This is a genomic window from Pseudoclavibacter chungangensis, assembly GCF_013410545.1.
GTDB lineage: Bacteria > Actinomycetota > Actinomycetes > Actinomycetales > Microbacteriaceae > Pseudoclavibacter > Pseudoclavibacter chungangensis.
On the sequence record NZ_JACCFV010000001.1, the window covers coordinates 2,639,578 to 2,697,248 of the forward strand.

At 70.5% G+C, this 57,671-nt stretch carries 48 protein-coding genes and 1 tRNA gene (2 of these 49 only partly in view); 10 read left to right on the forward strand and 39 right to left on the reverse strand.

All coding sequences use genetic code 11. From position 1 onward, the window contains the following. The 6 genes from HNR16_RS11700 to gltX all read right to left on the reverse strand — a co-directional run. Positions 1-346, reverse strand: partial view of an IS30 family transposase gene (locus tag HNR16_RS11700; protein WP_420850448.1) — the start only. Its footprint begins 620 nt before the window's first position; 346 of the gene's 966 nt are visible here — the first part of the coding sequence; the start codon lies at positions 344-346; its stop codon lies off the left edge, out of view. Beyond that, complete coding sequence (locus tag HNR16_RS11705) at positions 250-1,398, reverse strand: site-specific integrase (protein WP_338109166.1); 1,149 nt, start codon at positions 1,396-1,398, stop codon at positions 250-252. Before HNR16_RS11705 ends, HNR16_RS11700 begins: the two co-directional genes overlap by 97 nt. 31 nt (positions 1,399-1,429) lie before the next feature. Next, complete coding sequence (locus tag HNR16_RS11710; RefSeq protein ID WP_158042114.1) at positions 1,430-1,630, reverse strand: helix-turn-helix domain-containing protein; 201 nt, start codon at positions 1,628-1,630, stop codon at positions 1,430-1,432. Positions 1,631-1,820: 190 nt separating this feature from the next. After that, positions 1,821-1,892, reverse strand: a tRNA-Gln gene (locus tag HNR16_RS11715). A gap of 38 nt (positions 1,893-1,930) precedes the next feature. Next, positions 1,931-3,064, reverse strand: a complete 1,134-nt coding sequence (locus HNR16_RS11720) for an NAD(P)/FAD-dependent oxidoreductase (protein WP_158042113.1) — start codon at positions 3,062-3,064, stop codon at positions 1,931-1,933. Further along, positions 3,064-4,575, reverse strand: a complete 1,512-nt coding sequence (gltX, locus tag HNR16_RS11725) for a glutamate--tRNA ligase (RefSeq protein ID WP_158042112.1) — start codon at positions 4,573-4,575, stop codon at positions 3,064-3,066. Before gltX ends, HNR16_RS11720 begins: the two co-directional genes overlap by 1 nt. Before the next feature lie 311 nt (positions 4,576-4,886). Here gltX and HNR16_RS11730 point away from each other — a divergent pair, with 311 nt between their 5' ends. Then, the gene (locus HNR16_RS11730) at positions 4,887-6,365 is read left to right on the forward strand and encodes an APC family permease (protein ID WP_158042111.1); all 1,479 of its coding nucleotides are present in this window, start codon (positions 4,887-4,889) and stop codon (positions 6,363-6,365) included. Between the two features lies 1 nt (position 6,366). On the opposite strand, the gene HNR16_RS11735 is transcribed toward HNR16_RS11730, so the two are convergent. Both HNR16_RS11735 and HNR16_RS11740 read right to left on the reverse strand, forming a co-directional pair. Continuing rightward, positions 6,367-6,852, reverse strand: coding sequence for a bleomycin resistance protein (locus tag HNR16_RS11735; RefSeq protein ID WP_158042110.1), 486 nt, complete (start codon positions 6,850-6,852; stop codon positions 6,367-6,369). Continuing rightward, positions 6,849-7,619, reverse strand: a complete 771-nt coding sequence (locus HNR16_RS11740) for a fumarylacetoacetate hydrolase family protein (protein ID WP_158042109.1) — start codon at positions 7,617-7,619, stop codon at positions 6,849-6,851. Before HNR16_RS11740 ends, HNR16_RS11735 begins: the two co-directional genes overlap by 4 nt. 317 nt (positions 7,620-7,936) lie before the next feature. Between HNR16_RS11740 and HNR16_RS17890 the strand changes: the two genes are divergently transcribed. Next, positions 7,937-8,248 (forward strand): hypothetical protein, encoded by a 312-nt coding sequence (locus HNR16_RS17890; protein ID WP_218868440.1) that lies wholly within the window; start codon positions 7,937-7,939, stop codon positions 8,246-8,248. A gap of 17 nt (positions 8,249-8,265) precedes the next feature. Here HNR16_RS17890 and HNR16_RS11750 read toward each other — a convergent pair whose 3' ends face one another. From HNR16_RS11750 to HNR16_RS11765, 4 genes are all read right to left on the reverse strand, one after another. Continuing rightward, positions 8,266-9,408 (reverse strand): aminotransferase class V-fold PLP-dependent enzyme, encoded by a 1,143-nt coding sequence (locus tag HNR16_RS11750; protein WP_158042108.1) that lies wholly within the window; start codon positions 9,406-9,408, stop codon positions 8,266-8,268. A 54-nt stretch (positions 9,409-9,462) separates the two neighbouring features. Further along, positions 9,463-11,061 carry an APC family permease gene (locus HNR16_RS11755; protein WP_158042107.1) on the reverse strand — a complete coding sequence of 533 codons (1,599 nt, stop codon included), beginning with the start codon at positions 11,059-11,061 and terminating at the stop codon, positions 9,463-9,465. Between the two features lie 231 nt (positions 11,062-11,292). After that, complete coding sequence (locus HNR16_RS11760) at positions 11,293-12,231, reverse strand: universal stress protein (protein ID WP_158042106.1); 939 nt, start codon at positions 12,229-12,231, stop codon at positions 11,293-11,295. After that, positions 12,224-13,597, reverse strand: coding sequence for a flavin monoamine oxidase family protein (locus tag HNR16_RS11765; protein WP_158042105.1), 1,374 nt, complete (start codon positions 13,595-13,597; stop codon positions 12,224-12,226). Before HNR16_RS11765 ends, HNR16_RS11760 begins: the two co-directional genes overlap by 8 nt. Before the next feature lie 161 nt (positions 13,598-13,758). Between HNR16_RS11765 and HNR16_RS11770 the strand changes: the two genes are divergently transcribed. Further along, a complete protein-coding gene (locus HNR16_RS11770) occupies positions 13,759-14,508 on the forward strand; it encodes a TetR/AcrR family transcriptional regulator (RefSeq protein ID WP_158042104.1) in 750 nt (249 codons plus the stop codon). An 87-nt stretch (positions 14,509-14,595) separates the two neighbouring features. Here the strand turns inward: HNR16_RS11770 and gabT are convergent, their stop codons facing one another. Further along, positions 14,596-15,951, reverse strand: coding sequence for a 4-aminobutyrate--2-oxoglutarate transaminase (gabT, locus tag HNR16_RS11775; protein ID WP_158042103.1), 1,356 nt, complete (start codon positions 15,949-15,951; stop codon positions 14,596-14,598). 199 nt (positions 15,952-16,150) lie between these two features. On the opposite strand from gabT, the gene HNR16_RS11780 reads away from it, so the two are divergent. Further along, entirely contained in the window at positions 16,151-17,584 is a 1,434-nt protein-coding gene (locus HNR16_RS11780; RefSeq protein WP_179558228.1) for a PucR family transcriptional regulator, read from the forward strand. 52 nt (positions 17,585-17,636) lie between these two features. Here HNR16_RS11780 and HNR16_RS11785 read toward each other — a convergent pair whose 3' ends face one another. The 4 genes from HNR16_RS11785 to HNR16_RS11800 form a co-directional block, all read right to left on the reverse strand. Next, complete coding sequence (locus HNR16_RS11785) at positions 17,637-19,337, reverse strand: MFS transporter (protein ID WP_225738000.1); 1,701 nt, start codon at positions 19,335-19,337, stop codon at positions 17,637-17,639. An 85-nt stretch (positions 19,338-19,422) separates the two neighbouring features. Next, positions 19,423-19,887, reverse strand: a complete 465-nt coding sequence (locus HNR16_RS11790) for a MarR family winged helix-turn-helix transcriptional regulator (protein WP_158042100.1) — start codon at positions 19,885-19,887, stop codon at positions 19,423-19,425. Positions 19,888-20,010: 123 nt separating this feature from the next. Beyond that, positions 20,011-21,114 carry a branched-chain amino acid aminotransferase gene (locus HNR16_RS11795; protein WP_158042099.1) on the reverse strand — a complete coding sequence of 368 codons (1,104 nt, stop codon included), beginning with the start codon at positions 21,112-21,114 and terminating at the stop codon, positions 20,011-20,013. Positions 21,115-21,175: 61 nt separating this feature from the next. After that, entirely contained in the window at positions 21,176-22,222 is a 1,047-nt protein-coding gene (locus HNR16_RS11800) for a 3-isopropylmalate dehydrogenase (RefSeq protein WP_158042098.1), read from the reverse strand. A 179-nt stretch (positions 22,223-22,401) separates the two neighbouring features. On the opposite strand from HNR16_RS11800, the gene HNR16_RS11805 reads away from it, so the two are divergent. Further along, a complete protein-coding gene (locus HNR16_RS11805) occupies positions 22,402-22,920 on the forward strand; it encodes a YbjQ family protein (protein ID WP_158042097.1) in 519 nt (172 codons plus the stop codon). 88 nt (positions 22,921-23,008) lie between these two features. Here the strand turns inward: HNR16_RS11805 and HNR16_RS11810 are convergent, their stop codons facing one another. Together HNR16_RS11810 and HNR16_RS11815 are read right to left on the reverse strand one after the other, a co-directional pair. Continuing rightward, positions 23,009-24,238 (reverse strand): VWA domain-containing protein, encoded by a 1,230-nt coding sequence (locus tag HNR16_RS11810; protein WP_158042096.1) that lies wholly within the window; start codon positions 24,236-24,238, stop codon positions 23,009-23,011. A gap of 198 nt (positions 24,239-24,436) precedes the next feature. After that, positions 24,437-25,834: an aldehyde dehydrogenase family protein gene (locus HNR16_RS11815; protein WP_179558369.1), complete on the reverse strand. Its 1,398-nt coding sequence runs from the start codon at positions 25,832-25,834 to the stop codon at positions 24,437-24,439. Between HNR16_RS11815 and HNR16_RS11820 the strand changes: the two genes are divergently transcribed. After that, a protein-coding gene (locus HNR16_RS11820; protein WP_179558138.1) for an IS3 family transposase occupies positions 25,814-27,066 on the forward strand; the annotation gives its coding sequence in 2 pieces (ribosomal slippage) (positions 25,814-26,096 and positions 26,096-27,066; 1,254 coding nt in all). The genes HNR16_RS11815 and HNR16_RS11820 overlap by 21 nt on opposite strands. A 298-nt stretch (positions 27,067-27,364) precedes the next feature. On the opposite strand, the gene HNR16_RS11825 is transcribed toward HNR16_RS11820, so the two are convergent. From HNR16_RS11825 to HNR16_RS11880, 12 genes are all read right to left on the reverse strand, one after another. Then, positions 27,365-29,167 carry a M48 family metallopeptidase gene (locus HNR16_RS11825; protein WP_225737808.1) on the reverse strand — a complete coding sequence of 601 codons (1,803 nt, stop codon included), beginning with the start codon at positions 29,165-29,167 and terminating at the stop codon, positions 27,365-27,367. 282 nt (positions 29,168-29,449) lie between these two features. Next, positions 29,450-31,258, reverse strand: a complete 1,809-nt coding sequence (locus tag HNR16_RS11830; RefSeq protein ID WP_158040036.1) for an ABC transporter ATP-binding protein — start codon at positions 31,256-31,258, stop codon at positions 29,450-29,452. A 450-nt stretch (positions 31,259-31,708) separates the two neighbouring features. Continuing rightward, on the reverse strand, positions 31,709-32,734 hold the full coding sequence (gene ilvC / locus HNR16_RS11835; RefSeq protein ID WP_158040035.1) for a ketol-acid reductoisomerase: 1,026 nt from the start codon (positions 32,732-32,734) through the stop codon (positions 31,709-31,711). 39 nt (positions 32,735-32,773) lie between these two features. Then, entirely contained in the window at positions 32,774-33,280 is a 507-nt protein-coding gene (gene ilvN / locus HNR16_RS11840; protein WP_158040034.1) for an acetolactate synthase small subunit, read from the reverse strand. Between the two features lie 3 nt (positions 33,281-33,283). Then, entirely contained in the window at positions 33,284-35,110 is a 1,827-nt protein-coding gene (locus HNR16_RS11845; RefSeq protein WP_158040033.1) for an acetolactate synthase large subunit, read from the reverse strand. Positions 35,111-35,150: 40 nt separating this feature from the next. After that, positions 35,151-36,851, reverse strand: coding sequence for a dihydroxy-acid dehydratase (gene ilvD, locus HNR16_RS11850; protein ID WP_158040032.1), 1,701 nt, complete (start codon positions 36,849-36,851; stop codon positions 35,151-35,153). Positions 36,852-36,914: 63 nt separating this feature from the next. Then, on the reverse strand, positions 36,915-37,391 hold the full coding sequence (gene mnhG, locus HNR16_RS11855) for a monovalent cation/H(+) antiporter subunit G (RefSeq protein ID WP_158040031.1): 477 nt from the start codon (positions 37,389-37,391) through the stop codon (positions 36,915-36,917). After that, complete coding sequence (locus HNR16_RS11860; protein ID WP_158040030.1) at positions 37,388-37,801, reverse strand: MrpF/PhaF family protein; 414 nt, start codon at positions 37,799-37,801, stop codon at positions 37,388-37,390. The genes mnhG and HNR16_RS11860 overlap by 4 nt, the downstream gene beginning before the upstream one ends. Further along, complete coding sequence (locus HNR16_RS11865; protein WP_158040029.1) at positions 37,798-38,574, reverse strand: Na+/H+ antiporter subunit E; 777 nt, start codon at positions 38,572-38,574, stop codon at positions 37,798-37,800. The genes HNR16_RS11860 and HNR16_RS11865 overlap by 4 nt, the downstream gene beginning before the upstream one ends. After that, positions 38,571-40,139, reverse strand: coding sequence for a Na+/H+ antiporter subunit D (locus HNR16_RS11870; protein ID WP_158040028.1), 1,569 nt, complete (start codon positions 40,137-40,139; stop codon positions 38,571-38,573). Before HNR16_RS11870 ends, HNR16_RS11865 begins: the two co-directional genes overlap by 4 nt. Then, complete coding sequence (locus HNR16_RS11875) at positions 40,136-40,693, reverse strand: Na(+)/H(+) antiporter subunit C (RefSeq protein WP_158040027.1); 558 nt, start codon at positions 40,691-40,693, stop codon at positions 40,136-40,138. The genes HNR16_RS11870 and HNR16_RS11875 overlap by 4 nt, the downstream gene beginning before the upstream one ends. Next, a complete protein-coding gene (locus tag HNR16_RS11880; protein WP_158040026.1) occupies positions 40,690-43,710 on the reverse strand; it encodes a Na+/H+ antiporter subunit A in 3,021 nt (1,006 codons plus the stop codon). Before HNR16_RS11880 ends, HNR16_RS11875 begins: the two co-directional genes overlap by 4 nt. A 199-nt stretch (positions 43,711-43,909) precedes the next feature. Between HNR16_RS11880 and HNR16_RS11885 the strand changes: the two genes are divergently transcribed. After that, the gene (locus HNR16_RS11885) at positions 43,910-44,857 is read left to right on the forward strand and encodes a sugar phosphate isomerase/epimerase family protein (protein ID WP_158040025.1); all 948 of its coding nucleotides are present in this window, start codon (positions 43,910-43,912) and stop codon (positions 44,855-44,857) included. Positions 44,858-44,879: 22 nt separating this feature from the next. Here the strand turns inward: HNR16_RS11885 and HNR16_RS11890 are convergent, their stop codons facing one another. The 4 genes from HNR16_RS11890 to HNR16_RS11905 all read right to left on the reverse strand — a co-directional run bounded on the left by HNR16_RS11890 (position 44,880) and on the right by HNR16_RS11905 (position 51,425). Beyond that, positions 44,880-45,599, reverse strand: coding sequence for an LLM class flavin-dependent oxidoreductase (locus HNR16_RS11890; RefSeq protein ID WP_158040024.1), 720 nt, complete (start codon positions 45,597-45,599; stop codon positions 44,880-44,882). A gap of 97 nt (positions 45,600-45,696) precedes the next feature. Beyond that, positions 45,697-47,886 (reverse strand): YhgE/Pip domain-containing protein, encoded by a 2,190-nt coding sequence (locus tag HNR16_RS11895; protein WP_158040023.1) that lies wholly within the window; start codon positions 47,884-47,886, stop codon positions 45,697-45,699. Further along, on the reverse strand, positions 47,883-50,828 hold the full coding sequence (locus HNR16_RS11900) for an MMPL family transporter (RefSeq protein WP_158040022.1): 2,946 nt from the start codon (positions 50,826-50,828) through the stop codon (positions 47,883-47,885). Before HNR16_RS11900 ends, HNR16_RS11895 begins: the two co-directional genes overlap by 4 nt. Before the next feature lie 36 nt (positions 50,829-50,864). Further along, positions 50,865-51,425: a TetR/AcrR family transcriptional regulator gene (locus HNR16_RS11905; protein WP_158040021.1), complete on the reverse strand. Its 561-nt coding sequence runs from the start codon at positions 51,423-51,425 to the stop codon at positions 50,865-50,867. A 117-nt stretch (positions 51,426-51,542) separates the two neighbouring features. On the opposite strand from HNR16_RS11905, the gene HNR16_RS11910 reads away from it, so the two are divergent. Continuing rightward, complete coding sequence (locus HNR16_RS11910; protein WP_158040020.1) at positions 51,543-51,737, forward strand: aminoacyl-histidine dipeptidase; 195 nt, start codon at positions 51,543-51,545, stop codon at positions 51,735-51,737. Positions 51,738-51,874: 137 nt separating this feature from the next. Next, positions 51,875-52,699, forward strand: coding sequence for a hypothetical protein (locus HNR16_RS11915; protein ID WP_158040019.1), 825 nt, complete (start codon positions 51,875-51,877; stop codon positions 52,697-52,699). 94 nt (positions 52,700-52,793) lie between these two features. On the opposite strand, the gene HNR16_RS11920 is transcribed toward HNR16_RS11915, so the two are convergent. Together HNR16_RS11920 and HNR16_RS11925 are read right to left on the reverse strand one after the other, a co-directional pair. Continuing rightward, positions 52,794-53,489: a vitamin K epoxide reductase family protein gene (locus HNR16_RS11920; RefSeq protein ID WP_158040018.1), complete on the reverse strand. Its 696-nt coding sequence runs from the start codon at positions 53,487-53,489 to the stop codon at positions 52,794-52,796. Beyond that, positions 53,486-54,298 (reverse strand): DsbA family protein, encoded by an 813-nt coding sequence (locus tag HNR16_RS11925; RefSeq protein ID WP_158040017.1) that lies wholly within the window; start codon positions 54,296-54,298, stop codon positions 53,486-53,488. Before HNR16_RS11925 ends, HNR16_RS11920 begins: the two co-directional genes overlap by 4 nt. A gap of 119 nt (positions 54,299-54,417) precedes the next feature. Between HNR16_RS11925 and HNR16_RS11930 the strand changes: the two genes are divergently transcribed. Further along, positions 54,418-55,704 carry an MFS transporter gene (locus HNR16_RS11930; RefSeq protein ID WP_158040016.1) on the forward strand — a complete coding sequence of 429 codons (1,287 nt, stop codon included), beginning with the start codon at positions 54,418-54,420 and terminating at the stop codon, positions 55,702-55,704. A gap of 30 nt (positions 55,705-55,734) precedes the next feature. On the opposite strand, the gene HNR16_RS11935 is transcribed toward HNR16_RS11930, so the two are convergent. Further along, the gene (locus HNR16_RS11935) at positions 55,735-57,030 is read right to left on the reverse strand and encodes a D-arabinono-1,4-lactone oxidase (RefSeq protein ID WP_179558229.1); all 1,296 of its coding nucleotides are present in this window, start codon (positions 57,028-57,030) and stop codon (positions 55,735-55,737) included. 142 nt (positions 57,031-57,172) lie between these two features. Next, on the reverse strand, positions 57,173-57,671 hold the 3' portion of the coding sequence (locus HNR16_RS11940; RefSeq protein ID WP_158040014.1) for a GntR family transcriptional regulator. 206 nt of this gene lie beyond the right edge of the window; only the last 499 of its 705 coding nucleotides appear in the window; its start codon lies beyond the right edge, outside the window — the gene reads right to left on this strand; its stop codon occupies positions 57,173-57,175.

Here is a 57,671-nt window from a genome sequence, read left to right on the forward strand (position 1 = left end):
CCCCGCGCGGGATCGCGTAGATGTACTGGTAGATCGCTTCACCAGAGACGGTGCGGCCCTGCGCATCAGGAGAGTTCGCCATACGGCCAACAGTCGGGTCTGTTGCCTCCAGGCGCAAGCGGCCCGCGATCTCGTTCGGCGTCCACGATGCGGCTAGGTCAGCATTCACCCGCGCCTGCAGCACCGGATCCGCCGCGACCTTCCGCTGCTGCGGACGGGCCCGGCGACGCTGCGCGGCCACGTCTGCGGTCACGGCCTGGTAGCCGCGGGTCTTCGTCGCGTTCCGACGCAGCTCCCTGGAGACCACTGACGGGCAACGCCCCAGGTGACGGGCAATCTTCCGCACACCCCAACCCGCCTTCGACGCCGTGGAGATCTCCGACCTGTCACTGAACGACAACCCCACCCGCGACATCCACACACTCCATCGATCAGACCCCCGCCGAACAGGAGTGTTGCTTCGACGCTATGACACCACCGACGCTCGTAGTTCGACACGCTCATCGGCTTGCCGGTCTTCGTCGGGAACAGCAGCGCCTCCGGTCCTTTCTCCGCAAGCGCGAGTCGGCGTCGCACCGCGTCGGCCGCAAGAGCAGGGAGGGCGACGCGACGACGTTGGCGGGTGCGCTTCGGGGCGTTCTTCCGCTGGACGCCCTGCACCTTGTTCTGGATCACGGTGCCGTCGATCAGGATCGTCGGCGGGGCGGTGGTCATGTCCACGTCGCAGCGACGCAGGCCGATGCACTCCCCCACGCGGGCGGAGGTGCCGAGCATGATGTCCATGCCGTCCACGAGCGCCCGCCAGTTCGGGCGCGGCCCCATGCCCTCCGTCTCTCGCCACCGGGTCATGAGATCGCGGATCGCCTCGATCTGCTGCGGAGTGAGCATCGAGGTCTTCTTCTCCGGCGTCGGCAGTCGGGTGACGTCGCGCACCGGGTTGGTCGGGATCGCGTCGTCGCGCACGGCGAACCCGCAGATGAGCGACAGCACCGAGCGGGCCTTCCGCGCCGACGACACGCCCCGGTCGGCGAGGAGATTCTGGATGATCCGGTCGCAGCGGCCGACCGTGAGCGCCTCCAGCGTGACGCCGCCACAGACGGGGACGAGCGTGAGACGGACAGTGGTCGCGTAGTTCTCATACGTCGACCACGACAGCGTGCCGTTCTCGGCGCGCACCCTCACCGTCGGCAGCCACGCCTCCGCCGCCTCCTGGATGGTCGATGCGGCGGTGACGATGGCCTTGGTATGCGTGGTCAGCGTCTTCGCGCGTGACAACAGCGCCTCGCGAGCATCCGCCTCGGTCGCGGCTTCGGCGCGGAGCTGCACCAGCTCGCCGGCGTCGTCGCGCATCCGGGCGCGTGCCCGCCACTTCCCGTTCGCGAGCTGGGTCACCTGCACTTGACCGACCTCGCCCGCGGCGATCTTCGGCCTAGCCATGACGCTGCTCCCGCGCCCAGGCGAGTACGTCGTCACGGTCGTACTTGACGTGTCGGCCGAGCTTCAGCCATGGCGGCCCCGACTTCGTGAGCAGCCAGCCTTCAAGCGTGCGCTCGGGCACCCCCAGCAGAACGGCGATCTCGGCCTGGGTCAGGAACGCGGGCTCGACCTCGATGCGTGCATGAGCTTCCATGCCAGACAGGTGCGGAGCGCGTACCCACGCGAACGAGCGGGGCCGAGTGCGTACCTCATCAGCAGAGATGAGGGCGAGACGCACATCAAAAGGGTTTCTGGTCACCAATTTGGTCACCAGACGCCTGATCGCGCCATACGACGGAGTGAGGAGGGAGCCAGACTTCCTAGAGAACTCTAGCGATTCGTTGCTGGGGTACCTGGACTCGAACCAAGAACAACTGAACCAGAATCAGCCGTGTTGCCAATTACACCATACCCCACCGGCCGTTGCCGACTCAGCGAGCTTACCGGAGCGCGCTCACGAGCGCAAAACGGCGTCGGTCACGGCGTGGCTCGGCACCTCGGGGATGCCGAGCAGGTCGAGGTTCACCGCGATCGCGGCCTTCGCGCCCTCCCCCGCCACGATGATGAGCATCTTCGGGCCCGGCGCGGTCAGCTCACCGACCGCGTACACGCCGGGCACGCTCGTGCGACCGTCCGCGTCGATGCGCACGAACCCCTCGGGTGTGCGCTCCAGGTCGAGCCCGGCGGCGAATCCGAGGCCCGACTCGAACGTCGGCTCGACGAACGCCCGCTCGAACGGCACCACGTCGCCACCCTCGAGCTGCACGCCCGTGAGGCCCGAGCGATCGCCCACGACGTCCTCCACGAGGCGCCGATCGACCGTGATGCCACGGTCGCGCAAGCGTCCGGCGACCACCTCGTCGACCTGCCGCTCCGTCGCGAACACCGTGAGATCGTCGGTGAAGCGCGTGAGCGTCGCCGCCCGTGCCGCGAGGCGTCGCGCGGTCGGTCCACCGAAGGCTGCGATGCGCCGTCCGCGCGCGTTCCAGCCGTCGCACGCGACGCACGAGTGGATCGTCGTGCCGTAGAACGCCCGCAGGTTCGGCAGCTCCGGCAGCCGCTCCGCGATGCCCGTCGCGAGCACCACCGCCCGCGTCCGGACGCGCCTCGCGGGGCTCCCCCGCACGCCGGCCGCCTCGACGACGAAACCGTCCGTCGACCAGGCGCCGAACGGGACGTCCGAAACGGCATCGGACGCACCGGACTCGGCACCGGACCGGCCGACGGCACCGGACGCACCGGATCGGCCGGCATCACCGGACCGGCCCTCGGCACCGTCCCCGTCACGGCCCGCGGGCGTGATCGACGTGACGCGCGCGAACTGGAACTCGGCGTTCTCGTACGCCGTCACGTCCTCGCGCCCGAGTCGGCGCAGCTCGCTCGGCGCGACGTTGTCGCGCGTCAGGAAGCCGTGCGCCTCGAGCGTCGCCGAATGGCGCGGCCGGTTCGCGTCGAGCACGAGCACGCGCCACTCGAACCGCGCGAGCAGGAGCGCGGCCTGCAGCCCGGCGGGGCCACCACCGACCACGACCACGTCGTACTCGGTGCCGAGCCCCGCGTCCGCCCCGTCGGCCGCGCCCGCGGCCATCAGCCGAGCGTCCCGCGCAGCCGCTCCAGGCGGCGCAGGGTCTCCTCGCGCCCGAGCAGCTCCATCGACTCGAACAGCGGCGGCGACACGCGCCGCCCCGACACCGCAACCCGCAGCGGACCGAACGCGACCCGCGGCTTGAGCCCGAGCCCGTCGATGAGCGCGACGCGCAGCTCCTGCTCGATGCGCGCCGTCGTCCACTCGTCGAGATCCGAGAGCGCCCCGGTCGCCGCGTCGAGCACCTCGCCCGCATCGCCCTTGAGCGTCTTGCGCGCGTCGTCCTCGATCTCGAGCGCGTCGGCGGTCGTGAACAGGAACCCGAGCATGCCCGGCGCCTCACCGAGCAGCTGCATGCGCTCCTGCACGAGCGGCGCCGCCGCCGCGAGCAGCTCGAGCTGCGCCGCACTCGGCTCGTCACCGAGCACGCCTCCGTGCTGCAGGTACGGCACGAGCCGGCCCGCGAAGTCGTCGGGCGCGAGCAGGCGGATGTGCCCGCCGTTGATCGCCTCGGCCTTCTTCAGGTCGAAGCGCGCGGGGTTCGGGTTCACGTCGGCGACGTCGAACGCGGCGACGAGCTCGTCGAGCGAGAACACGTCGCGGTCGGGACCGATCGACCAGCCGAGCAGCGACAGGTAGTTCAGCAGCCCCTCGGGGATGAAACCGCGGTCGCGGTGCAGGAAGAGGTTCGACTCCGGGTCCCGCTTCGAGAGCTTCTTGTTGCCCTCGCCCATGACGTACGGGAGGTGCCCGAAGCGTGGCGTGAACGACGCGACGCCGATGTCGACGAGGGCCTGGTAGAGCGCGATCTGCCGCGGCGTCGACGACAGCAGGTCCTCACCGCGCAGCACGTGCGTGATGTTCATGAGCGCGTCGTCGACGGGGTTCACGAGCGTGTAGAGGGGCTTGCCACCGGGGCGCACGACGACGAAGTCCGGGAACGAGCCCGCCTTGAACGTGATCTCGCCGCGCACGAGGTCGTCGAACGACAGGTCCTCGTCGGGCACGCGCAGGCGCAGCGCGGGCTCGCGGCCCTCGGCCCGGAACGCCGCCCGCTGCTCGTCGCTCAGCTCGCGGTCGGCGTTGTCGTAGCCCATCTTCGGGTCGCGCCCCGCGGCCACGTTGCGGGCCTCGATCTCCTCCGCCGTCGAGTACGACTCGTAGAGGTGACCCGCCTCGACGAGCCGCCGGATGACGTCGTCGTAGATCTCACCGCGCTGCGACTGCCGGTACGGCCCGTCGGCGCCGCCCGCGTCGATGCCCTCGTCCCAATCGAGCCCGAGCCACCGCAGCGCTTCGAGGATCTGCTCGTAGCTCTCCTCGGAATCGCGCTGCGCATCGGTGTCCTCGATGCGGAACACGAAGGTACCGCCCGTGTGCCGGGCGTAGGCCCAGTTGAAGAGGGCCGTGCGGATGAGGCCGACGTGCGGCGTCCCCGTCGGCGACGGGCAGAAACGGACTCGGATATCGCTCCCGGTGGCCGTGGTGACCGGGGCAAGGGATGAGGCAGACATACTGCCTCGATCCTACCCGCGCGGGGCCGCGGACGGCGGGGCGCATCGGCTCGGCTCCCGCGCGGGTACGCGGGAGCACCCGTGGGTGAGGAGCGCATCATCGCTGCCGAGCGTCGGCTCCCGCGCGGGTACGCGGGAGCACCCGGCCGAACGCGACATCTCCGAACGAGATGCAGCCGTGCTCGTGCACCGCGCGCCCGCGCCGCTATGCTCCCGAGCACGGGCCGAGCCTCGGCGCGAACCTCTCGCAACACAGGAGTTGCGCGGGCGGCGTCCGCCGTCCCGCCTCCGACTCGTCAGAAGGAACCACCATGGCGGAATCCTCGACCGGAATGTTCTCCCGGTCCGGCTCGCTCCGACGCAACCTCGGCCTCTGGGCCATCGTCGGCCTCGGCCTCGGCTACATGACCCCCACTGTCGTGTTCGACACGTTCGGCATCGTGTCCGAACTCACCGCCGGCGCGGTGCCCGCCGCGTACGCCGTCGCGCTCATCGTCATGGTCTTCACGGCCATCAGCTACGGCAAGATCGCGGGTGCCATCCCCTCCGCCGGCTCGGCGTACACGTACGTGCGCGAGTCGATGCACCCGAACCTCGGCTTCATGGTCGGCTGGACCTCGCTCATCGACTACCTCCTGCTGCCGATGGTGAACTGCCTCATCATCCGCCTCTACCTCGAGCAGGTGTTCCCCGAAGTGCCGAGCTGGATCTGGGTCGTGGCGTACTGCATCGTCGTGACCTCGATCATCTACTTCTCGATGCGTGGCACCTCGAACATCAACATGATCCTGCTCGTGTTCTCGATCGTCATCATGATCGTGTTCGTCGTCATGGTCGTCGCGCAGCTGCAGCGCGGTGAGGGCACGGGCCAGGTCGCCTCGATCGAGCCGTTCTTCCACGACACCATGACGTGGAGCGCCGTGCTCATGGGCGCCACCGTCGTCTGCTTCTCGTTCATCGGCTTCGACGCGATCACGATGTACGCCGAGGAGGCGAAGTCGCCGAAGATCATGCCGAAGGCGATCCTCCTCACCGTGCTCATCGGTGGCGCGATCTTCGTCATCGCGGGCTACTTCACGCAGCTCCGCTTCCCGACGAACGAGGAGTTCGGCGAGTTCACCGACGACCCGCTGCCGCAGATCGGCCTCATCGTCGGCGGCCCCGTCTTCCAGGCGATCTTCGTCGCCGCCGGCTTCAGCGCGACGCTCGCGTCGGGCCTCGCCTCGCACGCGTCCGTCTCGCGCATGCTCCTCGTGATGGGCCGCAACAACGTCATCCCGAAGCGCGTGTTCGGTTACATCAACCCGAAGACGCACACGCCCACGTTCAACATCGTGCTCGTCGGTGTCGTGTCGCTCCTCGCGATGGAGTTCTCGCTCGAACTCATCTCGGCGTTCATCAACTACGGCGCACTCATCGCGTTCACGTTCGTGAACCTGTCGGTCATCGCGTGGTTCGCGATCCGCCAGGGCCGCCGGAAGACGCCGAAGGACATCTTCAACTTCATCGTCATGCCGGGCCTCGGCACGCTCCTCACCGTCCTGTTGTGGGTGAACCTGCACGCCGACGCGCTCATCGGTGGCGCGATCTGGACCGTGCTCGGCTTCGTGTACCTGCTGTTCATCACGAAGGGCTTCCGCAAGAAGGTCGCCGCGTTCGACGAGAACCAGCCCGTCACGGGCTTCAACAAGGTGCCGCCGGAGGAGCTCGCCGCGGTCGACGCCGACGGACGCGCGTTCGAGCACCCCTCGGCGGACGGCACGCCCGAGAAGCCCGAGTCGACGAACTAGCTCACACCCCGCCGTCGACGGCGGTTCGCCGCCCGAGTGATTCCTGGAATCGGATGAGGTACCCGTCGGGGTCCGTCACGAGAAATTGACGGACCCCGGCGTCAGTGCCCGGCCCGACGCGGTACCACGTCGTCTCGGGTGCCATGAAGAGGGCGTGGTCCGCTCGCTCGAGGGCGACGACGATCGGATCGAGGCTCCGCACGCCGATCTGGACGTTGATACCGCGCCCGAGCGGCCGCTCGAGCGGCCCGGTGATCCAGTTCCGGCCGATGCCCGCCTGCTCGATCATGATGTGAGCCGAGCCGAGCGTGAGATACGCGAACCCCTCCTCCGGGCGCTCGTAGTCGATCCGGAATCCGCACAGATCGCACCAGAACGCGAGGCTCGTCGATCTGTCGCCCACGAGCAACTCGGGAACCAGCGCGGGAACCGACGGCGATGCGTTCGACCGTTCATCGTGTCGGTCCCGCGGCTCGCGCTCGCTCATCGCTCGACGACGGGGTTCTCCAGCACGCCGATGCCCTCGATCTCGCACGTCACGACATCTCCCGCACGCAGCGGGCCGACGCCGGCGGGTGTGCCCGTGAGCAGCAGGTCGCCGGGCAGGAGCGTGAACACGCTCGACGCGTACTCGACGAGCGTGCCGATCGAGCGCTCGAGCTGGTTGAGATCGCCCGATTGGCGCAGCTCGCCGTTCACGCGGCAGGTCACGGCACCGGACGTCGGCGTGAACTCCGTCTCGATCCACGGGCCGACGGGGCAGAACGAGTCGAAGCCCTTCGCACGTGACCACTGCCCGTCCCGGCGCTGCAGATCGCGCGCCGTCACGTCGTTCGAGACGGTGTAGCCGAAGATCACCTGCGCAGCGTCCTCACGCGGCACGTTGCGGGCGATGCTGCCGATGACGACCGCGAGCTCGACCTCGTGCTCGACCTGCTCCGATTGCACGGGCAGCGTGATGGGGTGGCCGGGCCCGATGACCGAGGTGTTCGGCTTGAGGAACATGAGCGGCTCGTCCGGCACCTCGTTGCCGAACTCGCGCGCGTGCTCCGCATAGTTGCGGCCGAACGCGACGACCTTCGAGCGCGGGATGACGGGCGCGAGCAATTGCACGTCGTCGACCGCGACGCGCTCCTCGAGCGTCTCGAAGCCGAGGTAGAGCGGATCGCCCGCGAGCTTCACGAACTCGCGCGTCTCCTCGTCGAGGATGCCGAACGTCAACTGGCCCTGGTGCTCGAAGCGCGCGATCTTCATGCCGCGATCCTACGACCGCGCACGCAGGGGCGGCGACGCGGCCCGCGATACCGTGCCGTGTGCGCTCCGCCACCGGTCACGACGCCGCCGCGACCGCCCGGTACGACGACCGCATCCGGGTCGTGGGGGCCTCGACGAACAATCGTCACGCTCCACATCCCGAAGAAGGCGCTCACCGTCGTCACGGGCGTCTCCGGCTCCGGCAAGTCGTCGCCCGTGCTCGACACGATCGCCGCCGAAGCTCAACGCCTGATGATCGATTCGTTCCCCTGATTCGTGCGCAGCCGCCCGCCGCATCCACCCCCGGGAGCGCATTCGTGGCACGGCCCCACGTTCACGGCTCCATCGAGCAGCGCCGCTTCGCCGGTAGCGCGCGGTCGACCGTCGCGACCGCGTGTGACATCGTCCCGCTCGTCCGCCTCGTGTTCGCGCGCATCGGTGAGCCGTCGGCCGGTTACTCGCCCGCCTGCTCGTTCAATGATCCGAGCAGCATGCGCCGGCGCTGCGAAGGACTCGGAACGGTCGTCGACATCGGCCCGGACGCGGGCCACGTCGGCCAGCTCGTGTTCCCGGGCATGCCCGCGAGCTCGTCCGGGACGAGTGGTCGAGAACGGGCCGCGCGCTCGTGACGGGGCAGTGGGAGCGCCTAGCCGGATGCGTCCCGCGCGTCCGTGAGCAGCTCCACGGCGCGCGTGATGTCGGCGGTGTCGTTGTAGACGTGCGGCGCGAATCGCAGGCCACCGCGCAGCGCACAACGCACACCCGACTCGAGCAGCCGTGCGTGCACCGCCGCGTCGTCGCCGCCGGTCGTCGCGACGACGATGCCCGAACGTCGAGCGGGATCGGCATCGCGGCGGGTTCGCACACCGATCGACTCGAGCGCGCCCGTGAGTTCGTCCGCCCGCTCGAGCACCGTTCGCTCGACACGCTCGCGCCCGAGTTCGAGCACGAGGCCGACCGCCTCCGCGAGCCCGGCGATGCCCGCGGCATTCTCCGTGCCGGATTCGAGGCGCCGCGCGTCGGCCGCGAAGTCCGGTTCGTGGTCGAACGCGAAGGGGTCCTCCACGCTGCGCCAGCCCGCGACCGAGGGGTGCAACCGCTCGAGCGCGCGGGGCGAGACGTGGACGAACCCGATGCCTGCCGGACCGAGTATCCACTTGTGCGCGGCGACCGCGAGCACGTCGATCCCGGCGGCATCGGCATCGACTCGCACGGCTCCCACGGCTTGCGTGCCGTCCACGACGACGAGTGCCTCGTGTCGCCGACACACCTCCGCCACACGGGCGAGATCGTAGCGATGACCCGACGTGTACTGCACCGCGCTCAACGAGACGACGCGGGTCCGGCGATCGACGAGTGTGGCGAGCTCGTCGAGATCGGCGTGGCCGTCACGCATCGGTGCTTCACGCAGCTCGACGCCCCACCGGCGCAATACCTGCCACGGATACGCGTTGGACGGGAACTCGCCCGCCGGGACGACGACGTTGTCGCCGTCACGCCAGTCGAGGCCCCCCGTCACGAGTGCCAGGCCGGTGCTCGTGTTCTGCGTGAACGCGATCCCCTCGGCACGGCCCCCGACGAGCTCGGCGAGCAGTCCGCGAGTGCGCGCGATCGTCGCGAGCCAGCCGGGCTTCGCGGCGCCCACGAGGCGCATGTGTCCGTCGACGACCGCCGCGACCGCCGCGGCGGTGCGCGTCGACACGATGCCCACGGACGCCGCATCGAGGTAGGCACAGTCCCGCGTCCCCGGGAACAGTGAACGGACGTCGGTGGGCTCCGGTGTCGGCACGAGGATCCTCGCTCTCTGCGGTTGTGGCTCCCCGCACCATACGCCCGAGCCGACTCAGTCCTCGAGCACCTCGATCGGCTTCTCGGTCGAGTCGCCCACCGTGAGCGTCTGGCCACGGAAGAACGCGGGGTTGCGCACGGCCTGCACGATCATGATGACGACACCGAGCAACAGCACGCCGATCCCGAGCACGAACACGAGCCCGATGCCGTCCTGCGCGACGCCCTCCGCGTCGTAGCTCGTCGCGAAGATCGCCGACCCCGATCCGTAGCTCGGGCTCCACGAGTCGATGGCCGTCTTGACGAAGAGCGCGAGCAGGATGAGACCACCGAGGAGCGGGAACACGAGGCGGAAGAAGATCGCGCGCGTCGACTCGAACAGCTGCTTGCGGAAGAACCACACGCACGCGAGCCCCGTCACGCCGTAGTAGAAGCACACCATGAGCCCGAGCGCCGTGATCGTGTCCCACAGCGCGTTCTCCGAGAGGATGCGCATGACGACGTAGAACCCGATCGCCGCGCCCGCCGACCACACGGTCGCGACGGCGGGCGACTTGAAGCGGGGGCTGATGCGCCCGAAGCTCGGCGGCAGCGCACCGTAGTGCCCCATCGCGAGCAGCGTGCGCGACGGCGACACCATCGTGGACTGCAGCGAGGCGGCCGAGCTCGAGAGGATCGCGATCGACATGAGCACCGCGAACGGCCCCATGATCGGCGACGACAGCACGGCGAAGATGCTCTCCTGGTTGGCGGGGTTGCCGACCGACAGTTCCCCGTCGACGCTCACGCCCGCGTACGCGATGACGACGACCGTGATGACGATGTAGATGATGACGATCGCGAGGATCGTGAGCATCGCCGCGCGGCCGGGTGTCTTGTTCGGGTCCTTCGCCTCCTCGTTCATCGTGATGACCGTGTCCCAGCCCCAGAACATGAAGATCGAGAGGCTGAGCCCCGCGACGACGAGCGACAGGTCACCGACCGCGAACGGGTTGAACCACGACGGCTCGACGGGCGTGTAGTCGAACGCGTTGCCGGTGTTGATCTGCACGATGCCGGCCACGACGAACCAGCCGAGCGCGAGCACCTGGAACGCGACGAGCACGTACTGCACGATCTTCGTCGCCTCGACACCGCGGTACGAGATCCACGCGGCGACGGCGACGAACAGCGCCGTGATCGGGATGTTGATCCACAGCTCACGCGTGAGGTCGGCGAGCGTCGGGTCGCCGAACACCTGCGCGAGCAGGATGAACAGGAAGTCGACCGCGACGGCCGCGAGGTTCGAGAGCACGAGGATCGTCGCGGTCACGAGCCCCCAGCCGCCCATCCAGCCGATCCACGGCCCGAACGCGCGCGTCGCCCACGTGAAGGTCGTACCGGAGTCGGGCATCGCCGAGTTCAGTTCGCGGTACCCGAACACGACGAGGAGCATCGGGATGAACCCGACGAGGAGGATCGCGGGCGTCTGCACGCCCACCTCCGACACGGTCGGGCCGATGCCCGACGTGAGCGTGTAGGCGGGTGCGATGCACGAGACGCCGATGACGGCGCCCGCGAACGCCCCCACCTTCCCGGCGCTCAGGCCCTTCGAGCTGAGCCCGCCGGCACCGTGCGTGGTGGGCGCGGCCGGCTCTGGCGTGGATGCGGTCATCGGGTTCTCTTTCCCTAGGTGCGGCCTCGCGTGGCTCCCGTGGGGCGGATCGTCGTCGATCTCGCTCGTGGGGGCTCGTGGCGGCCCGGATCAGGATGCGGCCGTTCGGCCGCGAGGGCTGCACCAACGGCGTCCGGAGACGGTGGCCGGGGATGCGTGCCGGGAACGGTCGGGGTCGACCGCGGGTGAACGGGAGCGGTGCCGGGCGGGATGGTTCCCGCCCGGCACCGTTCAGGCCTCGAGCGTGCGGACCACGCCCGTGTCGGGGTCGATGTCGCGTGGGATGACGACGACCGGCACGGGCAGGCGCCGCAGGATGCGCAGCGCCCTGTTGCCGACGAAGATGCGCGGACCGTTCGCGAGGCGGCTCGAGCCGATGAGCGCGAGGTCGCCCTCCCGCCAGTCGATGCCCTCGATCGCGTCCTCGAAGGACTCGCCCTCGATGACCTCGATCGTCGCGCGCCCCGAGGCGAGCAGGTCCTTCGACGCCGTCGCGAGTCGTTCGCCCGCGAAGTCGCGCACCGATTGCGTGACCTCGCGCACCTCGGACGGCGCGGCGCGATCGACCTGCACGAGCGAGAGGAGCCGGACGGGCACGTCACGCACGATCGCCCGCTCGATGGAGCGACCGATGAGCTCGGCGGCACCGGGCCGCGTGCCGTAGATGCACGTGATCCGACGGACGGGCCCGGCCTCGGCGAAACCGGCTGGCGCGAGTGCCACCGGCACGGTGGAGGCGTGCAGGAGCGTGTTCGCGACGGTACCGATCGTGAAGCGACGCAGGATCGCACTCGCCTGGGCACCGATCACGATGCGGTTCGCGCCGTGCTCCTCCGCGGCCTCCATGAGGCCGTGCGCCTCCGACTCCGCGAAGCGCTGCTCCACGACGACGTCGATGCCGGCGGGAACGAGCGCCCGCGCCTCCTCGCCCCACGCCTCGAGCTGCTCGAGCACGATCGGGTCGCTCGCAGGATTGCGCGGGTAGGCCCCGTAGGCGGTCGGCTCGGGCGTGACCATCGTGATGATGATCTCGGTCGACGTGCCCTCGGCGAGGAACGCGGCGAGCGCGACGGCGTCGTGGCCACGCTTGTCGGCGATGTAGCCGACGACGATGCGCTCGGGCCGCCCCGACCCGGACGCCGTCGCGGCGCCCGCCGCCGACTCAGGCATCGAGGATCCGCTGGGCCGTCGCCTGACCGATGCGCACCGCACCGTCCACGTGCTGGTAGCCCTCGGCCGCGATGTCCGACGAGGCGAAGAAGATCGGGCCGACGGGCTCGTTCTGCAGGGCACCCCAGCGGTGCAGGCCACCGAGGTCGTAGCTCGTGGCGTACGCGCCGCGCGTCCACTCCTCGTTGCCCCAGTCGCTCAGGTAGAGCACCTGCACGTCGCGCGCCTTCTCGCCGAGGTAGGCCGCGAGCTCCGAGAGGATCGCCTCGCGGCGGTCCTCCTCCGACATCGCCCAGATGCGCTCGGCCTTCTCGTCCGAGATGAAGCCGACGAGCGTCCCGCGGGTGTCGCCGTGGTTCGTGTTGTCGTAGACCTCCTGGATGATGCGGCTCGCGCCGAAGCAGGACGCCGACAGCCCGTCCTCCCGCCAGAACGGCGTCCCGTAGACGGCGTGCACCTTGATGACGAGGCCCATCGAGATGTGCTGGTGCACGACGTGCTGCATGCGGGGCAGCGGCGGCTCGTAGGAGATGCGCGAGTAGAGGTTCGGCGGCACGGCGACGATCGCGTGCTTCGCGTTCGCGACCATCGAGTCCGTGCGGGCGGTCACGTCGGCCGCGGCACCGGGGCCGTTGTCGCTCCACTCGAGGAAGCGCACGGGGTTGTTCAGGAAGACGACGTCGTCACCGAGCTCCTCGGCCACCTGGACCGACACGGACTGCATGCCGCCGACGACGCGCTCGTCGAGGATGAAGTCCTCGTCGATGAGGTTCGAGAACGAGCCGGCCGAGGCGGCCATGAGGATCGCCTGGAGCGCCGAGAACGCGTAGGCGGGCTTCGTGAGCATGCCACCCGCGATGTAGAGGGCGATGTTGTTCACGGCCTCGTCGTCGTCGGCGATCGAGTGCAGCCAGTCGTGGAACGAGATCGTGTCGAGCTCGGCGGCGCGCGGGTGCGCCCACGGCTCGGTGGGGCCGATCTCGGCGGCGAGCTTGTCGAGCTCGGCGATCATCGTGTCCATCGCGGCGCTCGTCTCGGCCGAGACGGGGAACTCGTCGTCGCCCGAGTAGACGTGCCGCTCGCCGGCCTGGTCGATGTAGACCGAGGCACCCTCGCGGTAGCGCTGGAACGTCTCCTTGCCGAGCTCGGCGACGAGGGCCTTGAGCGCGGTCTGGTCGGGCGAGATCCACTGCCCGCCGATCTCGATGAACGCCCCGTCGATCGTGTCCGACCAGGTGCGGCCGCCGACGCGGTCACGGGCTTCGAGGACGGCGACCGACTTCCCGGCCGCCACGAGGCGACGTGCGGCGTTGAGCCCGGACGGGCCGGCTCCGATGATGACGACGTCGCGATCGATGGTCTGCATGAACGGTCTCGCTTTCTCGTTCTCGCTGCCGGGCGGCGGTGCGCGGCAACCGAAATAAATCAGATTAATTTACGCTAACCCGCTCGGTGCCCGCACGCAAGTACCGTGGGATGGGAGAATGCCTGTTCCACGCTCGACACCCGTCGACGGAGAGGAGCGCGATGGCGACGGAGCCGTACCGCCCCGTGGGACGCCCGACCACGCGGGTACTGAGCCCGCGCCGGATCACCGACGCGGCCATGCGGATCGTCACGCAGGAGGGCATCGGCGCGCTCACGATGACGCGCCTCGCGTCGAGCCTGCGCGTGACGCCCGCCGCGCTCTACAACCACGCCGCATCCAAGCGCGACATCCTGCTGTGGGTGCAGGACCGCGTCATGGGCAGCATCGACGTCGCGCCCCTCGACGAGGGCCCCTGGTTCGAGGGGATCGTCGCGTGGGCCGTGAGCTACCGCGAGACCATGAGCCGCTACTCGTCCCTCATCGCACCGATCGCCGTCATGCCGATCGCCGGTGCCCCCGACACGACGCGCATGTACGAGCGCGTGACGCTCGCGCTCGAACGCGGCGGCTGGCCGCGACGCACGATCGTCCCGACGATCGTCGCGATCGAGTCGTTCGTGTACGGCTCCGCGTACGACACGAGGGCACCCGCCGACATCTTCGACGACGCGGGCGACGCCCCGGCGTTCGCGAGCGCTGTGGCCGCGAACGCCGAGGCGTACGGGCGCACCGCGCTCGCGGACGTGGCGTTCGAGGTCGGGCTCGAGGCGCTCGTCACGGGGCTCGCTCGGCGCGCGGGCGTCCCGCTCGCGCACGAGCCCGCGCCCCCGGGGAGCCGGGCCGTCGGACGCATCGCCGGGGTGCAGGTCAGTTCGGACACCGACGACCACGATCGCGTCGCCGGCTGACCGCCCGAACGAGTTCGACGCCCCGGTGCACGCGGAATTCGCACCGGGACGTCGAAGTTCGGGCCGGCCGTGGCCGGTCGCGCGGGACTAGCCCTGCGCGCGCACGAGGCGCTCGATGACGTCGAGCACCTCCGAGAACAGCTCGTCAGTGATGACGAGCGGGGGCAGCAGTCGGATGACGTTGCCGTACGTGCCGCACGAGAGGAGGACGACGCCCTCCGCGAGCGCGGCCGAGGTGATCGTCTTGACGGCGGCGGCGTTCGGGGTCTTCGTCGTCGCGCCCGTGCCGGGCTCGACGAACTCGATCGCGAGCATGCCGCCGCGGCCGCGCAGCTCACCGATGATGCCGTTCTCGCCGAGCTCGTCCTTGAGGGCACCGAGCCGTTCGAAGAACGTCGCCTCGAGCGCCTTCGCGCGGTCGAGGAGCCCCTCCTCCGCCATGACCTCGATCGCGGCGAGCGATGCGGCGCACGACACGGGGTTACCGGCGTAGGTGCCACCGAGTCCACCGATGTGCACGCTGTCGAGGATCTCGGCGCGACCGACGACGGCCGAGAGCGGCATGCCCGCGCCGACGCCCTTCGCGATCGTCACGAGGTCGGGGACGATGCCCTCGTGGTCCGAGCCGAACCACTCGCCCGTGCGGGCCATACCGGCCTGGACCTCGTCGACGATGAAGACGATGCCGTTGTCCGTCGCGTACTGCTGCAGCGCGGGCAGGAAGCCGTCGGCCGGGACGATGAAGCCGCCCTCGCCCTGGATGGGCTCGATGAGGATCGCGGCCACGTTCTTGCCACCGACCTGCGCCTCGATCTGCGCGATCGCGCGCGCCGCGGCGTCCGCGCCGGTGAAGCCCTCGGGGTCGCGGTAGGGGTAGCTCGGGGCGACGCGGTACACCTCGGGGGCGAACGGGCCGAAGCCATCCTTGTAGGGCATGCTCTTCGCGGTGAGCCCCATGGTGAGGTTCGTGCGGCCGTGGAACGCGTGGTCGAACACGACGACGGCGTCGCGGCCCGTCGCGTGACGGGCGATCTTCACGGCGTTCTCGACGGCCTCGGCGCCCGAGTTGACGAGCATGGCCTTCTTGGGGTGGTCGCCCGGGGTGAGCTCGACGAGCTTCTCGGCGACGGCGACGTAGCCCTCGTAGGGCGTGATGCCGAACGCGGTGTGCGTGAAGTGCTTCGCGGCCTCCTGCACGGCCGCGACGACCTTCGGGTGCGAGGCACCGACGGTCGTGACGGCGATTCCGGCCCCGACGTCGATGAACTGGTTGCCGTCCACGTCGCGGATGATGGCGCCGTCGACGTCCGCGGCGTAGACGGGAAGCGACGACGCCGTCGCCTTCACGACCACCGCGTCGCGTCGCTCCTGCAGCTCCTTCGACCGGGGGCCGGGGAAGCCGGCCGAGACGTCGCGACACTGTTCGAGGCGGAACTCGCTCATGTGGAAACCTTTCTCACGCGATACCGGGTGGGCCCGGCGGGATGTCGGCACACGGCGCAGTGTCTCCGGTCGCATCGGCACGGCTGCACCGCCGTCGCCCCAAGCCTACGCCTGCACGTTCTGGTGGAACATGGTTACACGCACTTTCGGGGCACGGCATCGTGTGCGCACGCACAGGCGATCCCCTACACTCACGATCATGACGGCCACCGTTTCGACCCTCCTCGCCGTCCGCGGACTCGGCCTCCGGCTCGCGAGCGGCTCGGGCGACGCGCTCCACCGGCCGCTCCAGTGGGGCACGTCGACCGAGTTGCAGGATCCCCACCCGTTCCTCACGGGTGACGAGATCGTGCTCACGACGGGCATGCGGCTGCGCTCCGCGCGCGCGTGCCGCGCGTTCGTCGCGTCGGTCGTCGACGTCGGCTCAGCCGCGATCGGCTTCGGCACGGGTTTCACGCACGAGCGGGTTCCGGACGCGATCGTCGCGGCCGCCGCGGACGCGGGGATCCCCGTCATCGAGGTCCCCTACGCCACGCCGTTCGCGGCGATCACGCGCTACATCGGCGAGGCCCGGTCGCAGGAGCAGTTCGCCGAGCTCGAGACCCTGCACCGCCAGCACCAGCAGCTCGTGTCGACCCTGCTCGGCGACGCCGGACTCCCGGGCCTCGTCGAGCGACTCGCGGCGCTCACGCGCGCACACGTCGCGGTGACGCGGTTCGGCGAGGTGCTCGGCGGCACCCTCGATGTCGACGACGACCGCGTCACCGGGTGGGACGCGATGCCCGTGTCGGTGAGCGCCTCGACCCAGGCGACCCTCCACGTGTCCCGCCCGCGGCGCAACGAGGCACTCCTCGGCTACGCCCGCTCGCTCATCGGCCTCCAGCTCAGCCAGGAGGGCCGACGCATGCGCGATGCACGCGACGCGGCCGGCCAGGTGCTCACCGACCTCATCCGCGGACGGTTCGAGGTCGACGAGGTCGAGCTCCGGCTCGGCTCGCTCGGCCTCGCGCCGGGCGGACGCACGCGACTGCTCGTGGTCGAGTCGCGCGGAGCGCGCGCGAGCGAACTCCCGCGGCTCCCGCTCCCGTCGAGGCTCGGCCAGGCACCGTCGGCGATGGTCGAGGACCGCCTCGTCGTGCTCCTGCCCGCCCGCGATCCCGCGCGCCCGGCCGCGGAGGCGATCGTCGCGCTCGCGCGCGCGGCCGGTCTCGCCGTTCGGGTGGGGATCGGCGACGCGTACCCCGTCTCGGCGAGCCTGCGCTGGAGCTACTTCGAGGCCCTCGACGGCCTGCAGCACCCCGACACGGAGGTCGCCGAGGCGTCGCGCCTGTCGATCTCGGCGCTCCTGCTCGCGAGCCGCGACGTGCCCGTGCGGGAACTCGCGGACGAGGCCCTCGCGCCGCTCGAACGCCACGACACGGAGCACGGTTCGGCGCTCGTCGCGACGCTCGACTCGTACCTGCAGACCTCCGGCGCGATCACCGAGGTCGCCGCGGCGCTCGGTACGCACCGCAACACGATCCGGTACCGGCTCGATCAGATCGCGGCGCTCACGGGCCTCGACCCGCGCGTGACGGGCGATGTCGTCCAGCTCTGGCTCGCGCGGGCCGCGCGTCGCGTCACCTCGGGCTGAACTCGGGGCGCGGCCAGCGCGGCGGACGTGCGTGCACGACCGGCGGTCGTCGTCACGCCACCGCGGAGTCGTTCGACGGCCCGACGACGACGAGCTGCCCCGCCCCGGCGTCCGCGAGCGCGGTCGTGAGACTGCCGTCGACGATTCGCGCGAGCGCACCGCCCGTCGATCGCCCCACGACGACGCAGCGCGCCTCGACGTCGGCCGCGTGCAGCGCGAGCGACCGGCCCGCTGCCGCGTGGTCGCCGACGCTCTCGAGCACGACACCGCTCGCGGTCACGTCCGTCCCGTCGATCCTCGCGAGCTGCGCCTCGACGACGACGCGTGCCTCGTCGCGCGTCTCGGGGCTGATCGCGAGCTCCTCGACGACATCGGTCTCCCGCACGTGCACGATCTCGAGCGGCGCCCCGTCGCGGCGCGCGATCGACGACGCCGCGTCGACGACCGACGCGGCCGCCGCACTCCCGTCGATCGCGACGACGACGGGGCGGACGGGTGCGACGGCGGCGCCGACGAGTTCGAGCGCACCGTGCCCCGCCTCGGCGCCCGTCGCCGCGGGTTCGACATCGGCCTCACGGTCCTCCGCAGCGGCGAGGAGCCGATGTCCCGAGGCAAGCACCGGGATGGCGATCACGAACGCGGCGGCACCGACGACGAACGCGATCGCGGGCCCCGACGCATCGGCGATGACCCCGGCGATCCACGGCGCGAGCCCGCCGCCGATGAACCGGACGAACCCGTAGGCCGAGGAGGCGACGGAACGCTCGACGGGCGAGACGAGCATGACGGCCTGCGTCATGAACGTGTTGTTGACGCCGATGCACGCCCCGGACGCGATGACGGCCGTGATGACGACGGCGGAGGTGTCGACGCCGATCGCGATGGCCGCCATGACGACCGCGAGGCACGCGAGGTTCGCGTAGAGCACGGGCACGGTGCCGAAGCGACGCTGGAGGCGCGGCGCGACGACGACCGCGAAGAGCGCGACGAGCAGGCCCCAGCCGGTGAACACGAGGCCGAGCCGGAGCGCATCGAGGTGCATGGGGTACGGCGCGTAGCCGAGCATCGTGAAGAAGCCCCAGTTGTAGAGCAGCGCGACGATCCCCATCGTGAGGAGGCCGCGGTGGCCGAGCGCGCGCAGCGGTGCCGCGAGCGACACCTTCTCGACCGGGGCCGGGGTGCGCGGGACGAACAGGAGCGTCGCGACGAGCGCGATGCCCATGAGCACGGCGACGCCGAAGAACGGACCACGCCAGCTGAGGTGACCGAGCAGTCCGCCGAGCAGCGGGCCGGCCGCGATGCCGATCCCGAGCGCGGCCTCGTAGAGGATGATCGCGCCCGAGAAGCCGCCGCTCGCCGAGGCGACGATGACCGCGAGGCTCGTCGCGATGAACAGGGCGTTCCCGAGCCCCCAGCCGCCACGGAAGAGCACGATCCCGTCGACGGATCCCGCCGAGCCGGCGAGCGCCGCGAACACGACGATGATCGCGAGGCCGAGCGCGAGCGTCCACTTCGAGCCGATGCGGCTCGAGACCCAGCCGACACCGAGCATCGCGACGGCCGTGACGACGAGGTAGCTCGTGAACAGCAGCGAGATCTGCGAGGGCGACGCCCCGAGCTGTTCGGACATCGACGGCAGGATCGGATCGACGAGGCCGATCCCCATGAAGGAGATGACGCACGCGAACGCGACGGCCCACACGGCCTTCGGCTGTCGACGCAGGTCGGGGGTACTGCCGTGCGAACTGCTCACGGACGGATTCCTCTCACTCGGTGATGTGAGGCGGGCCGTCGGTACGGGCGGTCCGTCGGGATGGATCTGGGGGTGACGGCGCGGCTCAGCCCGCGCCGACGACCTCGACGCCGTCGTTCGCCTCCGCGGCCGCAGCGAGCCGTTCGAGCGGCCCGAGCGCCTGGAGGACGGCGACACGATCGTCATCGCCGAGCGCGTCGAGGAGGGTCGCGAGGGTCGTCGCACGGCCGGCACGACGCGCCGCGATCGTGTCGCGCCCGGCGTCCGTGAGCGCGACCTCGACCGCACGGCGATCCGCCTCGGTCGTCCGTCGCTCGGCGAGGCCGTCGTCGACGAGCCGGGTCACGAGCTGCGTCGCGGCGGGCTGCGAGATGCCGAGACGACGTGCGAGCGGGGTCACCCGCGTCGGCCCCTCGTGGTCCAGCGCCGTGAGCATCGAGACGATGGACGGCGAGAGACCGCTCGCGGCGGCCTCGGCACGGAGCCGACGCACGAGCCGCTCGAGCACCCACGAGAGGCGCTCGACCTCGTCACGTGTCACGCGTTTCATAAGAGATTTATATCATAAGTAAGTTATGCACTTGAATCGGACGTGATCCTGCGTCGCGGCCCCGAACGCGTCGACGCCCGCACCGTGCGGTGCGGGCGTCGACGTCCGAGCTGCGCGGGCCGATCAGACGAGGCGCGTGAGCCAGCCGCGCTCGTCGGCGACCTCGCCGTTCTGGATGCCCGTGAGCTTCGCGCGGATGCGCATGCTGAGCGAATCGGCGTCGACGCGCGGGTTCTCGATCGTGAAGTGCGGCGACTTGAGCATGCCGATCGGCGTGATGACCGCCGCCGTGCCGCACGCGAACGCCTCGACGATCTCGCCCGAGGCAACACCCTCGCGCCACTCGTCGATCGAGATGCGGCGACGCTCGACCCGGTGCCCCGCCGCCTCCACGAGCTCCAGCACGCTGTCGCGCGTGATGCCCGGCAGGATCGAATCGCTGAGCGGCGTCGAGACGGTCCCGTCGGCACCGACGAGCACGATGTTCATGCCGCCGAGCTCCTCGAGGTACTTCTCCTCCGCCGCGTCGAGGAAGAGCACCTGCTCGCAGCCGTTCGCGTACGCCTCGTTCGTCGGCAGGAGCGACGCCGCGTAGTTGCCGCCGCACTTCGCGGCTCCCGTCCCGCCGCGACCGGCGCGCGAGTACTCCTCGCTCAGCCAGATGTCGACGGGCTTCGTCGGGTCGGAGAAGTAGGACCCCGCGGGGCACGCGATGATCATGAAGCGCGCCGTGTGGGCCGAGCGGACACCGAGGAAGTTCTCGTACGCGATCATGAACGGCCGGAGGTAGAGCGCCTTGCCCTCGCCCGCGGCCGGCACCCACGCCTCGTCGATCGTGACGAGCTCGCGGATCGCGTTGACGAAGTCCTCGTCCGAGAGCTCCGGCAGCGCGAGCCTGTGGGCCGAGTTGCGCAGGCGGGCGGCGTTGCGCTCCGGACGGAACGTGTGCACCGATCCGTCCGCGTGACGGTAGGCCTTGAGCCCCTCGAAGACCTCCTGGCCGTAGTGCAGGACCGCCGAGGCGGGATCGAGCTGCAGCGGGCCGTACGGTTCGACGCGCGCGTCGTGCCACCCCTCGTCGATCGACCAGTCGATCGTGACCATGTGGTCGGTGAAGTGCTTGCCGAACCCGGGGTCGGCGAGCACCGCCTCTCGCGTCTCGGCGCTCGCGGGCGCAGGATTGCGCGTCGTCGCGAAGGTGAGCGGGGCGGTCGTTGCGGTGGTCATCAGGTTCCTTGTATGCGTTGTCGATTCGGGTGCCCCCGCCGGGGCCCCGAGGAGGGTCGGATCAGAGCCGCTCGCGGATCGCGGCACCGACCTCGCCCGTCGAACGGGGGGTCGTGCCTCGCGCTGCGAGGTCCTCGCGGACGGCCGCCACGACTCGGGCGGCGGCCTCGGGGTGGCCGACGTGCTCGAGCAGGAGCGCGACGGACAACACGGCCGCGGTTGGATCGGCCTTGGCCTGGCCCGCGATGTCGGGCGCCGAGCCGTGGACCGGTTCGAACATGCTGGGGTACGCGCCGGTGGGATTGATGTTCCCGGAGGCGGCCAGCCCGATGCCCCCGGCGATGGCGGCGGCAAGATCGGTGAGGATGTCTCCGAACAGGTTATCAGTCACGATGACGTCGAATCGCGCGGGGTCCGTCACGAAGAAGATCGTCGCGGCATCGACGTGCAGGTAGTCGGTCGTGACCTCCGGGAACTCCGTCGCGACCTCGTCCACGACGCGCTGCCACAGCACCCCCGCGTTGACGAGCACGTTCTTCTTGTGCACGAGCGTGAGGTGCTTGCGCGGACGCGCCGCGGCGCGCGTGAACGCGTCGCGCACGACGCGCTCGACCCCGAACGCCGTGTTGACCGACAGCTCGTTCGCGATCTCCGCGGGCGTGCCGGCGCGGACGACGCCGCCGTTGCCGACATAGGGCCCCTCGGTGCCCTCCCGCACGACGATGAAGTCGACCTCGCCCGGATCGGCGAGCGGGCTCGAGACCCCGGGCACGATCGCGGAGGGACGCAGGTTCACGAAGTGATCGAACGCGAAGCGCAGCTTGAGCAGCAGCCCGCGCTCGATGATGCCGCCCTTCAGGCGCTCGTCGGCGGGGTCGCCACCGACCGCGCCGAGCAGGATCGCGTCGTGCTTCGCGAGCGCCTCGAGGCTCGAGTCGTCGAGCACCTCACCCGTCTCGAGGTAGTGGCCGGCACCGAACGGGTACTCGGTCGTCACGAGCTCCACCCCGTCGGGGAGCGCGGCCTCGAGCACCTGCACCGCCTCACCGATCACTTCTGGGCCGATGCCGTCTCCGGCGATGATGGCGAGGTCGAGGCGATCGGTCACGGACGGGTCCCTTCGTTGACGAACCAGGACCTCCAGTCTAGGCGCGCGGCCGCTCGTCGCCTCGCGTCCGCCCGCGGGACGATCCCGCGAGCCCGCGTCCCTGCCAGGATGGGACCGCGGAGGGAATCGGCCCCCGCCGGAACCGACGCCGCCCCGGCGTCCAGCGAGGACGGAAGACCGTGATCGTCGTCACCACCAACGAAGTCCCGGGCCACGACATCGTCGACGTGTTCGGCGAGGTCATGGGCCTCACGGTCCGCGCCCGCGACATGGGCGCGAACTGGACCGCGGGTTGGCGCTCGATGGGTGGCGGTGAGATCCCGGAGTTCACGCGCCTGCTCGCCGAGGCGCGCATGCAGGTCATGGGCCGCATGGTCGACGACGCGCTCGGTCTCGGCGCGAATGCCGTCGTCGCGATGCGCTTCGACTCGTCGGAGATCGGCAACGCCTGGACGGAGGTGTGCGCGTACGGGACCGCCGTTCGCATCACCCGACCCGACGGCCGCCCCGTCGCCGTGCAGGCCGCTCGCGCGTTCCCCGGTTCGGCCTACACCGGAGGCGTCCCCCCGCAGGGACCGCTCCCCGCGTACGCACCCGTTCCACCGCAGGGCGGCATCCCGCAGTACGGCTCGCAGCCCGGGGTGCCGCCGGTCCCGGGCGGTTACCAGCCCGGGCAGGCCCTGCCACCGAACGGCTGACGGCGCGTCGGTCCGCACGCGCAGCACACACGAACGAGGTCGGCCCCACCCGAGCGGGTGGGGCCGACCTCGTTCGTGCGGTCGCCCGCTAGGCGGAACGGCGTCGCGCGAGCAGGAGCACGGCGCCGGCGATCAGGGCGGCACCAGCGATGCCGGCTGCGATCAGGGCACCCTCACCGTCGGCTCCCGTGTTCGCGAGCGCGGGGCTCGTGGCACTCGGGCTCGGAGCCGCGGCGGGCGTGGTCGGCGGGATCGACGTCGACGCCGTGGGCGTCGGCGTCTCGGTCGGCGTCTCCGTGGGCGTATTGGTCGGCGTCGGCGTCACGGGGGCCGTGATGGTCACCGTCGTCGTCGTCGTTGCCGTCTGACCGTCAACCGTGGTGAGCGTCACCCGGACCGTGTAGGTACCAGGCGTCGCGTAGTTCGCGGATGCGGTGCCGGTGTCGGTGTCGGTAGTCTCGGGCCCCCCGTCGACGAACTCCCACGACCAGCTGGCGACCTCGAGCGGCTTGCAGTCGGCACCCGACTCAGTCGGCAATGCGACCGACTCACCCGCCCCGGCCGAGAAGGTTTCCGGTACGAAGCGAACCCAGGGGCGGGACACGACGTCGTCGATGACCTGCTTGATGATCTCGTCGACGGAGGCTCCGGCACCCTCGAGGGTCGTAATCGAGCCACCAGCGCCGTTGACGAGCGTCTCGTAGTCCGAGCGCAGCCCGGCGTACGTAAGGATCGGGAAAAGCTGCGTGTTGGCTGCCTTGAGCGCGGCGACCGTCGTGGCGGTCGTCTCTGCCGAGTTGATCTCGTCCGGGTCGTGGTACGGCGCGTCGGTGATCAGGATGATTGACCGCGCGGAACCGGTGCTCCACTTGAGATCACTCAGCGCGCGGTTAATGGCGTGCAGCGAAGCCTCGGGCGTGTCACCACCACCGTTCGCCGTCAGAGTGTTGGTTGCCGCCTGGAAAACCGCGGGATCGCTCGTGAAGTCGGTGGCGGTCCGCACCTCCGGGTCGTCGCCGCGGTCGCGGTACTCGACGAGCGCGACCTTCCCACCCGCGTCGACAATCTTCTGGGCCGCTTCGATCGCGGTGCGCTGCGCGGCGCTGATCGCACCCGACATCGATCCAGTCGTGTCGATGAGGATGGCGACGTCGAGCACCTGCGAGGGGCAGGTGTCTCCGCCGACGCCGGCAGGCACCGGCGCAACGGCGGCGGGCGCCGCCTGTGCTACGCCGGCGAATGCGAGCACACCCGCGCCCGCGATGAATGTGGCGACGGCCGCGTTGAGCGCGCGCCGCACGATGGAACGAGTGGTCATGGAGCAGGGCCTTCCCCGAAGATGAGCGACTCGGGACAGCGAGCGCGCACTCAGCTTAGCGGGAGCTGAACGTTCGCAGATAGTGCGATGTCCTCTTGCTCATAAGCCCCTGAAACCAGGGTTCGTTGACGATCCTGCCAAAACACATATCGGTGGCCGGCTCGACACGTCGAGCCGGCCACGCGTGCGATGCCGAACTCAGCCGCTGATGACCTGCGGTACCGCGACCGCCTTCAGGCCCTCCACCCCGAACTCGAGACCGTAGCCCGACGACTTGATGCCACCGAAGGGGACGAGCGGGTGCAGCGTGCCGTGCTGATTGATCCACACGGTTCCCGACTGCACTCGCGCGGCGACCTCGCGCGCCGACGCGACATCGCTCGACCACACCGATCCCCCGAGCCCGACGTCGACGGCGTTCGCGCGTGCGATGACGTCGTCGAGGTCGGTGTAGCGCAACACGGGCAGTGCCGGCCCGAACTGCTCCTCGGACACGAGCTCGGACTCGTCGGTGACGTCGGTCACGATCGTCGCCGGGTAGAAGTACCCCGGCGCGTCCGCGTCCGGGTTCCCGCCGAGCGCGATCGTCGCCCCGTCGGCCTTCGCCTTCTCGACGAGATCGTTGACGATGTTCCACTGACCCCGGTTCGTGAGCGGCCCGAGCAGGTTCTCCGCCTCGTAGCCCGGGCCCATCGGCACGTTCTTCGCGAACGCGACGAGCTCGGCGACGACCTCGTCGTGGATCGAGTCGTGCACGTACAGTCGCTTGAGCGCCGCGCACGTCTGTCCCGTGTTGATGAACGCGCCCCAGAACAGCCCCTCGGCGATCGCCTTCGGATCGGCGTCCGGAAGGACGATCCCGGCGTCGTTGCCGCCCAGCTCGAGCGTGAGCCTGGCCAGGTTGTCGGACGCGTCGCGCGCGATCGACTTCCCCGTGGGCGTCGAACCCGTGAACATGATCTTGCCGAAGGCGGGGTGCTTCGTGATCGCGGCCCCCACCTCCCCGCCACCGGCGACGACGGTGAACACGCCCTCCGGCAGCACCTGGTTCACGATCGCCGCCATCGCGAGCACGCTCAGGGTCGTGTCACTCGCGGGCTTCATGACGACGGCGTTCCCCATCCGCAGCGACGGCGCGAGCTGCCACATCGCGATGAGTGCGGGCCAGTTCCACGGGTTGATGGCCCCGACGATGCCGATCGCCCGGTAGTTGAGCACCGCGTGCCCCGAGTCGTCGTCGACGACGGTCTCCGGCTCGAGCGGCGTCGTCGCCGCGGTCCGCATCCACACCGCGCAACCACCCGCCTCGAAACGAGCCCCGGGGCCGTCGAGCGGCTTTCCCTGCTCGTGGGCGACGAGCTGCGCGAGCGCCTCGGCGGATCGGTCGAGGGCCTCCGCGGCCTCGAGCATGATCCGCGAACGCTCCGCGTGACCGAGCGCCTCCCAGGCGGGCTGCGCGCGCTTCGCGGCCTCGACCGCGACCTCCAGATCGTCGACGGTCTGGACCGGCGCGTGGCCGATGACTGACTCGCCCCGGTGTGTCCGGAGACAGGATTCCTTGGAAGGATCTGTCTTATGGGACGTCCCAGTAAGTATCCGCGCGAGCTTCGTGAGCGCGCTGTCCGTATGGTCGTCGAGGTGCGGGCCGATTATCCGAGCGAGTATCAGGCGATGACCGCGGTCGCGCAGATGCTCGGCATCGGGTCGCCGGAAACGATTCGCACCTGGATCCGTCGGGAGCAGGTCGACGCGGGAGACCGGCCCGGTGTGACGACTGACGCGGCGGTGGAGATCAAGCGCCTGAAGCGGGAGAACGCCGAGCTGCGGCGGGCGAACGAGATCTTGAAGGCGGCTTCAGCTTTCTTCGCGGCCGAACTCGACCGGCCACACAAGCGATAGTCGCCTTCATCGACGAACACAAGGACCGCACCGAGGGCGGGCTCCGATGGGGTGTCGAGTCGATCTGCGCTGTGCTCACCCAGCACGGCGTGAAGATCGCCCCATCGACCTACTACGACGCCCGCGGGCGCGGACCGTCATCCCAGGCCGTTTCGGATGAGCGGTGGAAGCCGATCATCCTGGCGGCGTGGCAGGCGCACCGCAAGGTGCTCGGGGCCCGAAAGCTTTGGTTGCGGCTCCGCCGTGACGGTCACGACATCGCGCGCTGCACGCTCGAGCGCCTCATGCGTGAGCTTGGGATCGCCGGCGTGCTCCGCGGGAAGCGGAAGCGTCCCGTCGACACGGATCCGCGCGAGACCCGCCCCGCGGACCTCGTCGACCGACACTTCGCCCGGTTCCGCACGAACCAGCTCTGGGTCGCGGACTTCACATACGTGTGGACGTGGTCTGGATGGGTCTACGTCGCGTTCGTCTTCGACGCGCACTCCCGCCGCATCATCGGCTGGCGCGCCGCGACGAGCATGACCACACCGCTCGTGCTCGACTGCCTCGACATGGCTCTCTTCACCCGCCGCCGCGAAGGCATCACCGGGTTCGAGGGGCTCACGCATCACACCGACGCGGGCAGCGTCTACACGTCAATCGCCTTCACCGATCGGCTCGTCGACGAAGGCATCGACCCGTCCGTCGGATCCGTCGGCGACGCCTACGACAACTCTCTCGCGGAATCGCAGATCGGGCTCTACAAGTCCGAACTCATCCACCACGAAGGTCCCTGGCGTGACGTCGATCAGGTCGAGGCGGCGACCGCATCCTGGGTGCTCTGGTTCAACACCGAACGCACCCACGGCTCCATCGACGACCTCACACCCCTCGAGGTCGAGCAACTCGACTACGCTCGCAACGAACCGGTTGAAAGAGCCGGCTGACACCAGCAAACAGCTCTCCGGACATGCCGGGGCGAGTCAGACCTCCTCCGTCGCAGGATCGATGACGGGACGGCCCTCGCTCTCGGGAACCGTGACCGCGGCCAAAAGGCTCTCGTAGGTTTCCATGACACCTCTTCTCTGATGAATGTCGTGCCCCGATCCTCGCGCGAGCGCCTCCACACGCCTTGATCGTTCGCGCACGACGCGTGCCGGTGCGCGCACAACGTCGCCGTCGCGGAACGCGGACGGGCCCGCGAGCCGTCATGGCTCGCGGGCCCGTCACCGGACACGCGGTCGTTCAGTTCGACGAGCCGCCATCCCGATCCGGACGTCCGTCGGCCTTCGGGGCCGACCAGCCGAACGAACCACTCGAACCGTATGCGGACGGGGCACCGGGCACGGTCGGCCACGAGCCCTGCTCACCCGAGGCCGTCGTCGACGTCCCCGCCGCGTCCGCGTCGCCGCTGCCCGCGGCGTGCGACTCCTGTGCCCGGAGGCTCCGCCGAGTCACCTCGGGCGAGGACCCCGCGCCGTCGGCGGATGAACCGCCCGCTGCGCGTTCGTCGGACGTCCCGCTGCTCGGCGACCGGTACGATCCGAGCGCAGAGGACGTCCCGTGGGAGGTGGGCGACGCCGACCGGTCGCTCGGACCGTACGCGCTGCCGCCGTCTTCGTTCGGCCGCGTCGCCCCGAACCAGGGGGCGTCGGGCGCGGGCGATGCCGACGTGCCGGCACCGTTCGCCCCCTGCCCGGCGCCCGTTCCGTCCTGCGGGGCGCGCGGCTGTTCGCCGTCGGGACGCGCACCGTAGCCCTGCGGGGTCTGACCGGCCCCGGCGGACGGTCGCCCGTTCGGGTCGAAGACCCCACCGGACACGCCGCCGCCCGGGCCCTGCCCGGCGGCGCCGTATCCCTGCCCGCCGTAACCGCCCGGGGTCGGGCCGCCACCGATCGGGCCGCCCTGCCCGGGCACACCGCCACCGGGACCGGGCGTTGGGCCGCCCCTTCCGGGCCCACCGAGCGCCGGCCCCGGCTGGAACCAGCCCGGCGAGAGCGGGGCGCGCGGCGGCAGGGGCTGCATGACGGGGGTCGGGAAGCTCGCGTGCGCCGACGGATTCGCGTCGAGGTAGCGCAGCATCGCGGTCGGCGTCGGCCAGTCCGCCGACCGGATCTGCCCGGGCGGGACGACGCTCTGGCCGACGATCGTGCCCTTCGGCATGAGGAAGAGGGCGCCGGGGATCATCCGGTTGCGCAGGGCGAGCGAACGCCACGTGGCGACGGGGTGCGTCGCGACGAGGTTCGCGACCCACACGAAGAAGCCCCGCTCGGTGAGGGCACGGTCGGTGAACTCGTCGACCTGCACGGCACCGTTGAGGTACTTGCCCGCACCGAACAGGCGGGGCAGACCGGACGCACCGGCGGCGTGGTAGTGGTACCCGTAGTTGTCGGCCGTGTACTCCTGCGCACGGCTCAGGATGTTGCCGAGGAGCGGAACCTGGGCGAGCGCGGAACTCACGACGAGTCGGAAGTAGCCGACGTGACCGGCGGCGAGGTGACCGACCTCGTGACCGATGACGAATCGCAGCACGTCCGGGTCGCGGGCCTCACCACCGAGTTCGAACAGGTCCGAGTAGACGACGACGAAGCGACGGTGTCCGTGTCCGGCCGCGAACGCGTTCACCTGACCGTTCCCCATCATGACGTACGCGTCGGGCACGCGCCGCAGTCCGAACTTCTCCGCTGCCTCGACGACCATCCGGTACCCCTCGGGGAACTGGGTCGGCGACATGCGCGTGGCGCTCGTGCGCATCTGCGCGTACGTGATGCCTCGGATGAGGAGGTAGGCGAACGGCAGGAGGAACGCGACCTGCAGCATCGTGCTCATGAGCGGCAGCAGAACGGCGCCGAAGATCGACGACTGGAAGGCGCGCGGGTCACTGAACAAGAGGCCCGTGACCACGAACACGAGGACGAGGTTGAGGGCCCACAGCACGATCGCGACGATGAGCCACGGGATCTCGCCGGGGTGGCGGATCGCCTGGCGCCATGCGGGCGGCCAGGTCGACGTGAATCTGAACAGGCCCGGCGGCTCGTCCGTCGTCATCCCCTGCGGTTGCGGTTGCGGTTGCGGTTGCGCAGGTACGGGCGGTTGGTGCGACACGTGGTGCTCCCTCCGGACGACGCGGGGCCCGCGCCTCTGGCGTCCCGGCGACGCCGGAACCGTCCATAGCGTATGAGAGGACGCGGGGAGGACGTCTGGACACACGCCGCCACCCCGGCAGCCGCCCGAGTTCCGGGCGATTTCGGGGGTTCCGGGGCACCCGGAACCCCGAGAACCGCCCGGAAGTCGGGTCGGGTGTTCGGGCGGGGCCGGGGCGACCTCGCGTCAGAGGCGCAGGCCGTGATCCTTCAGGCGTTTGCGGTCGGCCTTCGTGCCCGAGCGCTGCAGGGTGAGGAGCTCCTCGTAGAGGCCGCCCGAGACGGCGAGCGCCGCGGGTGCGCCGATCTCGTCGACCGTGCCGTCGCGCAGGGTCACGATGCGGTCGACCGATGCGATGGTCGACAGACGGTGGGCGACGATGAGACTCGACCGGCCGACCATGAGCTCGTCGAGTCCCTCCTGCACGAGCCGCTCCGAGCGCGTGTCGAGCGCACTCGTCGCCTCGTCGAGAACGAGCACGGGCGCGTCCTTGAAGGCGGCGCGTGCGACCGCGACCCGCTGACGCTGACCACCCGACAGCTTGAGCCCCCGTTCGCCGATGATCGTGTCGAACCCGTCGGGCAGACGCTCCACGAACTCCGTGACGTTCGCCCGCGCCGCGGCGACCGCGATCCGCTCGAGGTCCGGCTCCGATTCCGCGTAGCCGATGTTCTCCGCCACGGTCCCCGAGAAGAGCTGCGGCTCCTGGAAGACGACGCCGATCGCACGCCGGAGCGTCGCGCGAGACAGCGTCTCGATCGGCCGCCCGAACAACAGGATCTCCCCCTCCGTCGGCTCGTACAGGCCGAGGAGCAGCGAGATGAGCGTCGACTTGCCACCGCCGGACTCGCTCACGAGCGCGACCCGCTCACCCACCCCCACCGTGAACGAGACGTCCCGAACGGCATCGGCCCCACCCTCGTAGTGGAAGGTGACGCCGCTGAACTCGACCGCCGGCGCGCCCGGAACCGGTTCGAGCGGTTCGTCGCTCGCGTCGTCGGCACGTTCGAGCGCGGGATCGGGCGGCAGCGACATGACTTCGAAATAGTCGCGTGACCCGGCGACGGCCCGCTGCGACGCGTCGATGAACCAGCTCATCATCATGACGGGCGTCACCGCCATCGCGAGCAATTGCACCAGGACGACGAGATCACCGAGCGAGAGGTTCCCCTGTGCCGTCATGACGAACACGATGCCCAGCATGGTCGCGAAGACGGTCGTGAGAACGACGTTGCGCAGCGCATCCATGCCGTGCCAGTGACGTGACTGGCTCACGCTCGTCGTCACGACACTCGTGAACCGTTCGTCGAACCGATTCGCCTCCCTCGGCCCCTGGACGAACGACGCGACGACGCGGATCTGCCCGATGACCTCGGCGAAGCGCCCCCGCGCGAGGTCGACCTGCTCGTTCTTCCGGTTCTCGAGCCGCTGCCATCGGCGGGACGTGAGCGAGGTGAGCCAGATGTAGACGGGCACGATGAGCGCGAGCAGCACGGCGATCGGCCACGCGTAGACCGCCAGGATCACGAGGATCGCGCCGGTCGTGATGAGCGTCGAGAGGAACTGGTTCGCGAAGACCTTCGCGAACTCCGTGATCGTCACGATCGACCGGTCGAGTCGCGAGACGACGGTGCCCGTGAGCTCCTCGTCGAAGTAGGACTGCGGGAGCCTGAGCAGGTGGTCGAAGTAGCGCGTCGAGAGCATCGCCCGCATCCGCTCCGACATGACGTCGCCCACGAGACCGCCGATCGCCGTCGCCGCGATCGAGGCGAGTCCGATGCCGAGGTACGCGAGCATCCCGAGCACGACCGCGTGCACCGAGTCGCTCACGGGCGCTCCGGTGCGCATGTTCTCGACGATCGTGTTCGTGAGCGCGCCGGTGATGAAGGGGGTCGCGAGCGCGGCGGCACTCGTGAACACGCTCGCGGCGACGATGACGAGGTACGAGGGGGTGAGCGATCTCGTGAACGTGAGAATGCGTCCCAGTGCGCGCACGTCGGTACCTCCCGGTCGTCGTCATGAGCGGGTCTTCGGACGGACGCCCTTCAGCGCGGACCGCTCCATGGGTACAACATCGCCCGCAGGCCCGCTGTTCCCTCCACCTGCACCGCTCGGACGACTGTCCACGCGACTGCACGATTCTCCCACGCGGCACCATCGGCCGATCCAGCCGGGTTGTTGCTACCGGGCCGCGGGCCCGGTAGCAACAACCCGGCTGGATGTGCGCGCTCGGGCGGACACGGCACGGGGCAACGCTCACGTGGGAACCGGGACGCACCTGCCCGGTCGTGCCGGAGGAACAGGGGCGCACCCGCCCCGTCGCGCCGGAGGAACCGGGACGCACTCGCCCGCTCGTGTCGGAGGAAACGGGACGCCCCCTCCCGGTCGTGCGGGAGGGGGCGTCGGTCGTTCGGCGGGGTTCGGCCCGACCCCGGTGTGATCGGACTACCGGGCGACCGAGCCGTCCGTGTAGTCCTTGTCCTGCTGGCTCCAGGCGAAGAGCTTGCGGAGCTCCTGGCCCGTCTTCTCGATCGGGTGGTGCTCGCCCTTCTCGCGCAGCGCCTTGAACTCCGGCGCGCCGGCGTCCTGGTCGTCGATGAAGCGCTTCGCGAAGGCACCCGACTGGATGTCCGCGAGCACGGCCTGCATGTTCTCCTTCACGTGCGGGTCGATGACGCGCGGGCCCGACACGTAGTCGCCGTACTCGGCCGTGTCCGAGATCGACCAGCGCTGCTTGGCGATGCCGCCCTCCCACATGAGGTCGACGATGAGCTTGAGCTCGTGGAGCACCTCGAAGTAGGCGATCTGCGGCTGGTAGCCGGCCTCGGTGAGGACCTCGAAGCCGTACTGCACGAGCTGCGAGGTACCACCGCACAGGACGGCCTGCTCACCGAACAGGTCGGTCTCGGTCTCCTCGGTGAACGTCGTCTTGATGCCGCCGGCGCGCAGGCCGCCGATCGCCTTCGCGTACGACCAAGCGAGGTCCCACGCCTGACCCGACGCATCGACCTCGACCGCCACGATGACGGGGACGCCACGGCCGGCCTCGAACTCGCGACGGACGGTGTGGCCCGGGCCCTTGGGGGCGACGAGGAGCACGTCGACGCCCTCAGGCGCCTCGATGTAGCCGAAGCGGATGTTGAAGCCGTGGCCGAAGACGAGCGCGTTGCCGGGCTCGAGGTTCGGGAGCACGTCCTCCTTGTAGAGGATGCGCTGGGTCTGGTCGGGCGCGAGGATCACGACGACGTCGGCCCACTTCGCGGCCTCCGAGGTCGTGAGGACCGTGAAGCCGGCCTCCGCGGCCTTGGCCTTCGACTTCGACCCCTCCTTGAGGCCGACGACGACCTCGACGCCCGAGTCGCGCAGGTTCTGCGCGTGCGCGTGGCCCTGCGAGCCGTAGCCGATGACGGCGACCTTCTTGGCCTGGATGAGGGCGAGGTCCGCGTCGTTGTCGTAGACGATTTCAGTCACTGCGATGTTCTCCTTGTTGGTGGTCGTTGTTCCGGTGCGCTACTTGGCGACGCGCTCGGTCATGGATCGGCTGCCGCGTCCGACGGCGAGGAGGCCCGATTGCACGAGCTCGCGGATGCCGAAGGGTTCCAGCATGCGCAGAAGCGCCTTGATCTTCCCCGAGTCACCCGTCGTCTCGATGACGAGTGCATCGGGCGACACGTCGACGACGCGGGCGCGGAAGAGCGTCACGGTCTCGATGACCTGCGAGCGGTTCTGGGCGTCGACGCGGACCTTCACGAGCAGGTGCTCGCGCTGGACCGAGGCGGCGTCCTCGAGCTCGACGATCTTGATGACGTTCACGAGCTTGTTGAGCTGCTTCGTGACCTGCTCGAGCGGGAACTCGTCGATCTCGACGACGACCGTCATGCGGCTGAGCCCCTCGACCTCGGAGCGGCCGACCGCGAGCGAGTCGATGTTGAAGCCGCGGCGCGCGAACAGGCCCGCGACGCGCGTGAGGAGGCCGGGCTTGTCCTCGACGAGGAGGGACAGGACGTGCTTGGACATGGACTACTCCTCCCCGAACGCCGGGCTGTGGTCGCGCGCGTACTGCACGAAGCTGTTGCTGACGCCCTGCGGCACCATCGGCCACACCATCGCGTCGGCCGAGACGACGAAGTCGATCACGACGGGGCGATCGTTCGTCTCGAGCGCGAGCTTGATCGCCGGGTCGATCTCGGACTCCTCGGTCACGCGGATGCCGAGCGCGCCGTACGCCTCCGCGAGTTTCACGAAGTCGGGGATGCGGCGCGAGTCGTGCCCCGTGTCGAGGTCGGTGTTCGAGTAGCGACCGTCGTAGAACAGGGTCTGCCACTGCCGCACCATGCCGAGCGACGAGTTGTTGATGACGGCGACCTTGATCGGGATGTCGTTGAGCGTGCAGGTCGCGAGTTCCTGATTGGTCATCTGGAAGCAACCGTCACCGTCGATCGCCCACACGACGCGGTCGGGCTCACCGACCTTCGCGCCCATCGCGGCGGGGACGGCGTAGCCCATCGTGCCCGCACCGCCCGAGTTGAGCCACGCGTTGGGGCGCTCGAAGTCGATGAACTGCGCGGACCACATCTGGTGCTGTCCGACGCCCGCGGCGTAGACGGCCTCGGGGCCCGTGAGCGCGCTGATGCGCTCGATGACCTTCTGCGGCGCGAGGCGCCCGTCGGTCGTCGGCGCGTAGCCGCGCGGGTACTCCCCCTGCAGGCCGTGCAGGTAGTCCCACCACTCGCCGAGGTCGGGCTTCGTGCCGCCCGAGATGTTCGCGACGGCCTCGAGGAGGTCCTGCGCGACGATCTTCGCGTCACCCACGATCGGCACGTCCGCCGTGCGGATCTTCGAGATCTCGGCGGGGTCGATGTCGACGTGGACGACCTTCGAGTTCGGCGCGAACAGGTCGGCGCGCCCGGTCACGCGGTCGTCGAAGCGCGCCCCGATCGTGAAGAGGAGGTCGGCCTCCTGCAGCGCGAGCACGGCCGGGACCGTGCCGTGCATGCCGGGCATGCCGAGGTTCAGCGGGTGCGAGTCGGGGAAGGCGCCGCGCGCCATGAGCGTCGTGACGACGGGAGCACCGACCGCCTCCGCGAGGGCACGCACCTCGTCTGCCGCACCGGCGCGGACGACGCCGCCGCCGATGTAGAAGACGGGCTTGCGCGACGAGAGGAGCAGCTCGGCCGCGGCCTGGATCTGCTTGCCGTGCGCCTTCGTGACCGGGCGGTAGCCGGGCAGGTCGACCTTCGGCGGCCACGAGAACTCGAACTCGCCCTGCTGCGCGTCCTTCGTGATGTCGACGAGCACGGGGCCGGGTCGGCCCGTGGAGGCGATCTGGTAGGCCGCCGCGATCGCGCCGGGCACCTCGGCCGCCGTCTTCACGAGGATGCTGTGCTTCGTGACGGGCATCGTGATGCCGACGATGTCGGCCTCCTGGAACGCGTCCGTGCCCATGAGGTGCGAGAACACCTGGCCGGTGATCGCGAGCAGCGGCACCGAGTCCATGTAGGCGTCCGCGATGGCCGTGACGAGGTTCGTCGCCCCCGGCCCGGACGTCGCGATGCACACGCCGACGCGGCCCGTCGCCGAGGCGTAGCCCTCGGCGGCGTGGCCCGCGCCCTGCTCGTGGCGCACGAGGATGTGGCGGATCGACTCGGCGTCGAGCAGCGGATCGTAGACGGGCAGGATCGCGCCGCCCGGCAGCCCGAAGACGTCGGTCACACCGAGCGCCTCGAGCGAGCGGACGACGGCCTGCGCGCCCGTCATCGTCTCGGTTTTCGGTGAGGGCGGCGGACCGCCCGCGGCGTGGGCGCTCGCGGGCGTGGCCGTCACCCGTGGGGTGGCTTCCTGGGTCATGGAGTCCTCGTCGTCGATGCTGTGCGGGCGCGCGAACGCGTCAGCCCGTGATGGCTCCCTCGGACGCGGAATGCACGAGCTTGGCGTATTTCGCCAGCACGCCCCGCGTGAACTTCGGAGGGAGCGGTGCCCAGCCTTCTCGGCGGGCTGCCAGCTCGTGCTCGTCGACGAGTAGGTCGATCGAGCGAGCCGGGATGTCGACCCGAATCAGATCTCCATCGCGGACGAAGGCGATGGGACCTGCGTCGACCGCCTCCGGTGCGATGTGGCCGATGCACAGGCCGGTTGTGCCGCCTGAGAATCGTCCGTCGGTCAACAGTAGTACATCCTTGCCGAGCCCCGCGCCCTTGATCGCGGCGGTGATCGCGAGCATCTCGCGCATACCCGGGCCGCCCTTGGGACCCTCGTAGCGGATGACGACGACCTCGCCGGCCTGCACCTCACCACGCGTGAGCGCATCCATCGCCGCGCGCTCGCGCTCGAACACGCGGGCCGGGCCCTCGAACACGTCCGCGTCGAAGCCCGCGGTCTTGACGACGGCTCCCTCGGGCGCGAGCGTGCCCTCCAGGATCGTGAGGCCACCGGTCGCGTGGATCGGGTTGTCGAGGTCGCGCACGACCTTGCCGTCGATCGGCTGCGGGTCGAGTTCGGCGAGGTTCTCGGCGACCGTGCGGCCCGTGACCGTGAGCGCGTCGCCGTGGAGGAGACCGGCGTCGAGGAGCGCGCGCATGACGACGGGCACGCCGCCGACGCGGTCGAAGTCCTGCGCGACGAAGCGGCCGAACGGCTTGACGTCGGCGAGGTGCGGCGAGCGCTGCCCGATGCGGCGGAAGTCGTCGAGCGTGAGGTCGACGCCCGCCTCGTTCGCGATCGCGAGGAGGTGGAGGACCGCGTTCGTCGAGCCACCGAGCACCATCGCGACGGTGATGGCGTTCTCGAACGCCTTCTTCGTGAGGATGTCCTTCGACGTGATGCCGTTGCGCAGCAGGTTCACGACGGCCTCACCCGAACGGTGCGCGAACATGTCGCGGCGACGGTCGGCCGAGGGCGGGGCGGCCGAGCCGGGCAGGCTCATGCCGAGCGCCTCCGCGACGCACGCCATCGTGTTCGCCGTGTACATGCCACCGCACGCGCCCTCGCCGGGCGCGAACGAGCACTCGATGCGCTTGAGGTCGTCCTCCGAGATCTTGCCGGCCTTGCACGCGCCGACCGCCTCGAACGAGTCGATGATCGTGAGCTCGTGCTCGGAGCCGTCCGAGAGCTTCACCCAGCCGGGCGCGATGGAACCGGCGTAGAGGAACACGCTCGCGAGGCCGAGTCGGGCCTGCGCCATGAGCATGCCGGGGATCGACTTGTCGCAGCCGGCGAGCAGGACGGTCGCGTCGAGCCGCTCGGCCATGACGACCGTCTCGACCGAGTCGGCGATGACCTCGCGCGAGACGAGCGAGAAGTGCATGCCCTCGTGGCCCATGGAGATGCCGTCGGAGACGGAGACGGTGCCGAACTGCAGCGGGTAGCCACCGCCGCGGTGCACACCCTCCTTCGCACCCTGCGCGAGACGGTCGAGGGACAGGTTGCACGGCGTGATCTCGTTCCACGAGCTCGCGATGCCGATCTGCGGCTTGTCCCAGTCGTCGTCACCCATCCCCACGGCGCGGAGCATGCCCCGCGACGTGGTCGCCTCGATGCCGTCGGTGACGACGCGGCTCCGCGGCTTCATATCGAAATCGGATTCAGACATACCCCTCAGTCTATTCCGGCCGAGGAGTGCTCCGGACCGCGCGCCGAGTGCCCGCGGTGGCGCTCAGCGCGCGTCGTCGGCGTCGCGCTCCCCCGCACCGTCGGGCACGTGCGCGGAGCGCTCCTGCGAATCGTCGGGCCCGTCGGCGTCGCGCTCCTCGCGTTCGAGGTCGTCCTGCTGCCGCTGCTCCTGCTCGGCGAGGTCGATCGCCGCGGCGAGGGCGTCGACGTGCAGCTCGTCGTGCGGGAAGTGCCGGTTGCGGTAGCCACCGCGCGCGAGCGTCGCGGCGGCGACCGGCGTCGTGAGCATCTGGAAGAACATGATCGGCACGAGGAAGAGGATCGTCGGGAGCTCCGTCTGCTGGATCCCGAGCGCGACGAGGATGAACAGGAGCCCCGCGATCTGCGGCTTCGTCTGCGCGTGCATGCGCGTGAGCAGATCGCTGAACCGCATGAGGCCGATGCCGGCCGCGAGCGACAGGAGCGCGCCGATGATGAGCAGCACGCCACTCACGACGTCGAGGATCTCGTCGAGGCTCATCGTCCGCCCCCGTCCGTCGTGTTCGTGTCCGCGTCGTCGACGACCGACTCCTCGGCGCGTTCGAGCGCGCCGATCGTGTCGACCGGCTCGCAGACGCCCGAGACCTGGTCGCCGGAGGGCGCGACCTCGGGCGTCGCCCGGCCGCCCTGCCGCGAGACGTAGCGTGCGACGGTGACCGAGGCGATGAACGCCGTCATCGCGAGGGCGAGCATGAGCGGCAACAGCGTCGTGTCGCCGTTCACGACCATCTCGGCGCCGAGCACGCAGATGACGACCGTGAGCAGCGTGTCGGAGGCGACCATGCGGTCGACGATCGTGGGGCCCGTGATCATGCGGACGAGCGCGAGTGCCGCGCCGATCGCGAAGGCGAGTCCGACGATCCATGCGATGACGGTCCAGTACTCGCTCATGTCCGCTCCTCCTCCTCGGCCCCCTCCGTGTCGACGCCCGCGTTTCGCTCGGCGTGCGCCTCGTCGACGAGATCGCGCTCGACCTCGTCGTCGGTCACGAGGTCGCCCGCCGCGGCGAGCTCGCGCTTGCGCTCGGCGAGCTGCTCGTCGCGCAGCTCCTCGTGGGCGTGCTGCTTCCGCCACAGGCCGACGGGCGCCTCACCGTGCTCGCGGCGGTCGCGGTTGATCCGCCAGATGTCGTCGCGCGTGCCGAGCGCGAGCGCGAGGCGCTCCTCGATGTCGAGCGCGTCCTCGACGGCCTTCGCGACCTTCTCGTCCGTGTCGGCGCCGATCACGTGCAGGTAGAGCACGGAGCCGATGCGATCCGCCTCCACGACGACCGAGCCGGGCACGAGGATGTTGACCTCGGCCGTGAGCGTGAGGATGAAGTCGCTGCGGGTGCGGAGCGGGACGGCGACGACCGAGCTGCGCGGGACGGGCTTCGGGCGCACCGCGAGCCAGGCCACCTGGAACGACGCGATCGTGAGCCGCCACATGAACACCGCGAGGAACACGATGAACCACCACAGGTTGAAGCGGCCCGACAGCGCGACGGCGGGCAGGTAGAACACGCGCACGACGGCGATCGAGAACACGATGCCCGTCACGACGCTGATGACGTCGACGTGTCCCCACAGCACGAGCCAGAAGAGGACGAGCGCGACGAGCAGCGGCGACTGGACGCGGAAGTTGTGGCGCAGGGTGCGGCGCTCGGCGCGGTCGTGGTGCTTCATTCGCCCTCACCGCTCTCCGAGTGCACGGCGTCGACGTAGTCGCCGCCGCCCGAGAGGTTGTCGGCGGCCTGATCGGCGATCTCGTAGATGGGACCGGCGAAGACCGTGATGAGGACGCTCACGGCGACCATCGTCGCGGTCGCGGCCGTCATGAGGTGCGACGACTGCTTCGTCTCGGTGACGACGGCCGACTCCGGGGTGTCGGTGAGCTGGGCCGTGAGGGGCGACGAGAAGTCCTCGAGCTCGTCCTTGCGGCGCCAGAAGCCGAGGTTCCAGACGCGCACGAGCGCGTACAGGGTGAGGAGGCTCGTGAGCGCGCCGAGCGCGATGGCCGTGTAGACGAGCCAGCCCCCGACCTCGGCACCCGCCGTGAACAGGCCGAGCTTCCCGATGAAGCCCGAGAACGGCGGGATGCCGCCGAGGTTGAGCATTGGGATGAAGAAGAGCACCGCGATGTACGGCGCGCGTTTGAGCATGCCCGCGAGGTGCGTGAGCGACGAGGAGCCCGCGACGCGTTCGATGAGGCCCGTCACGAGGAAGAGCGTCGTCTGCACGACGATGTGGTGCACGATGTAGAACACCGTCGCCGCCCAGCCCGCCTCGGTGCCGAGCGCGATGCCGAAGATCATGTAGCCGATGTGGCTCACGAGCGTGAACGAGAGCATCCTGCGGATGCCGGCCTGTGCGACGGCACCGAGGATGCCGACGACCATCGTGAGCATCGCGACGATCATGAGCAGGGTCGAGATGTCGTTCGACGCGAACAGAACGCTCTCGGTGCGCAGGATCGCGTACACGCCGACCTTCGTGAGCAGGCCCGCGAACACGGCCGTGACCGGTGCGGGTGCCGACGGGTACGAGTCGGGCAGCCAAAAGGAGAGCGGGAACAGCGCGGCCTTGATGCCGAACGCGATGAGCAGCGCGAGGTGGAGCACGAGCTGGGTCGATTGCGGCAGTTGTGCGATGCGCACCGACACCTCGGCCAGGTTGACCGTGCCGACCGCGCCGTAGATCGCGCCGACCGCGCCGAGGAACAGGATCGAGGAGACGAGGCTCACGATGATGTAGGTGACGCCGGCCTTGAGTCGGCTCGCCGTGCCGCCGAGGGTGATGAGCACGAAGCTCGCGACGAGCAGGATCTCGAACCCGACGTAGAGGTTGAAGAGGTCGCCCGCGATGAACGCGTTGTAGACGCCCGCGGCGAGCACGAGGTAGGTCGGGTAGAAGATCGAGACCGGCGTCTCCTCGTCGCCGTCGGCGGCGCCCTGTCCGATCGAGAAGATCATGACGCCGAGCAGCACGACGCTCGTGACGACGACCATGAGCGCGCTCAGGCGGTCGACGACGAGCGAGATGCCGAACGGTGCGGCCCAGCCGCCGCCCTGGATGACGAGGGTCGCGTCACCGAGGTGGACGACCGCGAGCATCGTGACGCTCACGGCGAGCGCGACGACCATCGTGCCGACGGCGATCGCGATCTGCAGCTTCTGCCTGCGCGCGCTCGCGAGCGCGAACCCCGCGCCGATGAGCGGCACGAGCACGACGAGTGGGACGAGCCAGGTCATTCGCGTCCCTCCCGGTCGTCGTCCGGATCGTTCTCGGGCCGTTCGGCCACGGTGCGCAGTTCCTGTACCTCGCCGTCGTCGATGCCGAGGATGTCGGCCACGTCGTCGGAGGCGTTCGAGACGGCGGCCTCCGCGAAGGTGCCGAACTCGGTGTCGCCCGAGTCCTCCTCGTCGAACTCCTCGTCGTCGAGCGTCGGGTCGATCGAGCGCATCGCGATGTCCTCCTCGTCGTCCTCGACCGTGTCGACCTGCGCGAGGCGCCAGGAGCGGTAGACGAGGGCGAGGAGGAACGCGGTGGCCCCGAAGGTGATGACGATCGCCGTCAGGATGAACGCCTGCGGGAGCGGATCGGAGTACGTCTCGGGGGCGCGCTCGGGATCGTAGAGCGGTGCGGCGCCGAACGACCCGCTCGTGAAGAACACGAGGATGTTCGTCGCGTTCCCGACGAGCAGGAACCCGAGGAGCATGCGCGTGAGGGAGCGTTCGAGCAGCAGGAAGATGCCGCACGCGTAGAGCACGACCATGCCGATGAGCAGCACGAGGGAGAGGGTCACGAGCGGTCCTCCGTCCGGGTGCCGTTCGCGGGTTCGACGACGGGGTCGTCGGCGATGCTGCCCATCGGGGTGACCGTGAGCTCGCCGTCGTCGGCGTCGTCGTCGAGCTGTTCGGCCTGCAGGTCGACCTCGGCGCCGAGCGAGCGCAGGACGTCGATCACGAGGGCGATGACGACGAGGTAGACGCCGATGTCGAAGAAGGTCGACGTGACGAACACGAACTGTCCGACGTACGGAATGGCGACGTCGATGTAGGCGCTCGCGAGCGGGCCCTGCCCGAAGAACAGTGGGACGAGCGCGGTGAGCGTCGCCATGAGCAGGCCCACGCCGAGCAGGCGTCCCGCGTCGACGCGCACCGCCTGGTCGAGTTCGGCTCGGCCGCCCGCGAGGTAGCGGGAGGCGATCGCGAGGCCCGCGACGGTGCCGCCCGCGAAGCCGCCACCGGGATCGTTGTGGCCGGCGAACAGCAGGTAGAGCGACACGATGATGAGCGCGTGGAAGACGAGGCGCACGACGACCTCGAGGATGATCGAGCGGTTCTCCGGCGCGAGCGAGCGTCCGGCCATGAGCCAGACCTTCTGGTGCTTCGGCACCGCTCCGCCGGTGCGGCGAAGGCGGGCCGTGGGCAGCTCGATCGCCTCGGTGATCGGCGAGGCCGTGAGGCGTCGCCGCTGCGGGGTCCTCGCCGCCGACGGCTTCGACACGCGCGTGCGGATGAAGATGAGGCTCGCGATGCCCGTCGCCGCGGCGACGAGCACGCTGAGCTCGCCCATCGTGTCCCAGCCGCGGATGTCGACGAGCGTGACGTTGACGACGTTCTCGCCGTGGCCGCCGACGTAGGCGAGTTCGGGGAACGCGAGGGAGTCGGGGCTCGCCTGGCGCGAGGCCATCGCGAACAGCACGATCGCGGCCATCGACAGCCCGAAGGCGATGCCGATGATCCAGCGGATCCACGCCGGCGGGTTCTTGTCGCGCGACCCGTGTGCGGCAGGGAGGCGGCGCAGGACGAGGACGAACACGACGAGCGTGATCGACTCGATGAGCGCCTGCGTGATCGCGAGGTCGGGGGCGCCGTGCAGCGCGAAGATCATGACCATGCCGTAGCCCGTGACGCCGACGAGGATCACGCCCTGGAAGCGCTTGGGCGCCCGCGTCGCCGCGATCGCGGCGACCGACATGATGCTGATGACCGCGAGCTGCACCCAGCTGAACTCGACGGGCGGGAGTTCGGGCCAGGCGCCTCCCATGGCGAACGCGATGCCGGTCGCGCCGATGAACACGATGAGGATCGTGCCGAGGTAGAACGGCAGCGAACCGCGCTGCGTGAAGGCCGTGACCCGGGCCGCGACGAGATCGACGACGCGCATCGACCACCAGTAGCCGCGAGCGGAGTCGACGAGCGCGGGCACCTTGGCCTGCAGGCGCGACACGGGTTCGCGCGCCCAGAACAGGAGCAGACCGAGGGCGAGGGTGATCGCGGAGATCCCGAGCGCCGGTTCGAGTCCGTGCCAGAGCGCCAGGTGGTAAAGGGAGGGCTCCTCGACCGAGACGATGCCGGGCGGCAGGGCGGGCACGGTGTCGGCGTAGCCCGCGAGCGGGGCGTCGAGCAGCGGGGACGCGATGCCGAGCACGACTGAGACGATCGCGAGCACGAGCTGCGAGAACATGAAGTCGACGTGCTCGCGCACGTAGCGGACCTTCTCCACGCCCGGCTTCTCGGCGAACGCGCCGAAGACGAAACGACAGCTGTAGGCGACCGTGAGCACGGCACCCGCGGCCGATCCGATGAGCGCGACCCAGCCGAGCGCGTCCCCGAGTTCGCCCGCCGCGAGGAAGGACGTGAACACGGCCTCCTTCGCGACGAAGCCGAGCATGGGCGGCAGGCCCGCCATCGACCCGGCCGCGACGAGCGAGATGATGAACAGGAGCGGCGCCGAGCGGCCGAGCCCCGAGAGCTTGCGGATGTCGCGCGTCCCCGTCCGGTGGTCGATCATGCCGACGACGAGGAAGAGCGTGGCCTTGAAGCACGCGTGGGCGACGAGCAGCGTGATGCCCGCGAGCGCCGCATCACGCGTGCCGAACGCGACGACGATCGTGAGGAAGCCGAGCTGCGAGATCGTGCCGTAGGCGAGGATGAGCTTGAGGTCGTACTGCCGCAGCGCACGGTAGCCGCCGACGAGCATCGTCGCGATCCCGAGCGTGACGAGCACCTCGCGGTAGACGGGCATGTCGGCGAAGCCGGGCGTGAGGCGGGCGATGAGGTAGATGCCCGCCTTGACCATCGCGGCGGCGTGCAGGTACGCGCTCACGGGCGTCGGCGCGGCCATCGCGGCCGGGAGCCAGAAGTGGAACGGCAGCAGGGCCGACTTGGATGCGGCACCCACGAGCACGAGCATGACGGCCGTGATGACGAGGCCCGTGAACGGCGGCGGCGACGCGACGATCGCCGCGAGGCTCGCGGTGCCGGTCACGGCGTGCAGGATGACGAGCCCGACGAGCATGACGAGCCCGCCGAGGGTCGTGACGAGCAGCGCCTGCATCGCGGCGCCGCGGCTCGCGCGGCGGCCGGTGTAGTGCCCGATGAGGAGGTAGGAGAGGACGCTCGTCGCCTCCCAGAACACGAACAGCAGGTAGACGTTGTCGGCGATGACGAGGCCGTACATGACACCCGCGAACGCGAGCAGCACGCCGCCGAAGCGCCCGAGGTTCGGCTCGTCGGGCGAGAAGTACCGGGCACAGTAGAGCAGCACGAGTGCGCCGACGCCCGTCACGACGAGCGCGAGCACCCACGAGAGCGTGTCGACGCGCAGATCGAGATCGAGGCCGATCTGCGGGATCCACGCGAAGCGCTCCTCGACGACACCGCCCGCGAGGACGATCGGGCCCTGCAGGACCGTGACGACGAAGGCGACGGCGGGCACGAGCGCCCCGATCGCGAAGATACCGTTTCGCACCCACCGTTGGATGATCGGGATGAGGATCGCGACCGCCATGAACACGGTGAGGAGAATCAGCATCCGACTCCGACTCCCCCCAGTTGTGTATGCACTCGTCCGGGCACGATCTTAGCGGAACCTGAAAGCCGATTCGGCCGGTCGCGCCGCATTCCGCCCTCCGAGAACGGGGCGCCCGGTCGCGTCGGGTCGGCCGTCGCGACCACCGGACGGTCGTCCCGCGGTCACCCGACGTCGGCATCACAGGAGTAGGGTCGCCCGCATGAGCAAGGTCGGCATGAGCACCTCCTGCACGTTCCCGAAGTCCCTCGAGGCCTCCTTCCGCATCGCGCGGGAGGCCGGGTTCGACGGCATGGAGGTCATGGTCTCGACGGAGCAGGCGACGCGAAGCGTCGAGCAGATGGCGGGGCTCTCGCGCCGCTACGAGCTGCCCGTGCTCGCGATCCATGCGCCCGTGTTGCTGTTCACGCAGTTCGTGTGGGGACGCGACCAGCGCGTGAAGCTGCAGCGCTCGGCCGAGCTCGCGCGCGACGTGGGCGCGACGACGGTCGTCGTCCACCCGCCGTTCCGGTGGCAGTCCGGCTACGCGGAGAACTTCCTCGAGATCGTGCGCGAGATCGCGAGCGACACGGGCGTCGAGATCGCCGTCGAGAACATGTTCCCCTGGAAGGTCTCGGGCCGGGAGCTCAAGGCGTACCTGCCGGGCATCGACCCGATCGTGATGGACTGCGACGCGATCACGCTCGACTTCTCGCACGCCGCCCTGTCCGGGCGCGACTCGCTCGAGATGGTGAAGGCGGGCGGCGAGCGCATCCGACACGTCCACCTGTGCGACGGGCAGGCCCCGGGCGCCGACGGCAAGATGTGGGACGAACACCTCGCGCCCGGCGAGGGTGGCCAGCCGGTCGCCGAGACGCTGCAGTACCTCGCGGCGCAGGGTTGGGACGGGAACGTCGTCGCGGAGGTGAACACGCGCAAGGCGAAGAACGAGGCCGACCGCATCCGCATGCTGCGCGAGACCGTCGCGTTCGCGCGCGAACACCTCGGGCAGCCCTCGGCTGGGCCGGGCGCGACGGAATCGGACGTCACGGGTGCGACCGCTCCGGCGGACGCCGCCCCCGATCGTGGCGATGCGGCCGCCGACGACGCGCGCCCGGGCGACGCCCTCGCGGACGCGCCGAACTCGACGAACGACCCCGCCGTCGCCTAACCCGACGCGCGGGGCCCCGCGCTCACCAGCCCGGCGGGATGTCCGTCTCGCCGATGCCGAACGCGACGCGCGGGGCGACCGTCCGCGCGGCGGGGGCGTGGAGGCCGAGCGCCTCGGCGGCGCTCGCGCGGCGCGATGCGGCGACGAGGCCGCGGCCGCCGAGGCGCGGCACGACGTCTCGCAAGACCGCCCGCAGGGCACGGGCCCCCGCGAGCGCATCGTGGTTGTGCTCGGTGCCGAGCGTCGGTGACAGGTCGACGAGGTCGACCTCGCCCGAACGGGCGAACGACGCGAGCCGGCCGGCGACGCGTTCCGGGGTGCCCACGAGCGCGTTCGCGCGCGTGACGGGATCGAGCCCGAGGCGATCGGCCGCACCGTGCGCGAGCGCGTCGGTCGCGCCGGTCACGACCGCGAGCCGGACGGCGATGCGCAGTTCGCCGATCGTCCGCCCCGCGGCCGCGAGCGCGATGCGCGCGCGGCCGACCGCGGCCCGGGTCGCGTCCGTCCCGCGGTGGTCGATGCGGAGCACGTCGGCGTCCGCCGCCGCGCCCTCGACCCGGTTCGCCGTCGGATCGTCGTGCACCTCGACGGTCTCGGACCCGTAGCGGAACCCCGCGTCGGCCGTTCGATCGAGGACCGCCACACCCGCGTCACCGCACATGCCGCGCATGCCCGTCGCGCGGGTGCCCTGGGGCACGACGAGCACGAGTCGGAGCTGCTGCGGAGCACGGGTGGTGGTCATGGCCCGAGCGTAGGGAAGGCGTGCGAGCGCGTCACCCCTCCCCCGTCACACTCGGCACATCGACGTCATATTCGGTCTCGGTCCTCGCTCACGTCCGTCACGCGGCGTTCGTGACGGCCAGGGAACGCAGATCGACGACGCGCGCGAGCGTGGTCGCGCGGCGCCGACCGATCACGATCCCGGCGGCGGCGAGCGCGATCACGCCGATGAGCGCGATCGAGAGCAGCGCCTGCGCGATCGACCCCCCGGCACCGCCCGCGTAGACGAGCTGCAGCCCGGCCGACGCGTGGGCGAGCGGCGAGACGACCGCGAGCGCGTCGAGCCACGACGCACGGAACTCCATCGGCACGAAGCCGCGGACGGCGAGCACCTGCACGGCGAGGAACGCGAGCGACGCGATCGCCCCCGACCGGCGGCCCCAGAGGGCGACGAAGAGGACGTGGAGACCGGCTACCGCGCCCGCGAGGAGCAGGCCGACCGTCATGGTGCCGAGGATCGCGGCGGCCGGCACACCGGCCCAGACGTGCCCGATGATCGTGACGAGGACGGCCACGACGGCGACGGGGAGGGCGAGCTTGCGCAGGGCGCGACCGAGCAGTCGCGCGTTCGTGCCGGTCGAGGCGAGTTCGTCGCGCGTGACCGTGCGGCGCAGCAGCATCGTGACGAGGGCCGCGAGCCATACGATGAGCGGCAGCACGATCGCGAGGAGCATCCCACCGAAGCCCGGCGAATGCTGCGACACGAGGGTCGCCACGACCGGGTTCGCGAGCGCCTCGCCGTAGCGCGTCGGGTCGCCGAGCGCATCGCGCGCCTCGTCCGCGCCCGAACGGAGCCCGGTCGACAGGTCGCCCGCACCGCCCGCGAGTTGCGTCATGCCGTTCCGCAGCTCGGGGTTGCTCGCCGCGAGCTGGGACTGGCCGTCGCTCAGCAGCACGAGCCCGCTCGACAGTTCGCTCGCGCCCGTCTCGAGCTCGGTGCCCGCGGTCGACAGCGTCCCGGCGCCCGAGGTGAGCGTGGTGCCGCCGTCGGTGAGTTCCGTGCCTCCCGAACGCAATTGCTCGCCGGCCGCGATGAGCTGCTGCGCGCCCGACACGGCACCGTTCACGATGTCCGGCAGCATGGGGAGGATCGGCACGATCTGGCGGAGCTGGTTGCCGAGATCCGCACCGAACACCGCGTCGAGGACGGACTTCGCCTCGGTCGCGCCACCCGCGAGCTCGTCGACCTGCCCGACGCAGGTCGCGCGGTCCGCCTCCTCGGGGAGCATGGCGCACGAGGCCCGCAGGCTCTCGGCCGTCGCCTCGGCGTTCGCGAGCGCGGGCTCGACGCTCTCGTCGTACGTCGTCTTGGCCTGGTCGTACGCGTCGGCCGCTGCCTCGACCTGCGGGCCAGACGCGGCGACCGTGGCGAGCTGGTCCGCCGGGATCGCCGAACCGGCCTCCACGATCGTGCCCGCGAGCGAGTCGACACCGGCCGTGTACTCGCCGACCCCGCTCACGTAGGTGCTGACACCGGACGTGTACGTCGAGACGCCGCTCGAGAGCTCACCGACGCCCTCGGTGTACTGGGTCACCCCGTCGGCGAGCTGCCCGGCCCCCTCGGCGGAGGCGGCGAGGCCGTCGGTGATCTGCTGCTGCCCCTGGCTGTACGTGTCGAAACCCGTCCCGAGCTGGTTCGCGCCGGACTGCAGTTGCGTGGCACCGTCGGCGGCCTCGTCGAGCGCGTCGCCGGTCTGCGCGAATCCCTCGGCGAGGCCGATCGCGACCATCTGGGTGATCTCGGTGCCGAACGCCGCGGTGAGCGCGGAGGTGAGCGACGAGGCCGCCTGACCCGCGAGGTAGTCGTGCGCCTGGTCGGTCGTGACCGAGATGTTCGCGGGCGTCGGCTCGTTCGTGCCGAGCGAGACGACGGAGGCGGAGAAATCGGACGGGATCGTGACGACGACGTACGCGTCGCCGCTCGCGAGCGCGGCCTCGGCGGTCTCGGCGTTCGCGAGCCCCCACGAAAAGCCGTAGGCGTTCTCGGGCTCGGCGAGGGCGGTGACGAGCAGGCGACCGGCGACGACGGGCGTGGTCGTCCCGTCGGCGGCGGTCTGCTCGACCATCTGGTCCTCGTTCACGATGAGGGCGGGGAGCGCACTCGTCCGGGCGTCGGCCCCGCTCGTGCCCGCCAGGTAGGCGATCGCGACGAGGACGGGAACGATGATCGCCGTGAGGATGTTGCGCACGCGCCGATTCCGGATCGTGTTCGGGGCGGCGGACTCAGTGTGGAGGATCCGGCTGCTCATCGCAGGGCGTCCTTTCGCTCGGTCGTGCTGGACGTGATGGGGTCGCCGATCGTGAGTGCGGCGAGGGTGCGTCGCGGCCCCGCCATGGCGGCGTCGACGGCGGCGAGATCGAGCCCGGGCGGCACGCCGACGACGATCGTCGTCGCGTCGGGTGCGAGTTCGGCGATCGCCCTGGCGATTCGGCCCACGAGCTCGCCCGAAGCGGGCAGCTCCGCGAGGTGGTTGGCGTCGACGACGAGGAGGTCGGGGCCCTCCGCGAGCGCGAGGCCCGCGAGGACGACGGCTCGCGCGACGGGGTCGAGGGTGCCGACGGCCGTCGTGGTCGTGACGCGATCGGCCGCTCCCCCGGCCGTCGTGACGGCCGCACGGATGCGGGCGACGCGCGCTCGGACGGCGGCGTCGCTCGCCGGGAGCGACCACATCGAGCGTGCGGCGCGTTCGTGCTCGCGCACGAGGTCGCCGAGCGACAGCTCGAAGTCGCGGTCCTCGAGGTCGCTCAGATCGGCGATCGCGACGAGGCCGCGCACGCTCGACTCGTCACCGGGGACCGTGTGGCCGAGCACCTGGAGCCGCCCGGAGACGGGCGCGAGGCGAGCCTGGATCGTCGCGGCGACGACGCGCCTGGCGGGTTCGGGACCGACGAGGAAGAGCACGCCGCCGCGCGAGATCTCGCCCGAGACCGGGCCGATGCGGTGCTGCTCGTCGCCCACGACGAGCTCGTCGAGCGCGAGCGCCGCACGCTCCGAGCTGCCCTGCGCCCACTCGACCCCGGAGCGGTAGGTGCGTAGGTGCTCGCCCTCGATGTCGAGGTCGGGCAGTCGCTTCGCGAGCCAGCGCGGGAGCCACCACGCGGCCTTGCCCATGAGCGCCATGAGCGCGGGCACGAGGGTCATGCGGACGAGGAACGCGTCGAACGCGATGCCCGCGGCGAGGCCGAGGGCGATCGCCTTGATGACGCCCGCCCCCTCGGGGACGAACGCGGCGAACACGAAGAACATGATGAGGGCTGCCGCGGTGACGACGCGCGCGCCCTGGGCGAACCCGAACTCGATCGCCTGTTTCGGCGGGGCGCCGCGCACGTAGGCCTCGCGCATGCCCGAGACGAGGAACACCTCGTAGTCCATCGCGAGCCCGAAGATGATCGCGAGGAGCAGGATCGGCATGAACGAGATGATCGGCCCCGGCACGATGTGCAGCGCGTCCGCGAACCAGCCCCACTGGAAGATCGCGACGACGACGCCGAAGGCGGCGAACACCGACAGGAGGAAGCTGAGCGCGGCCTTGAGCGGCACGAGCACCGAGCGGAACACCATCATGAGCAGCAGGAACGACAGCCCCACGACGACACCCGCGAACGGCAGGAGCGCCTGGTCGAGCCGGTCGGAGATGTCGATCGCGACCGCGGTGTAGCCCGTGACGGAGATCTGCATGCCGGTCTCGTCGAGCAGCGTCCCCTCGAGGCCGCGGATGCCGTTGACGACGTCGAGCGTCGCGGGATCGGTCGGGCCTGTCTCGGGCACGACCTGCAGGATCGCGGAGTCGACGGTCGGGTTCGGCAGCGCGTCGCCCGTCGTCTTCACGCCGGGCACGCTGCGGACCTCGTCCCGCACGGCCGCGAGGTCGTCGAGGAGGGTGTCGTCGTCGGCGCGCGTGAGATCGATCATGACGAGCAGCGGGCCGTTCGAGCCCGCCCCGAAGTGCTCGCTGATCGCGTCGTACGCGTCGCGGGCGTCGGTGCCCGGGTTCTGCGCGGCCCCCGAGGGCAGCGCGAGCTGGAGCGAGAGGGCGGGGATCGCGAGCGTCCCGAGCACGCCCGCGACGAGCACGACGAACACGATCGGGGCACGCAGGACGAAGCGCACCCAGCGGCGCCCCATGGACGGCCGCTCGTCGGCGCCCGTCTCGCGCTTCGCGGCGCGCGAGCCGGGCTTCGGGACGAGGCGCCCCTTCGCGAGCCCGAGGAACGCGGGCAGCAGGGTGACCGCCGCCGCCATCGCGACGAACACCGCGACGGCCGCCGCGATGCCCATGACCGAGAGGAACGGGATGCCCACGATGAGGAGCCCCGCGAGCGCGATCATGACCGTGACCCCCGCGAACAGCACGGCGCTTCCCGCCGTGCCGACCGCCGTCGAGGCGGACTCCTCCGGGTCGACGCCGTTCGCGAGCTGGTGGCGGTGGCGCGACAGCACGAACAGGGCGTAGTCGATGCCGACCGCGATGCCGATCATGACCGCGAGCAGCGGGGTGGCGCTCGAGACCGTGATGAACTTCGCGACGAACAGGATGCCGCCCATCGAGACACCGATCGCGATGATCGCCGTTCCGAGGGGCATGCCCGCGGCCAGGACGGAGCCGAACGTCACGACGAGCACGACGGCCGCGAACACGACACCGAACACCTCGGTCACGGTGAGTCCGTACTCGAGCTCCTGATAGACCTCGCCACCGAAGCTCACGTCGAAACCGTCCGCCGTGAGCGACTCGCCCTCCGACCGGACCTGCTCGAGCAGTCCCTCGGGGAGCGCGTCGGCGGTCGTCGAGAACTGGACGGAGATGATCGCGGCGCGCCCGTCCTCGGAGAGGCTGTCGGTCGCGTACTCGGAGTACGGGGAGAGCGCCTGCTCGACGCCGTCGAACCCGTCGATGTGCTCGGCGACGGCCTCGATCTCGGCGCGTGCGTCCGCATCGTGGACGTCGACGCCCCCGGGCGCGACCACGACGACGCTGGCCGACGCACCCGCGACCTCGGGGAACACCTGGTCGAGGCGGTCGAGCGCCTCCTGCGACTCGGTGCCGGGGATCGCGAACGATTCCTTGAGCGTGCCGCCGAACCCGAGGCCGAGGCCGAGGGCGATCGCGAGCAGGAGCAGCCAGCCGCCGATGACGGCCCACGGCCTGCGGTACGAACCGCGGCCGAGTCGGAAGAGGAGGAGTGCCACGCTGATCCTTTCGGGAGTGAGCCCCTGGGCGTCCGGTCAGTCGATGGAGGCGATCGCGACGATCGCCCCGATGAACCGTTCGCGCAGCTCCTCGTCGAGCGGCACGGACTCGCGCTCGGCCCGGTGGGCCGACGCGATGCAGTAGGCGACGCCGCTGAACGCGATGTCGATGCGCAGCTGCCGGTCGGAGTCCGGTGCGGCGCCGAGGGACAGCTCGACGAGTCCGTCGATGAGCTCGTTCGCGCGTCGCACGAGCGGCTGCTCGGCGAGCGTGGACGCGCGGTTGATGAACAGGTCGACCTCGTCGAGGTGGTCGAAGAGGAACTCGACGAACACGCGCGCGATGTGGTCGGGATCACGCAGGTGCGGATCTGCCCGCAGCCGGCCGATGAGGCGCTCGAAGTCCTCGACGCCGGGCCCGACGGCCGCGTCGAAGAGGCCCTGCTTGGAACCGAAGTGGTAGAGGACGTTCGCCTTCGTGTAGCCGACCGCGTCGGCGACATCCTGGAGCGACGTCGCCTCGTACCCGTGGCGCGCGAACAACTGCAGCGACGCGCGCCGCATCTCGACCGCCGGGTCGGTTCTCGTTTCCTGCACCGGAACATCGTACCTGACCGCGCGGATAGGATCTAACCGATCGGTCAGACCGGACACTCACGGAACCGCCCCGACGGGCCGCTACGCTTGTGGCCACGAATCGACCTGGAGGTCCCAATGCGGAAATTCCTGATGAACGGTGCCGTCCTTTCCTCGATCTTCGCCGTGGTGCCCGTCATCCGGCGCACCTCCACGTCCCACCGCCGCTGGGCCGTCGCCCTGCTGTGGATCGGTTGGGGGATCGGCGTCGCCGTCGCGATCGCCGGCGTGCTCGACGACGCGGACGACGAACACGACGCCCTCGAGAGCTGACGACCGGGTCGGACGGGATCGTGGCGTGACCGAATCGACACCCGCACAATCACCCGACCCGCGGCGTGTCAGCGAGACCGTTGACGACACGCCGAGAACACTGGTCGGCATGGATACCGGCGAGGAGAGGAGCGGCCGTGTTCGGATGGCTTCGTAAGCGGCGCCGCCCCGCTGATCAGACGGACGCGGTCGAGCAGAGCGAGGTGGTCGACGACGCGGTCCCCGTGCTCGCGGCGGACCCGACCCCCGAACCGCCGGCACCGCTCGTCGCAGCCCCGGCACTGCGGCCGTCGATGCCGTTGAACGTCCGGCCAAACGTGGTCGGCGTCGGACTGCCGCCCGGCGAACACGCGGCGCCGCGACTCCTCGAGCCGGCAGCCGCCCTGACGCCGGAGGCGCGCGAGGAACTCACGGCCCTCATGACCGACATGTTCGGCGCGCGCGGCCGCTACCGGCTGGAGTGGCGTGCCGATCGGGCGGCGGGTGACGACGCGATGTTCTCCGAGATCATGGTCGCCGACCTCGTGCGACGCATCCAGAACTCCATCGCGGTCGTCGCGGAACTCGAGCAGCCCGAGCCGTTCCTCGCCATCGAGGCGAAGCCGGAGGGCGGCGACGCGGAGCCCGAGCACATCGAGGCGGCACACACCGACGCACCCCCCGAGGGCACCGGGACGCCGGGCGACGACGCGGACGTGACGCCCGAGGACCCGGAGCCCAACGATTCGCACGACACCGAGGCCGCACCGGGCGAGGACGCGCCCGCAGCGGACGACGACCACACCGATGACGCCGCGGCCACCGCGCCCGCCGACGGTGCGGAGGCCGCGCGCATGAAGGCCATCGAGGCCTTCTTCTCGCCGCCCCAGACGCTCGAGGACATCGCGGCGGCGCTGCAGCCCGATCCCGAGCGCCTGCACGACGACTCGTCCGAGGTCGAGGGCGACCGCCGCATCGCCTGAGCTGCGGAACGCGAGACGAACGCCGTGGGCCCCGGATCATCCGATCCGGGGCCCACGGCGTTCGTCTCGCTTCACGCGTGCACGAGCGTGTGCGTCAGGCGAGCACGAGCTGGATCGTGCTCCACATGCCGGCGACGATGACGCCGACGATGACGAGGTACCAGAGCACGACGATCGTCCAGGCGTAGGGCGCGAGCCCCCTCCCGATGCGGACGCCACGAGCGCCGAGGTGCCCGTGCGTGAGGTTGAAGAGCGTCCCGAAGACGACGAGCGGGATGGTCGTCGACCAGATGATCATGCACCAGATGCAGAGCCGCGCGAGCTCGAAGACGCTGAACCACTGCAGGAACGTGATGAGCGCGGCCGCGCCCACGAGTCCGACCTGGAACCCGATCCAGAACCAGGGGCGGAACCGGGCGCCCGCGAACGATCCCATGCCCACGACGATCGGAACGGCGAAGGCCGCGAGCCCGATGATGATGTTCGGGAAGCCGAGGATGTGGGCCGCCCACGACCCCATCGCGGGACCGCACGTGACGAAGAGGTTGACGTCGCACACGAGCGCCGCGGTGGGGTCCTGGAGCTTGTGGATGTACTCGACCGTGAGCGAGGCGCTCGCGAACAGGCCGATCGCGCCGCACACGACGAGGAGCCACGCGAGGTTGCGGGGCTCGCGGAAGAACCAGGGCAGCTCCTCGACGTGCCGGTCGTCGGCGTCCCGCTCGGACGACGCCACCGCCGCCTCGCCCTCGTTCGCGCGTTCTCGCGCGGTGCGCTGGGTGCGGCTCATGCCGCGGGTGCCTGCACGGTGCCACCGTTCGCGTTCACGAGCTCGTAGAGCTGCGCCGCGGTGGGGATATCGGACTGCATCGCGCCGTTCACGGCGACGCTCGGGGTGCCGGAGACCTCGCTGTCGCGAGCGAGCTGCGTCGCCTTCGTGATGAGGCGGACGTAGTCGCCGGACTGGACGGCCGCCACGGCCTCGGGGTTCGTGACGCCGATCGAGGGCAGCAGGGCCGCGTAGTCGGCCGCACCCCAGTTCTGCTGCGTCTCGGCGGGCACCGAGTAGAACGCGTCGACGGCCGCGAGGTAGTTCGCGGGGTCGTAGGCCGCGATCGCGAGGAGTGCGCCGCCCGCCTGCGCGCCGTACGGTGCGACGTAGTTGATGGCGTGGTAGTTCACCTTGGCCTGGCCGGTCGCGATGAGGTCGGTGAACGTCGGGCCGACCTGCGCGTGGTAGTCGATGCAGTGCGGGCACGAGATGTCGAAGTAGAGGTCGATCGTGACGGGCGCCGTCGGCTGACCGATCGTGACGACACCGTTCTCACCCGTCACGACGGGCTCCTCGCTCGCCTCACCCGTCACCGTCGAGGTGACCGTCGTCGTGGCCTGCGCGCCCGCGAACTGCGGCGCCGGGAAGAACAGCTGCTGCCCCCACAGGGCCCCGCCGACGATCAGGGCGATGACCACGACGGCGCCGACGATGATGCCCACCTGTGCGAAGATGCGCTTGCGCCGCTTCGTCGCCTGCTCCTGACGACGGATGGCGTTGGCCTCCTCCCGGAGCCGACGGACGTGGTCGCGGTCTTTCTCAGCCATGCGGTGATGCTCTTCCTCGGATGCAGGTGCGGGCGGATCGGGGCCCGATCGATTGTACGTGCAACCGACGGTCCGCCGCGGTGCGACCGCCGGGAGCGCCACGCGTGTAGCGTGCAGCCATGGCCGCCACGTTCCGTTCCCTGCGAGAGCGGAACTACCGACTCTGGTTCGCGGGCTCGCTCGCGTCGAACGTCGGCACGTGGATGCAGCGAACGGCGCAGGACTGGATCGTGCTCACGGAGCTCACCGACAACGATGCGACGGCCGTCGGGATCACGATGGCGCTCCAGTTCGGTCCGCAGCTCCTGCTCGCCCCGTACGCGGGCCTCCTCGCCGATCGGTTCCCGAAGCGCCGCCTGCTGCTGTGCACGCAGATCGCCTCGGGCGTGCTCGCGCTCGGGCTGGGGCTGCTCGTCGTGTCGGGGACGGCGCAACTGTGGATGGTCTACTGCTTCGCGCTCGCGCTCGGGGTCGTCGCATCGCTCGATGCGCCCGCCCGCCAGTCGTTCGTCTCCGAGATCGTCGACCGCGAGCTGCTGTCGAACGCGATCGCGCTCAACTCCACCTCCTTCAATTCCGCCCGGCTCGTCGGCCCTGCCATCGCGGGCCTCCTCACGGTCGCGGTCGGCGCGGGGCCCGTGTTCCTCATCAACGCGGCCACGTTCGCGTTCACGATCGTCGCGCTCGTCGCGATGCGCGGCGGCGAGCTGCATCCGGCACCGCGCCAGCCGCGGGCGCGCGGGCAGATCCGGGAGGGCCTGCGCTATGTCGCGGGACGACCCGACCTGATCGCGGTACTCGTCGCGATCTTCGTGTTCGGCATGCTCGGGCTCAACTTCGCGATCTTCACCTCGACGATGGCGACGATCGGCTTCGGCCTGCAGGCCGACGCGTTCGGCCTGCTCAACTCGGTCATCGCGATCGGCTCGCTCTCGGGCGCCCTCGTCGCGGCGCGCCGCACGCATGCGCGGTTCCGCTCCTTCATCGTGTCGCTCGTCGCGTTCGGCGTCTTCTGCGCGATCGCGGCGGCCATGCCCTGGTACTGGCTGTTCGCGATCGCGCTCGTCCCCGTCGGCTTCTGCTCGATCACGGCGATGAACACCGCGAACGCGCTCGTGCAGGAGCGCATCGATCCCGCCGTCCGTGGCCGGGTCATGGCGCTGTACATGGCGATCCTCATGGGCGGCACGCCGATCGGCGCACCGCTCATGGGCTGGTTCGTCGAGCTCGTCGGGCCACGCTGGACGCTCGCGATCGGGGGCGCGTCGGGCGTCGTCGCGGCGCTGCTCGCGATCGCGATCCTCCGCAGGGCCGGCCAGGTGCGCTGGCGCGACTTCCCGTGGCTGCACCGGCCGCCCCACGACGAACCCGTCGTGCCCGACGACCGGGCGGTCAACCCGGATTGACGCGGCCCGCTCGCCGACCGGGCGCCCGCCTCAGTGCCCGAGGACGCGCTGCAGGTAGCCGTTCGTGAAGCGCAGATCCGGGTCGAGACGCTCACGGGCATGGTGGAAGTCACTGAAACGCGAGACGACGTGCGCGAACTCGGCGGCGCGCACGGTGTGCACCATGCCCCAGTGCGGCAGGCCGCCGTTCGCGAGGAACAGCTCTTCGGCGGGCGTGAACGTGGAGCGCGGGTCGACGCCCGAGGGGACGCTGATCATGATGCGACCGACCTCGCGGCCGTACGCGGTCGAGAGCCAGTTGTCGTCGGCGGGCGCGACGGACAGGCGCACGATGCTCGGCGCGAGGACGCCCCGCAGCCGCTCGTCGAGCTCGCGCACGACCCCGACGAGGTCGTCGAGCGGGAACGAGTACTCCATCGTGACGACGGGGAGCGTCGGCCGGGCGGCGAGTCCGCTCACGGGTCCCGCGAGCATCTCGCCCGTGGGGTGCAGCAGGTTGCCGACCGCGTTGATGGCCGGCACGAGCGCGGGCACGGCCTTCGCGAGACCGATGACGAGGCCGTCGCGCACGGCGGCGATACCGCGCACGCCGCGGCCGGGCTCCGGCTCGTCACCCACGTCGCCGACCTCACGGTTGAGGCGACGCACGAAGGCCTCGCCCGTGTGCGGGCGCCAGCGGACGGCGAAGTGGTGGGAGGCGCGGGCCCGCTCGACGAACGAGTCGAGCACAGGACGCAGGCGCTCGCGCGATTCGTCGCTGCGGACGCGGAAGGTGGGAACGACGGGCACGACGACCTCGGCGAACACGCCGAGCGCCCCGAGGGAGAGCCGCAGGGCGGGCCAGAGTTCGGCGTTGCGCCGGTCGCTGACGCGCACGGCGCCGCCGTCGGCCGTGACGAGGGTCGCCTCGAGGAGCTGGCTCGAGACGGACGGCGCGTGCAGGCTCGTGCCGTGCGATCCCGTGGCCATGGCCCCGGCGAGCGTGACGGCAGGATCGCTCGAGGGGTTCACGAGCGCGAGCCCCTCGGCCTCGAGGAGCGCCGAGGCCTCCGCGACGGTCGTGCCCGCACCGAATGTGGCGGTGCCCGCGTCGCGGTCGATGGCGCGCAGCCCGCGCAGGCCGCGGGTGTCGACGAGCACCTCGGGTGCGGCGGCGATCGCGTTGGTCGAGAACCCGGCACCGACGGGCCGCACGCGCTCACCGCGCTCCGCGGCACGCACGACCGCGAGACGCAGCTCCTCGGTCGATTGCGGTCGTTCGATGCGCGTGGGGAACGCCCTGGCCGATCGTCCCCAGTTGCTCCATTGCTCCGTCGAACCGGTCACGTCCGAGCCTCCCTGTTTCGCGCGCCCGTCGCGGGCGTCGCCGATCGTCGGCACTCCCATTCTGTCGGTCCGCGTCGTGTTCTGCGCAATCCACACCGGGGAGCCGGGTGGGGAGCCCCTCGTCGTCCCTCGCCGCGGCCGATCACGCGCCGGGCGACGGTGACGCGTTCCCCTGGCGTTCGTATCCCGCGAGGATGATGCGCTCGGCGAGCAGGAGGTACTCCTCGAACCGCTCGGCCGCGCGCCCGGCCTCGCCGCGTTCGAGGAGGTCGACGATCTCCTCGTTGCGATCGAGGAACGGCGCGTGCAGGTACGCCGGGTCGTCGAGGATGCCGAAGGCGAGGCGCAGCTCGGTCGCGAGCCGGTCGTACAGTTCGCCGAGTCGGGGACTGTCGGTGAGCTCGAACACGGCGCGGTGGAACCGGATGTTCGCGGTCGCGATCTCGAGCCAGTCGTCCGTCTCGCGTGCCGCGAGCGCGGCGTCGACCGCGGCACGCATCCGCGCGATGGCGGGGTGGCGGGGCACCGCCTGGGCGACGGCCTGCACCTCGACGAGGCGGCGGACCCGATAGATGTCGATGATCGCGCTCAGGCTCGGCACGGCGACGCAGGCGCCCTTGTTGGGGGTCTGCGTGATGAGT

Coding starts and splice junctions, on each gene's coding strand:
- HNR16_RS11880 (WP_158040026.1), bottom strand. CDS start 43,710: ATGCTGATTCTCCTCACCGTGTTCATGGCGGTCGCGATCCTCATCCCG.
- HNR16_RS11895 (WP_158040023.1), bottom strand. CDS start 47,886: ATGAGCAGCCGGATCCTCCACACTGAGTCCGCCGCCCCGAACACGATC.
- HNR16_RS11885 (WP_158040025.1), top strand. CDS start 43,910: ATGAGCAAGGTCGGCATGAGCACCTCCTGCACGTTCCCGAAGTCCCTC.
- HNR16_RS11765 (WP_158042105.1), bottom strand. CDS start 13,597: ATGCAGACCATCGATCGCGACGTCGTCATCATCGGAGCCGGCCCGTCC.
- HNR16_RS11770 (WP_158042104.1), top strand. CDS start 13,759: ATGGCGACGGAGCCGTACCGCCCCGTGGGACGCCCGACCACGCGGGTA.
- HNR16_RS11755 (WP_158042107.1), bottom strand. CDS start 11,061: ATGACCGCATCCACGCCAGAGCCGGCCGCGCCCACCACGCACGGTGCC.
- HNR16_RS11920 (WP_158040018.1), bottom strand. CDS start 53,489: ATGAGCCGCACCCAGCGCACCGCGCGAGAACGCGCGAACGAGGGCGAG.
- HNR16_RS11910 (WP_158040020.1), top strand. CDS start 51,543: ATGCGGAAATTCCTGATGAACGGTGCCGTCCTTTCCTCGATCTTCGCC.
- HNR16_RS11730 (WP_158042111.1), top strand. CDS start 4,887: ATGGCGGAATCCTCGACCGGAATGTTCTCCCGGTCCGGCTCGCTCCGA.
- HNR16_RS11860 (WP_158040030.1), bottom strand. CDS start 37,801: ATGAGCGAGTACTGGACCGTCATCGCATGGATCGTCGGACTCGCCTTC.
- HNR16_RS11735 (WP_158042110.1), bottom strand. CDS start 6,852: ATGAGCGAGCGCGAGCCGCGGGACCGACACGATGAACGGTCGAACGCA.
- ilvD (WP_158040032.1), bottom strand. CDS start 36,851: ATGTCTGAATCCGATTTCGATATGAAGCCGCGGAGCCGCGTCGTCACC.
- HNR16_RS11780 (WP_179558228.1), top strand. CDS start 16,151: ATGACGGCCACCGTTTCGACCCTCCTCGCCGTCCGCGGACTCGGCCTC.
- gltX (WP_158042112.1), bottom strand. CDS start 4,575: ATGTCTGCCTCATCCCTTGCCCCGGTCACCACGGCCACCGGGAGCGAT.
- HNR16_RS11790 (WP_158042100.1), bottom strand. CDS start 19,887: ATGAAACGCGTGACACGTGACGAGGTCGAGCGCCTCTCGTGGGTGCTC.
- HNR16_RS11760 (WP_158042106.1), bottom strand. CDS start 12,231: ATGCCTGAGTCGGCGGCGGGCGCCGCGACGGCGTCCGGGTCGGGGCGG.
- mnhG (WP_158040031.1), bottom strand. CDS start 37,391: ATGAGCCTCGACGAGATCCTCGACGTCGTGAGTGGCGTGCTGCTCATC.
- HNR16_RS11795 (WP_158042099.1), bottom strand. CDS start 21,114: ATGACCACCGCAACGACCGCCCCGCTCACCTTCGCGACGACGCGCAAT.
- HNR16_RS11925 (WP_158040017.1), bottom strand. CDS start 54,298: ATGGCTGAGAAAGACCGCGACCACGTCCGTCGGCTCCGGGAGGAGGCC.
- HNR16_RS11740 (WP_158042109.1), bottom strand. CDS start 7,619: ATGAAGATCGCGCGCTTCGAGCACCAGGGCCAGTTGACGTTCGGCATC.
- HNR16_RS11930 (WP_158040016.1), top strand. CDS start 54,418: ATGGCCGCCACGTTCCGTTCCCTGCGAGAGCGGAACTACCGACTCTGG.
- HNR16_RS11720 (WP_158042113.1), bottom strand. CDS start 3,064: ATGGCCGCGGGCGCGGCCGACGGGGCGGACGCGGGGCTCGGCACCGAG.
- HNR16_RS11810 (WP_158042096.1), bottom strand. CDS start 24,238: ATGACCACTCGTTCCATCGTGCGGCGCGCGCTCAACGCGGCCGTCGCC.
- HNR16_RS11845 (WP_158040033.1), bottom strand. CDS start 35,110: ATGACCCAGGAAGCCACCCCACGGGTGACGGCCACGCCCGCGAGCGCC.
- gabT (WP_158042103.1), bottom strand. CDS start 15,951: ATGAGCGAGTTCCGCCTCGAACAGTGTCGCGACGTCTCGGCCGGCTTC.
- HNR16_RS11870 (WP_158040028.1), bottom strand. CDS start 40,139: ATGACCTGGCTCGTCCCACTCGTCGTGCTCGTGCCGCTCATCGGCGCG.
- HNR16_RS11710 (WP_158042114.1), bottom strand. CDS start 1,630: ATGGAAGCTCATGCACGCATCGAGGTCGAGCCCGCGTTCCTGACCCAG.
- HNR16_RS11890 (WP_158040024.1), bottom strand. CDS start 45,599: ATGACCACCACCCGTGCTCCGCAGCAGCTCCGACTCGTGCTCGTCGTG.
- HNR16_RS11825 (WP_225737808.1), bottom strand. CDS start 29,167: ATGACGACGGACGAGCCGCCGGGCCTGTTCAGATTCACGTCGACCTGG.
- HNR16_RS11865 (WP_158040029.1), bottom strand. CDS start 38,574: ATGAAGCACCACGACCGCGCCGAGCGCCGCACCCTGCGCCACAACTTC.
- ilvN (WP_158040034.1), bottom strand. CDS start 33,280: ATGTCCAAGCACGTCCTGTCCCTCCTCGTCGAGGACAAGCCCGGCCTC.